This is a genomic window from Rhodococcus sp. G6(2025), from assembly GCF_058628105.1.
The window spans coordinates 3635880-3691850 of record NZ_CP179750.1 but is presented as its reverse complement, the minus strand read 5'-3'; the positions used below and the strand labels follow the sequence as shown (position 1 = coordinate 3691850).

The following is a 55971-nucleotide window of genomic DNA, read 5'->3' as shown; positions in this document are numbered from 1 at the left end:
CAGCATGACGTCGGGTGCCGAGGTTTCGGTGAGTTTCTCTGGAGGCTCTACGTGCTCGCCGGCGAGTGCGCGTTTGACGTCGGCGATGGTTGCCTTGGTGACGTCGGATGCTTGGCGCAATGCCTTCGTGGTCTCCTGCGACGGTTCGCTGTCTGGTTCGCCGCGGGCGGCGCTTACCCCTGCTCGGGCGAGTGCATGAGACGACCGATTGCTGGCCGTCATGATCCGCAACAACCGTTTTGCGCCCCGGCGGGTCCGCGTCGTCGGTCCCATTTCCAAGGGTTTGCCCGCCGTGACAAGGTCCTTCAGCGCGTTGTCCAGCTTCCGGATGTCGGCGACGAGGTCAGTCTCGTGGCCTGGTTGGACGACGGCTCCGATAGCGGTGTCGATGATGGCAGTCATCTGATCGAGGTAGTCGTCGATCTTCGAGGTCAGCGTCGATCTCGTTCCGGTGGAGAAGATGAAGTACGCCGCCGCGATTCCGACGATTCCGCCGGCCGCCGTTTCGTAGATGCGCAGTTCGAGTACCTCGATGCTGAATGTGCCGAGCAGTCCGTAGAGCATCGCAAGCATGACGGTGACGAAGAAGGAGAGCAATGCGTAGGCGACCGTCACGAGGTAGAACGCGAAGAATACGCAGACGACGAGCAGGAGCAGCTGCAATGGCTGGTTGTTTCCGACCAACGCGGACAGCAATACTCCTGCAAGAACTCCCGCGATGGTGCCGACGACGCGGTGGCCTGCGCGCGAGAGAATCTCACCGCGGGTAGATGCTCCGGTGAAAACGAGGAAGGCCGTCAGGACCGCCCAGTACCAGCGGTCGGGCGAGATGAGCTCACCGAGGATCGTTGCAGCGCTGGTCGCGACGGCTACCTGGATCGCGGCTTTGGTGCTCGGATTCCATCCGGTGTCCGTTTCTTCGTCCTCGTCCGGCTTCTTCCTCGGCTCGGATTCTGTTCGCAGGGCATTGTTGGTGATGTGATGGATCGCGATGTGTGCCTGCACTGCTCGCATCGCGACGGCGGTCGCGATACCCGCCGGAGTCGATGGATCGGACTTGTCTGCGGCCGTGGCGGCGAGGCGTCGGGCAGCGCGGAGTTGGTCGTCCGACGGATTGTTCTGCAGGCACGATCCCAGTGCCGTGGTCGCCTGCCCCAGCGAATTCGGCCACGACTTGTTCGGGTCGAGCGCCCACAGCGCGCTGACGAGTTGTTCGGTAGCGATTTGCGCATCGAAGATACGAACGGACAGATCATCATTCGTGACGCTCAGGATCTGAGCTGCATCGTTGCGGTCGAGCCAGTCGTCGATCATCAGCGCGGTGCTTCCGAGCCGATCGAGTTTCTTGCGGAGTAGATCGAGATTCCGATCACCCCTGTTCGACGCCACCTCCAGCACGTCGATCGACGCGGCCCGCAGCGCCCGAACCAAACGTTTGAGTTCGAGCCCCGGCCGATCCGGCAGGATCACTGTTCGGACGAGGAGCGAGATACCGACGCCGGCGACGATGGACACGGCGAGGATGGGAATCTGCCCAGGCTCGGCCCGAAGGAAGAGCGCGAAGAAGTAGCAGATGAACGCGACCATCCCGAGAGCCGTCCCTCGCGGGCCGTAGCGCCGCACCCAGACGGCCGCGAAGAGCACCGCGATGAAACCCACATCGGCGACCTTCCCGAAGTGTGACAGCGCCGCGGACATCGACACCGCTGCGATTGCCGGGAACACGAGCAGCAGTGTCGTGATCACCCTGCTGTGCTGATCCCTGTCCTTGACCGCCGCCGAGGACTGCATCGCGACAACCGTCCCGAGAAGCGCGACGGTGAGTGGCTGGCCGATCACGTCGGAACCCGGTAGTAGCACCACCATCGCGAGCACGACGGTGATCGTCGTGGCGGTTGCGGCACGGAGCCGCAGCCTGCCGGGATCGGAGACCGCGAGAAAACGGACTGTCTCCTGTACGAACCGAAAAGGCATTCACCGATTGTGCGCCCTGGGTTCATCCCCGATCGTGAGAGGCGTGCGAGTTCGTTGATGGCGGAGCCGAGACAGCACCTACACCACGCACCGGTCCCTGCCCGCCGACGTCCGGCCCGGCGCCCGTCTTGCGATTGCCTAGCTTGCCGATACGGCAAGAACTCTCGCCGAAACCGTCGGTGTTATTGCACTGTGTTGGTATGGAAGATGCGGGCGAGGTCACCGAGGTCAAGACGACATCACGTGAGGCGGACGAATGGGATGCGCGCTACAGCGAGCAGGATCGCGTGTGGAGCGGCGAACCCAACGGTGCACTTGTCGACGAGATGACCGGCGCACCGCCGGGACGCGCCCTGGACGTCGGTTGCGGTGAAGGCGCCGACGCGCTCTGGCTCGCCCGGCAGGGATGGGCCGTGACCGCGCTGGACGTTTCGCGCATCGCCCTCGACCGGGCCGGGGCACACGCCGACCGGGAAGACGTGGACATCACCTGGGTGCTGAGCGGACTGCTCGATGCCGACGTGCCCGCGGGTGGTTTCGACCTGGTCTCAGCCCAGTACCCCGCCTTGCGCAGTACCGCCCATCGTGCCGCCGAACGTGCGCTGGTCTCCGCGGTCGCACCGGGTGGCATCTTGCTGGTCGTCCACCACGACATCCGCGACGCGGAGGCGGCGCGGGAGCACGGCTTCGATCCCGGTGATTGGGTCACACCCGGTGACGTGGCGGCGCTACTCGACGACAGCTGGCACATCGACGTGAACGAGGTGCGGGAGCGTTCGATCAGTGGCGGCGCGGGTGCACACCACACCCACGACGTGGTTCTGCGCGCGCACAGGCTGCCCCACCGCAGCCCCTCCATCGGGCATCCGACTGCCGGTGGTTCTCCCGGCGCACACACAGGATCACACAGAAAAACCGCGACGGGCACAGCTGCGGCCGCTTCACCTCCGCCTGGTCACTCACACGATCGCACCCGCTACTGGGACCACCAACAGGGGCGGTGGGTCAAGCATCACGACAGCCGGCCCCGAGACTAGCGGCCATCATCACCGGACTGGACAAGACGCCAACCCCGGCCCCGCCCACCGGATCCCCATCCGTCTCGGCGACGACGACTACACCCGCGCCCACACTGTCGGCCAGAACCTCGAAATCTCCGGTCCACGACCGCATCACCGCTTCCCTCGACACCGAACAACCCGAATGGCTGCAGGTTCAGTCGGGGGGTGCGGCTCGATGGGCACGAGTACAGCCGTGGACACTCAGATCGATCTTGACCTAGAAATCCACGTCAGTACAGCTGTCCCTCGTGTCGTTCGCGGTCGAAGGTCGGGATGGGCCCACCGCGGCGCAGCGTGCGAGCCAGGGCCGGATCGGCCAGGTGCAGTCGCCCGATCGCGACCAGATCGAACTCGTTGCTTTTCAACCGCCGGAATACTCCATCGAGGTCGGCGGGTTCGGGCGTGCCCGTGTCGCGCAGTGGCTTGCTCAGGCCGACGCTGCCCACGGCCATGCTCACGGCTCCGGTCAGCTTCTTCGCCCACCCAGCCAGTGTGAGATCGCTCCCCTCGAACGCTGGGATGTCGAAACGGCGAATGCTGGCGTCCAGCACGTCCACTCCCGCGTCGATCAGCGCGTTCAGTACGACGGACAGCTCGGCGGGGGTGTTCGCGATCCGGGCGCCATAGTCCTGCTGCTTGTGCTGCGAGAACCGGAAGAAGATCGGCAGCTCCGGACCGATTTCCCGCCGGATCGCCCGAATCACCTCCACCGGGAACCGGGTGCGCCGCTGCAGGTCGCCGCCCCACTGATCGGTGCGTTGGTTCGTCGACTCCCACAGAAACGAATCCAACAGGTAGCCGTGTGCGGCGTGGATGGCGATCCCGTCGAATCCGACCTCGACCGCGTTGCGGGCCGAGCGCACGTACGCGGCGATGACATCCTCGAGGTCCTGCTCGGTCATCGCCGCGGTCGGAGCGCTCGCACGGGCGATGTAGTCGTCCGGGTAGACGGTGCGCCCCGCCCGGCCCCACACTCCGGACGGGCGCATCGACGTCAGGCTCGGATCCACGTCGCTCATCGCGCCCCAGAGTGGTCCGACGTGCCAGAGCTGCGGGATGATCCGGCCGCCCGCTTCGTGAACTTCGTCGACCACGCCGCGCCAGCCCACAAGTGCCGCTTCGCCGTGCAGGCGTGGCACTTTCGGACTGTCGACGGCGGTCGGGTGGTCGATCGCCACGCCTTCGGTGATCACCAGACCGCTGCCGCCCTCGGCGCGCCGCCGGTAGTAGGCGGCCACGTCCGCACCGGGGACCCCGCCGGGTGAGTGCTCCCTCGTCATGGGGGACATGACGATGCGGTTCGGCAGGGCAAGGGAGCGGACCTGCAGCGGCTCGAACAGCGCGTTCACTGCTCCTTCGGGATCGACTCGACGCGAATCGGTGAGGTCGGATGTCATGAGAACACGGTGCCAACGGGGTCGATACGCGAGCAAGCCGGCAGTCCGGTGAGCGGATCTCGGCCAGGTGGAGATCCCGAAAGCTGGGCGGGGTCGAATAGTCTTGGCCTTGCCCAGCGGGCACTGTCAGGCAGGTCTTCGGGTCACTGACGCGAAGTCGAGGTACTGTGCGATGGCTGCAGCCGCCATACGCACAGGTGCGGCATGCCGATGGTCGAACTTCACTTGGCTCGTCGGTCCGCTGACCGAGAGCCCTGCTTGCGCTCCGCCCAGGGAACCGATTCGCACTCCGATGCAACTGAATCCTGCCGCGCAGGTTCCGAACGCAATTCCCAGATGTCGGAGTCTGTCGGTCTCGGAGCGGAGGTCGGCGGAGGCATCATCGGACTGTGGGGCGGTTGCGAGCAAGATCTTGCCGATTGTCGACGACCGTGCGGGTATGCGGTCTCCGACCCGCGTCAGGAGGTTGGGGGCCGTCTGGCCGCCGACCTTCTCGAGATAGACCACGTCGGTGCCGTCGAGGATACCGAGATGAACGACGTGACCGGTAACAAGATGCAGCTCGCGGAGCACCGGGGCCACCACCCGGTCGAACTTGTTCTGGTGCAGCGACAGTGCTCCGAACTCGACGAGTGTGTCCCCGAGCTCGAACTCGCTGCCCCGGCGACGGAGCCAGCCCAGTCGCACCAACTGCTCGAGCATCCGACGAGTGCTCGTCCGTGGTATCCCCGTTCGGCGAGACAGGTCGGTGAGGCTCAGAGCCGGCGTGCTGCGAAAGCAGTCCAGCACCAGGGACAGCCGATCGAGGGTGGACGCGGGCGGGACGTTCTCCGTGCGTTCTCCGTGCAACATCGGCTTCTCCCTTCCCTGGCGGCAGTCGCGACCTGGAGCGCCGCCGGCCGTCCGAGACGGACAGGCACTCCCAGCACAGCTTCGGAACCGGCGCATCACCAGAGCCCCTTCCGGTGAGCGGGAACTGCCTCGTGTTCGCCCGCTGCAGGTCGAGGCCCCGTCGAACGCGAGTCGGTGCAGGCAACACGTGACGACACGCGAGGTCACCGCGATCGACCAGCGTGTCGTCCGCTGAGCGGATGCGGAAGTGGTGCACCGCCGTCTGGCGCTGACAGGGTGGCCAGGAACCCGTGGCCGAGGTCACAACGCGGACGCCTCATGGCGCCAAGTTCTGCGCATTCGGTCCGGACGCCAGGCGGGGCGCGGCCGCAAGTGGCTGCGCGCGACCTGAGCAAAGACCAGAAGGAAGGAAACCACCATGACTGCTCTGAATATCGATGAAACCGACGAGGTCCGCTACATCGACGAGGGCACACCGCCTGCTCGCTTCGCCCGGGGGTGGCACTGCCTCGGGCTGGTGGTGGACTTTCGGGACGGCGCGCCGCACTCCATCGAGGCGTTCGGCACCCGGCTCGTGGTGTTCGCCGACAGCAAGGGTGAGATCAAGATCCTCGACGCCTACTGCCGGCACATGGGCGGCGACCTGAGTCAGGGCACCGTCAAGGGCGATTCGATCGCGTGCCCGTTCCACGACTGGCGTTGGGGCGGCAACGGCAAGTGCACCGACATCCCCTACGCGCGACGGGTTCCGCCGCTGGCGCGCACTCGCGCCTGGACGACCATGGAACAGGATGAGCTGCTGTTCGTCTGGCACGACCCGGAGGGCAACCCGCCGCCGGCCGAGGTGACGATCCCGGTGATGAGGGCGCCAGGCACCGAGTGGACCGAGTGGGTGTGGAAGTCGATCGTCATCGACACCAACTGCCGCGAGATCATCGACAACGTCGTCGACATGGCGCACTTCTTCTACGTCCACTTCTCCTTCCCGACGTATTTCAAGAACATCTTCGAGGGGCACGTCGCGATCCAGGAGCAAAGCGGCGTCGGCCGTGAGGACATCACCGAATGGACGGACCCGGACGTCCCCCAACTGCTGGCACACCGGTCCCTCGCCGCCTACCACGGGCCCTCGTTCATGGTCGACGAACTGACCTACGAGTACGACAAGTTCGACGTCGAATCCATCCTCATCAATTGTCACTACCCGATCACCCCCGACAAATTCGTCCTGATGTACGGGATCACCGTCCAGAAGACCGAACATGCGCCCGCCGCGATCGCCGACCAACTGGTCGACGCGATGATCGGCTACATCGGCGTCGGTTTCGAGCAGGACATCGAGATCTGGAAGAACAAGACCCGGATCGACAACCCCCTGCTCACCAACGAGGACGGCCCCGTCTACCAGCTGCGCCGCTGGTACGAGCAGTTCTACGTGGACGTCGCGGACATCACGCCCGAGATGGTGGACCGCTTCGAGTACGAGCTCGACACCACCAAACCGGTCGAGACTTGGAAGCAGGAAGTCGCCGACAACCTCGCCCGCAGCACCGCCGCAGGCAAGCCCACCTGAGAGGAATTGTCATGCAACCGTTGGAATGCAGCACCTGCAGCACCCGGGTGATGGTGGAGAAGTTCAGCTGGCACCACACTTCCGTGCAGTGGCTGGCCGACTGCGAAACCTCCTGCGCACAGTTCCGCGTCGACGCCGTTCCGGGCCGCCAGGGGGTCCACATCAGGAACTGCTCGGCGCTGCGCGAGACGATCCGGCAGGCCGTCCTGGATGGCACGATCCCGATCCCCCCGGACTGACCACATCCCTTTACTCCCTCCGGCGATGGCCTGTCGGCCATCCGGAAAGGAATAACATGAGCGACATGACCGGGCCCGGAGGTCCGGACATCGAAGCCCGAATGCAGTTGTTGGAGAAACGAGTTCAGCTACTCGAGGACCACAACGAGATCATGCGGCTGATGCACTCCTACGGTCCGGCCGTCGACTGCGGACTTGCCGATCTCGTCGCCGGACTGTGGACCCACAACGGCGTCTATGACGTCGACACCGGCCGCATGGACGGACGCGGCCAGATCGAAGCGATGGTTCGAACAGACCCCCACCAGGGCTTCCTGCGTCAAGGCTGCGGACACGTCATGAGCCCTGCGCACATCACCGTGGACGGGGACGCCGCGGTAGCGCACTGCCACACGCAACTGATCCTGCGCCGATCCGACGGCGACGGATATCAGGTCAGCAGAGTCACGGCGAACCGGTGGGAGCTCACCCGCACCTGCGACGGCTGGAGGGTCACAACGAGGACCAGCCGCATCCTCGACGGTCAGGACGAAGCACGAAGGATATTCGCAGGAATCGCCGGTCCCCCAAGCTGATTGCGAACACCGATCACGCTCAGCGGAGAACGCCGAGGTGGCCGTGCCATGGACGCGCCCACTGACACGTTCGCCTCCCGACAGGCCTGACCCACAGATTAGGAAGGTTCTTCATGTCCAGACACCATTCCCGCATCTGCGGGATGCTTCTGCTCGCCGGCGGAGTACTGCTCGCGGAACTCGGCGGCGCCGGACTCGCCCAGGCCGAGCCCACCGCTCCTCCGGCGTCGGCCCCGCTGTTCCAGCCCGGCCCGGGCGGCAACGGCAAGACGACGCCGGGTGCGGACGCACCCCGACTGGCGAGCGTCGACAACTTCCGCGACGTGGCGGGTACCGGCGCCGGCTACCCGGCGGCACACGGCAAGACGGTCAACAGGGGGGTCTTCTACCGCTCCAACGCGATCGTGCCGAACGACGCGGACCTCGCCACCCTCGCCGGGCTCAGCCTGACCACCGCCTACGATCTGCGTGGACCCGACGAGATCACGCAGAAGCAGGACAAGCTGCCCGCCGGCGTGAACTACGTCAACATCCCGGTCATTGCGGGCAACATCGACGAATTCATCGCCAATATCCACACACCCGAGGACGCCCGCGCCGCGATGCAGGACGGGAACCGCAAGAACGTCACCGGAGCGACTGAGCGGGCCGGCTACGCCACGCTGCTCACCGGTCTCACGAACACCGGCGGGGCCCAGGTCTTCCATTGCTCCGCCGGCAAGGACCGCACCGGCTGGGTCACGTACCTGCTGCTGAGCATCGCCGGCGTGGCACCGACGACAATCATGGACGCCTACCTGCTCACCAACGAGTACACCAAGGACTCGATGATCAAGACCCTCGCCTACATCAAGCAGAGCCAGGGCGAGGCAGCCGCCGCGAAATGGGAGCCGCTGCTCGGCGTCGACAAGAGCTACCTGCAGGCCGGCATCGACCAGCTGGCCGCCGACTACGGCACCGTCGACAAGTACCTCGCAGACGGGCTCGGCCTGAGCCCGGACACCATCAACAAGCTGCGGGTCAAGCTGACCCACTGATCCGGCCACGACCGAACCCGCTTCGTCTGGGTGGCCGCCATGCCTCAACCGATACGGCTCGGGTGCAACTGATCGGCAAGCGATGGCCAGGGCACTGCTGCACGAACCGGACGTGGTCAACCGGATATCGCGCGACGCGCAGACACCATCACTGTGCATCCACTGCGACAAATGCATGCCCACGATCGTCACCGGCGCACGCTGCGTCCGCGTCGAGCGCCGCGAGCGGGAGACACACGCGACGACGGATGGGGGCCTCGCACGTGCGACCTTTCTGAAGGACGTGAGCCGCGCGATGAAACCCGGCGGATCAATCGCCAAGATTTCCTCCATGAACGGGATCGCCGGCGGCGCCGGAGTATCCACCCTACAGCGCCGGAAAATTCGCCATCCGCGGCATCACACGAAGCGCTGCAATGGAACTCGCCACGGCACAGATCGCGGGCAACTCCGTCCATCCCGGCGCCGTATCCACACCCAAGATCGGCAGCACCTCAACAGACGACCCCGCGGCGACAACAAGCTGGTCGCGACAATGCCCCTCCCCCGCTACGGCCAACCCGAGGAAGTCACCAACCTCATGCTCCTCCTCGCCAGCGACGAATCCAGCTAAGGCAGACCACAACACCCAGGCGTGCGGGTAGCATCCACCCACGCTATTGATCCGAACAGGGTAGGCCCGCCAGGGAAGTACACCTCATCGCGTGGAGACTGCCTCGGCTATGCCTTCAGCCTCAGCTATCGCCATGCACCGGCGCGACACCGACCGGGAGATCCACCATGCGGCTGTTCATCAACGCACACCATTCGGTCCCCACCGCGTGGATCGCCTGGACCGGCGATCCCGCCGGCCTCGAAGCCATCATCGATCGAGGGGCGAGTTGCCGAGTTCGTCGTGTGGGACGGCTCTCGACCTTGGCCCGGTGGCGACGTGGAGATCTGTGGGTTGACCTGCACCGTCTCGAGGCAGAGTTATCGACGACGCCGGATGCTCCGGACGACTGGGAAGCGAACTTCGTCGACATGATCGAACAGGCGGAATCAGACGGGCATCTCGACACCGAAAAGATGCTCCTGCGTATCCGGTACAAATTTCACGACGTTCCCGAAGCACGATAAACGACGACGTGCGCAAACACGGAAACCCTTTGCGCACCAATGCGATATCGAAAGTCGGTACATACGGCCATTATTTAAAACGGGTTGGTATCGGGGCAAAACCAGCACCCCGCGACGCCCGCCCCACCACCCACACCGGATAACAACCCGGGGACATGCCATCACACCAGGTCACAACACCATTACGCCCCCACACAGCACAACGGCCCGCAGGACACCGCGTCGACCTGTCGATCACACCGCCGCTCCGCCGAACGATTCCAAAACGGAAGAGGCCCACCATGACCGAGATGCAACTGCGGGGTACGGCTACTCACGAACCGCCGGAACTTCACAGCCTCCACTCACGATCTGGACCGCTTTGCGCACCCGCAGGATTCGCTACATGCTACGGACCACATCCTCGCTCCCCCCTAATACAAGGCTTTCGACACTGGTCTCCGGTCCGATCCGTAGTCACTCCTCTCGTGTCCTGGTGGACGCACCCCAAATCGGATACAACCGGGGACGTTTGCAGGCAATCGGATTCGTCGCCTGCACACCCGCCGACCACACGTTGCACTTCGTCCGCGCAACCCCGGCGACGCCCAGAGGGGCGGTCTCAGGTCCCGGCGGGCACCCAGGGGCGAGCCGGTCCGGTTCGTCGAAAACCAGGTCCCGATTTCGGCCCACCGTCGTCAGAAGGGCGTTCAGCGCCTCCACGTCGGGGCGCACCCTCTTCGAGCAACTCGCCGACACCCTGCCCCACATCCGACGACTGAGCTGAGCGGCTCTCACCTTCCCCGCGATGGATCGTGGCCCCGACAGAGAAGATGGTCAGGAAATGTCGCCGTAGGATGTCGAGAACCCGCGCGCGGCTGCGTCCCCGGAGTGAAACGGCCACAATGGGCCGCACCGCACCAAGGAGAACATGATGGCCAAGTACCTGCTGCTAAAGCACTACCGTGGCGCGCCGGCATCGGTCAACGACGTGCCCATGGACCAGTGGACACCGGAGGAAATCTCCGCCCACGTGCAGTACATGAACGACTTCGCCGCTCGGCTCGAAAGCACCGGCGAGTTCGTCGACAGTCAGGCACTCTCCCCGGAGGGCACGTTCGTCCGCTACGACGGCGAGGGGCGACCGCCGATCACCGACGGCCCGTTCGCGGAGACCAAGGACCTGATCGCCGGCTGGATGGTGATCGACGTCGAGACCCACGAGCGGGCACTCGAACTGGCCGGCGAACTGTCCGCAGCCCCAGGTGCGGACGGGAAACCGATCCACGAATGGCTCGAGATGCGTCCATTCCTGGCAGCCCCTCCGACCGTCACGGAGTGCGGTTTTCACCACGGGTGATGACATGATGTCCCCCGATCCGCTGATCGCAGTGCCGAGGGCAGCTCGAACAAGGCCGACTGTCTAGTTCGTGGGCAAGAGTGGGCCAGAGTCGGCGACACTGCGGATGCACAGGATGAGCCGGAGGGCGTTCACCCCTTCTCGGGGTTGGTGCCTCCCTCCGGCTTTCTCTTGCGAGGCGCTCGCCGGCCATCCGTTTCTTCAGCTCCCGGCGGGCGCGTTGTTTCGGCGTCTCCTCAGGGTTCGGGTTGCTCGTCGACGGGCGGGAAGTGCACGCGCCCCAGCTTGACGTCCGGGTGCACGACCAGCTCGGGCCGCCCGTTGTCGTCGGTGAACAGTCCGATCTTGAACCTCTTCAGCTTCGGTATGACCCGCAGCTGGACGATCCGCCGGCCGATGCTCCCGTCCGGGCGACGGTAACGCCCCTCACCGGCCGAGATCACCTCGAACCGCATCCCCCGCGGCAGCAGGTGTGCGGTGTCGGCGCAAGGGACGCGGTGCCAGCGATCGCCGAGATCAGTCGTTTGCGTGCAGAGCGGCGTTCAATTCCACGCCGGTGCCCTTCCACGGCACGACCTCGACGGCTCCCGACACGGAGTTGCGACGGAACAGCAGGTTGGACTGGCCGTTGAGTTCCTTGGCCTTCACGACGGTGCCGTCCGGCCCGGTGACCTTGGTGCCCGCGGTCACGTACAGGCCGGCCTCGAGGACGCAGTCGTCACCGAGCGAGATGCCCAGACCGGCGTTCGCGCCGAGCAGGCAGCGCTTGCCGACGGAGATGGTCTCCTTGCCGCCACCGGACAGGGTGCCCATGATCGAGGCGCCGCCGCCCACGTCGGATCCGTCATCGACGATCACGCCCGCGGAGATACGGCCTTCGACCATGGAGTTGCCGAGCGTGCCGGCGTTGAAGTTGACGAAGCCCTCGTGCATCACGGTGGTGCCGCTGGCCAGGTGCGCGCCGAGGCGCACGCGGTCGGCGTCGGCGATGCGGACGCCGGACGGGACGACGTAGTCGACCATGCGCGGGAACTTGTCGACACCGAACACGGTGACCACACCGCGGATGCGCAGACGCGACCGCACCTTCTCGAAGCCCTCGACCGCGCAGGGACCGAAGTTGGTCCACACCACGTTGGACAGCAAGCCGAACAGACCGTCGAGGTTGACGCCGTGCGGGGTCACGAGGCGATGCGAGAGGAGGTGAAGGCGCAGGTAGGCGTCGTGTGCGTCGGCCGGCGGCGCCGACAGGTCGGCGATGGTGGTGCGCACCACGACCTGGTCGACCTCACGCGCCTCGTCGGGTCCGGCGAGGAGTGCCAGATCGGAGGGGATGTCGCCACCCTCGATCCGCACGGTGCCCGCGCTGTCGAAGTTTCCCAGCTCGGGCGCCGGGAACCAGGTGTCGAGGACCGTGCCGCCGACGGTCACGTTGGCGATGCCTACTGCTGATGCTCCCTGTGTGCTCACGGAACAAGAAACTACGCGTGCCGGCGCCGCAACGCGTAGCAGTGCCGGTCCACGATCGACAGGCCAACTCGCCCGACCGCCTCGTGCAATTCGCCGACCACCCCCGGTCAGGGCCTCGCCCGGGTCGGCGGGTTTGCCAACCAGGTGGCAGAACTCGCCGCGCTGCGGTGCCCACTGCTCACCGGTGAGCAACGACGGACCCTCACTGCGACAGATGTCGGACACGGATCAAGATCAACGGCAATCAGACAACCTCGATACCGCAGCGGGCACTACCGCAGCTCCCACCATCGATCGTCAACAGCCCGTCATTCGACATGGGCGTGTCTCACAACGATGGCGGTGTAGGTTCCGCGGATCGGTGTCACTTCGCGGATCTCCGACCTGCACGTTCTCACCGTAGTGTCGGTGCGTGATTCTCACGAACTTGTCGAAATCCTCAGCCCGGTCGCTATCCCGTATGGCGATCGATGACAGGTCAGTGATGGCCCGTTTGCCCCTAATGGATCGATCGGCGGGGGTGCACCGACCGCACCAGATCCCGTGGGTTGTGGTCGTGTCGGCGGTGCATCCTCGGTCGCTGTTGGGGGTGATCGACTCGCACCCACTGACTGGGGTTTGGGGGCAGACCGAGCGGGTACGCGAAGGCGGTGAAGGCGAACGAGCATTTGCAGGAAGGGCGCTCCGGTGCCGCGGGTGAGCAGGCCTCGGTGCTGTTCATCGCGGATCCGGGCAAACCTGCGGCTGTTGCCGAACGCATTGCGGAGTACCTGCCGGAACGCCTGCGCAGCTCTGACCGGGTCGGGCGCCGGTGGACGACGTGCGTACGCCGCAAACCGTACCTGCCCGACGAGCAAGCAGACTTCGCTGATGTCATCGACACAGTCGATCCGTCCTCCGAAGCGGAGGACATCGTCGTGTACCTCACCGATCTGCCGCGACGCGAGGACACCCTGCCCGTGGTGGCCGAAGTCAGCGCCGACCACAAATTCGCGCTCATCTCCGTCGCCGGAGTGGGCGGCGTCAACATCGAGCGCCGCGTCCGCACCGTCACCGAACTCGCGATCGCCCGCATCCTCGGGGAACCGGAACTCAAGCCCCCCGGCGGGGCGCGACGGTTCCCGTCTGCGCAGATTGAGGACGGCATCCGGTACTTCGCGCCCGAGGGACTGCGGCGACTGCGACTGCTGTCGGGGATGGTGCGGGCCAACCGGCCGTGGCGACTGGTCACCGGACTGTCGAAGGTGCTCGTCGGCGCCTTCGCCACGGGTGCGATCGCGCTGGCCACCAACACGATCTGGTTGTTCGCCGACACGATGGGCCCATGGCGTATGAGTGCGGCGACGGTCCTGTCGATCGTGGCGATGATTCTGTGGCTGATCCTCGATCACGAACTGTGGGAGCGGCCGAAGTCGCCGACCGAGCGCGGTCGTTCGGCGCTGTACAACACCGCGACCGTGGCCACCCTGGTCATCGGCGTCGTCGTGCTGCACGTGGCCCTGTTCGGCCTGCTGCTGTTCACCGCGTGCCTCACTCTTCCCCCGGAACTGCTGTCCCGTGTTCTCGGGCACGCGGTGAACTTCTCCGATTACCTGACGCTCACCTGGTTGCTGGCGTCCATCGCGACCATCGGTGGGGCGCTCGGGTCGGGTCTCGAGGACGACGCCGCCGTCAAGGAGGCGGCGTACGGGGTCCGGCAGCGGCAACGTCTCGAGGAGACGCGACAACCGTCGAACGAGGCGGGATGATCGTGGTCGGCGAAGCGTGCGCGACGCAGCCCTGGTGATTCATCGGGGATGTCCCTAGATGCACGGGTGCCAGATTGCGTCCTCGACCGGTGGGCCGCCCGGTCCAGGTTTGTTTTTCTCCGGCGCCCCGCGGGACTGTCACTTACTCGGTCAATTCCTCAGCCCTGTTGCCGGGTTCGCTGGTGGGCGGTGAGCAGAAGGTGGTCGAACCGGGTCCGTAGGTCCGGAGCGGGTTCGCACTCGGCGAATCCGGCGACGAGTTGTTCGGCGATCGTGCGGAGTCGGGTGTTGGTCTGCTGGGAGCACCAGGTGAGAACGTCGAAGGCGCGGTCGGCGGGAATCCCGTAGACCAGCACCAGTGAGCCCTTGGCCTGTTCGGTTACCGCCGGTGCCTCGGCAAGTTCGGCGACCACCGCGTCGACTTCGGGTACACGACGTTCGTCCGCCGATCTGCCGCCTTCGCCTTGCCCGGTCTCGCCGAATGGCATTTCACCGGTGATGCAGCCCTTCAGCTGGTACACGATCCGTACGGTGCCGGCCGCTCGACGGTGGCCCTCGAGCATCGATCGCGTCCTTGCCGACGGAGTACACGTGGACCACAGTTGAGCGCCAAATGCGCTGCTGGAAAGCTATTGCGGAAGTGTCGATAACGGAGATTGTGTCAATTAAGGCGTTCTCTTGCTCCTCAGAGCGCGAGTAGTCGCTGGAAGAATTCGCGGTAGCGCTTGAGTGCGATACGAAGATCCTCCGTGGAGCCCTCTTCGCCTCGAGCCCACTGCTCCTCGAGCCGCGAACGCGCCTCCGAGAAGCCGGTCGTGAGCCGGTCGACGACGTCCGACACGAGACCATCCGCCTTTTGAACGCACTCTCTGGGATCATCGACGAATCCCGCCTGAACCTCGTCCCAACGCGAGCGGAGGACCGATAGCTCGTCCTCAGCGAAAAGCGATTGCCGGGACGATGATTCGGTTGCCGTGGTCGATGAGTGGGTCCCCTCAGCCGACGGGGCAGTCCCCGCAGTGGAGGAGCCGGTTGTCCCGGCCGAGGACACAGTCTCGCCCGAACCGGCGGTCTCGGTCGACGAGCCGGTTGTCCCGGTTGAGGTCACGGTCTCGCCCGAACCGGCGGTCTCGGTCGACGATTCGACCCCCCTGGTCGAGCCGATGCCCTCGGGTTGCTGATCCTGGGTGGTCATGCGCGCGCCTCCTTTGGCTTGTCTTTGTTCTCATCCGTCTCGAGCAATTTCTCGAAGAGTGCCCGGTAGTGCACAAAAGCCTCGCGCTGTTCCTCGGTGCCGACGCCGCCCTGCTCCTGCGCTAGATAGATGCCGTGCGCAGTTCGGTAGTTTTCGACGACCTTCGGATGGTCGACCGAAATGTCGGCCGCCCGCTGATCGAAGTCGTCGATCGGGTAGCCGCGCTCGCGCATGACCTGGATCACGAGCCGGTCCGCAGCGCCCACCGCGCTCGACGGATTGTCGACGAACTCGATCTGCACCGTCCGCCACGAGTCGGCGTACTTCGCTTGCGCCTCGGGCGTCAACGGCACGATATCGAGCTTCTCCCGCTTTCGTTCGCGCGCGGCGAGCTCGTCTTCCGCGGCGTCTAGGTTGCCGACCTCTCCCACAGTTCGCTCGTATTCGGGACCAAACCGTCCCCTCAGCCGGTCCGTCCGCTGACGACTGCTGACCGAGCGTGCGACGATGATCGCCAGTACGGCGATCACGACGATGGCCGCAATCAGGATCCATCCCCAAACAGGCATTTTCTTCAGACCTCCTCGTCCTTAAGACGGAATACCCGACCGGCTCGTTCGGAAACGGCGATTGCGCTGTGCACCCCGCCGGTCGGCGAGAATCGGTGCGGCGACCCCGGCAAGAGAACGCGACGGCTCCCGCTCCCGTCAAGGCGGGACGCACACCCGCCACAGCGCCGCGGGCGGTGATCGAGTCAGCTCGATAGCCGACCGCGACGTAGAGCTCGTCGCCTGCTTGGGGTCGCGGATAAGTCTGTGTTGCAACGTCGTTGACACATCACGCTGATTTCGTCCACAGTGGTCCCATGAGCGAAGTCACGGACACGGGTGTGGTCAGGACCGCAGTCCAGGTCGACGGTGAAGCGGCCAGCTACCTGACCGTCGAGCAAGACGGTCCGGTGGTGTTGCTGCTGCACGGAACGTACTGGAGTCGGGTCTGGTTTCCGGTGCTGGGCCGCCTCGCCAAGGCGGGGCTACGGCCCATTGCGGTCGATCTCCCCGGACTGGGGCATTCGGCAGGCGAGCTCACCCTGGAAACGGCCACGGTCCCGGCCCTCGCGGATTGGGTGGTGCGATTCGCCTCGGCGCTGAAAATTTCCGGGCCGACCGCCGTGGCAGGTCATGACATCGGCGGCGCCATCGCTCAGCATCTCCTTGTTCACGATCGTCTGAAGGTGTCCCGGCTGGCGTTGGTCAACTCAGTCACCTACGACTCCTGGCCAGCGCCCCATGTCGCCCGATTCCGGGGCCCAGGGGTGGCCGCGGGGACCACCGCTGACGACGTTCTCACCGCCCGCCGACAAGCGGTGACGGCGGCACTGGGCGGTGCCGCCACCGAGCGGCGAATCGCGGACTATCTGGATCCGTGGACGACTTCGCGGGTGCGCCGATCCTGGATCGCTCTCGCGGGTGCGGCCGACAGCCGCTTCACCCTCGATCTCCTTCCCGCGCTGCGACAATCCATGACACCGAAGCTGCTGATCTGGGGTGAGGACGACCCCTTCGAGACGGTGGAGTACGCCGAGCGGTTCGTCTCGGAGATCCCGCACACCGTGCTCATCCGCATCCCAGATGCGGGGCACATCCCCACGGAAAACGCACCCCACCAGATCGCCTGCGCGCTCATCGACTTCTTCACGGCCTAGCTGGCGAACTCCGTCAGCGGCATCAGGCCGCTAGCGGAGAAGCTCGACCGCCAGCACGCGACCTTGCAGAACGAGCCCGTCGCGGACACAGGCCCCGGAAATGCCGTGGTGACCTCCGTCGCATAGCGACTGCACGCGCGCGGACCCTTCGGCACGGGAGAATCACTGTCATGCACGCCCGCCGCCGTCGCCGTCTCGGTCACCTCGCCGCTGTCCTCGCAGTCCTGCTGCTCGCTCTCGTGGCCGCCGCCTGCGCACCCTCCACCAACCAACCCGCGGGACCGGCCACGCCGCCGCCGGGACCGGAGATCACCGTGTCCCCGGCCGACGGCGCCCCCGCGGTCAACCCCACGGACCCGGTAGCGGTGAGCACCACCGGTGGCACCCTCGAGACGGTCACCATGACCAACGACGAGGGCCGGCTGGTCGAGGGCATCTTCACCCCCGATCGCCTGTCCTGGAAACCGGGCGTGCCCCTCGGCTATGGCCGCACCTACACCCTCGCGGTCATCGCGGTCGGCGACCAGGGTGTCCGGAGCGAGAAGACCAGCACGTTCTCCACGGTCACCCCCGGGAACCAGACCAAACCCACCTTCGTCACCAGCGGCGGGAACCTGCTCGCCGACGGCGGCACCTTCGGTATCGGCATCGTCATCGTCACCCATTTCGACGAACCGATCACCGACCGCGTCGCCGCCGAGAAGGCCCTGCACGTGGAGACCACACCCCCGGTCACCGGCTCCTGGTACTGGGCCGACGACCAGAACGTGCACTGGCGACCGGAGAACTATTGGACACCCGGCACCCGGGTCACCGTCCGCGCCAACGTCTACGGCATCGCGCTCGGCGAAGGCCTCTTCGGCCAGGAGGACGCGACCACCTCGTTCACCATCGGTGACGCCCACATCTCCGTCGCCGACGACACCACCAAACAGGTCACCGTCACCGACAACGGGCAGGTAGTCCGGACGATGCCGACGTCGATGGGCCGGGGCGGCACCGAAGTCGTGGGCGGGCAGACCCTCTCGTTCTGGACTCAACCGGGCATCTACACCGTCATCGACAAGGCCAACCCGGTCATCATGGATTCGTCCACCTACGGGCTTCCGGTGAACTCCCGCCTCGGGTACAAGGAATCGATCAACTACGCCACCCGCATCAGTAACGACGGAATCTACCTCCACGAACTCGCCGATACCATCTGGGCGCAGGGCAACACCAACGTCTCGCACGGCTGCCTGAACCTGAGCCCCGACAACGCCCGCTGGCTTTACGACTTCTCCGTGCCCGGCGACATCGTCGAGGTCCGCAACACCGGTGGGGCCCCGCTCGAGCTGTGGCAGAACGGCGACTGGTCCGTGCCGTGGGAGCAATGGCAGGCCGGCAGCGCCCTGACCTGACACGGGAATCGGGACATCGTGTTCGCCGCGGAGGCGACCATTCACTCTGCAGACGCGGTGTGAATCGCGTTCGACGTACGCGCCGTCCGTGAGAATCGGATCGGCTGCTCCGCGGGATATAGCAGCGGATCTCTCGACAGATGCAGTCGCCCCCACCTGCGGTGAGACCTGGCCCCTGTTCACAGGAGCCATCGCTGTCCCGACACCCACCGAGCTACCGTTTTGCCGGACACCGGTCCGGGGTACGTGGTGACAGGGTCTTGCTCGAGGTGGTGATTACTGTGCCCGATTCCTACGCCGACGTCGTCGAACGGCTGTGCGGCGAATTCGACGGCCGGGTGCCACTGCAGAGGGTGACGCAGATCGTGCGCCAGTGCTGCCGCGAAACGAGAGGCTCGGACTCCCCGGCCGACCCGAATCCACCCGGACTCGAAGGCCTCGCCAGACAACGACTGCTCGCCGTTTCGACAGGCGAAAGGACCGACAGCGAAGGCGAAGTGTCCTGATGTCGGCCCGGGGTCGGCACACCGGGTGTCTTCACGCCTGTCAGCGCGGAGCTGCAGACGCACCGAAACCCCGCAGCCGTAACCCCCGCCCCGAATCACCCACCCCTGGACGACTCATCCTTGCAGGCTCGGCGCCCCCACACGGGATACTGGAAAGCAACGGCTCCACCCCCGCGCAGGGACTCGCCGAAGGAGAGATCAACGGTGTTCGAGAAATTCAGCGACCAAGCACGCCGCGCCGTGGTCCTCGCCTCCGACGCGGCCCGCACCCACCACCACAACCACGTCGGCACCGAACACCTCCTCACCGGTATCCTCGCCGCCGGCGACCCCACCGCTGCCACCCTCACCTCCTGGGGGATCACCAGCCCCCACATCGACAGCGCCCTCGACGAGATTCCCGCTTACCCGAACAGCGACAGCGAATGTGCCGGGCCTCCCCTCACTCCGACCCTGAGAAAGGCCCTCGAACACAGCCTGCGAGAAGCCTCGCTTCTCGGACACGACATCATCGGCACCGAACACCTCCTGCTCGCCCTCCTCGCCGACCCCACCTCCACCGGCACCCAAATCCTCACCCACCTCGCCGACATCAGCACGCACGAGATGCGCGACCGCCTCCGGCACCAACTCACCGAACACCCACAACCCCACGAATAGATCCGCACCCCAGCGAAGTCCCTCCGCCCCTCCCGACTCCACGGGCGACCCCACCTCGTCGGTGCGCCGGCGTACACCAGCGGTCCGGTCAGATCTTCGGTGGCAGCGGTTGCGGCATTGTCGTTGATCGCCGAAATGCCGTTCTGCGCCGCCGCCTTGGAGGTATAGCCCTGACCGGCCGCGATGACCTCGCCGTTCGCCGACTTCAAATGAAACCGGAACTGGCCGGCGGCGTCTTGAACAGCTCGAACTTCGCAGACATGGCGCCCCTCCTCCACGGACGTCCACTGCGATCGCGAAACCGCACAACACCGTAAACCGCCCGATCAGCCCTCGGCAGCCGACCACATCGATTTCCCGCTCGATCTCGCGGAGGCCGACGAGTAGACCTCCCGTCTCGCGGACGCCGTCAATCCGGCGAGGTTGGGACGCGGTCCGGAACCAGAGGCCACCGGTGGCACCCCGCTGAGGTCACCCGACGCTCACCCGAATGCGCAGCGGCAGCGCTCAATCATGCACCGGGCCCGGCGCGGGAAGTCGGTGTGCGTATCGCCGTCGAGCCACTCCCCGAGCACCTCGAGGGCGGTTAACCACCACCCCATCTCGTCGACACCGTCCTGCCGGCTGCCGCAGACCTGGGTGAAGACCAGCACCGACCCGGCGCGGCCATCGTCGGCGATCTCCCACCGCACCGCGGTGTCCGCGGTTCTGTACTCGAGTAACCTTGGCGGGTCGGCGCGCGGTGCCACCTGCGCCAGGCGAGGAGGACATCGCACACTCGTCAGCGCCCGCCACACCTCCGAGCGAGCGTGATCCAGATGGCGTTCCAGGCGCAGGCGGTAACGCCCGTCCTCATCGACCGTGACAACATCGGTCACGAGAGTATTCCTCCGGCGCCCCGACCTTCGGTTCGACACTTCCAGGTTCACGCGGCCACCGTTGGCGGCGGGCAGTCGGGACCACCGCGACGGGCAGTCGACCATCCACGCACATCCGGCACTCGCGTAGCAGTCCTGACATTCGGGTACCCCACCTCCCCCAGACACAACCGCGCAGGTACTGCCTACGCGGGGAAATGTCCGTGGCTCCCCGGACCCCGATAATCCGCTCGGAGCAATCCGGTGTGTCCTGCTCACCGCGGTCTACGCGGCCGTCGCCGCACTCACGCTGTCCACCGGATGCACAAGCGACAGCCCACACGCCCGATGAGCCGTCCACCTCCACGGCCGCACCAGCGACAACCACAGCTCTGACATCCTCGTACGACGAGCGGCAGTGCACATCCTCGACGCGATCGTGCGCGACGACTTCGCCGCGGCCACCACCGATTTCGACGAGCCGATGCGGCAGACATTAACCCCGAGCTGGGCCGGCTACCTGGAACAGTTCGGCACGTACCAACGACACGAGGTTCCGCAGCAGGCGAGCTCGGCGATCTCACCGTTGTCCGGGTGCCTCTCCAACTCGAGTACAGTCGCGGCTGGCGGCTTCCCCCTGCAACGTGAGCGCGGCATGTGTGGTCGTATCGAGTCGAAGCCGTCGGTGTGGGTGCTTTGTGAATCATCACCGCGGCGACCACCCGGGCCAGTTCCGGATCGGCCACCCCGCCGGTGCGGGCGATGAGTGTGGTGCGGGTGGTGGCCACCGGTCCTCGTGCTGGTCGGTGATCAGGTTCTTGGTGACGATGATGTCGGTGCCGCCCATCTGGCGGAACGACTCCAGGCAGACTTCGCAGTCCAACCGGTTCCCGACCTGCACCGGCCGATGCAGAATCAGCTGCTGATCGGTGTGCATCATCTGGCTCAGGTCGTAGCCGACCAGGACCCGCACGAACAACTCCTCGATCGCGAGCGATACGAGGATGCTGACGAACGTGACCGGCCCCAAATCATGTCGCCGGCTCGTTGAGCCGTGCCCAGCTGCCGTTCAGGGCGAACTGTGCTGTCCCGGTATTTACCCCTCCGGGAACTGGTCTACCCATATGCCTGGGTCAAGTGCCGGCTGGAGCCACCGAAATGCGCGCGAAAGAAGCTGACCTGCTTTGCGAAACGGGCGGTATCGATGTGGCGGTTACGGTTCCTCGTGAAGGGTATTCGGGTGAGCATGAGTAGCTCGCGCGGATTGAAGGTCGTCGTGATCGGTGCGACCGGCAATGTGGGAACCAGTGTCATCGATGCGCTCAGCCGCGAACCGGCGATTGCAGAGATCATCGGCGTCGCGCGACGCCCGAGCAGCTGGAACCCATCGCACACCACGTTCCTCACCGCGGACGCAGCGCACGACAACATGAACGAGGTGGTGCGCGGCGCGGATGTCACGGTCCATCTCGCGTGGTTGTTCCAGCCCACCCATCGGTCGCAGGACACATGGAACAACAATGTCCTCGGCGCGATCCGGGTCTTCGAAGCAGCGGCGGAGGAGTCGGTCCCGCCCGTCGTCTATGCGTCCTCGGTGGCCGCGTACTCCCCCGGACCCTCGGATGAGAAGGTCGACGAAAGGTGGCCGACCCATGGCTGGCCCGGAGCCGCCTACCCCAGGGAAAAGGCGTACCTCGAGCGGTGGCTCGATACGTACGAAACCCGGCATCCGAGCATCCGTGTAGTGCGGATACGCCCCGGATTCATCTTCAAACGAGAATCAGCGACGTCGCAACGCCGATTGTTCCTCGGCCCGCTGCTCCCCCGCCGACTCGTGCATCCGGACCGGATTCCACTGGTGCCTTTCGTGGACGACTTGCGGGTGCAGGTGCTCCACACCGAGGACGCAGCCTCCGCATACGCGGCAGCGGTGGTGAACCCGGTACACGGCGCGTTCAATCTGGCCGCCGAGCCACCCGTGGACGGTGCGTTCCTCGCAAAAGCCTTCGGTGCCCGCCGTGTGCGAGTCGCCCCCTTCATCGTCCGCTCCGCCGTGGCGGTGGGCTGGCACCTCCACGTCATCCCCGCCTCGCCGGGACTGTTCGAGACGGCCCTGCACATCCCGCTGATGGACTGCTCTCGAGCTCGTGACGAGTTGAACTGGACACCTCGACATTCACCCCATGAGACGCTCCGCGAGTTCCTGCTCGGAGTTCACGACGGAGCAGGACTACCCACACCGCCCCTGAATCCGGACACCACGGCGAACCGGGTACGGGAATTCGCGACAGGTGTAGGGCAGCGCGCCTGAAACCGCCCACATATCGGGCGGATCAGGTTGGCCCCAGGACTCTCCCATCCTCCCGCGCCAGAACTCGACCGCGGTCTCTTCAACATCATGATGACATCGGACGAACGGAAGTACCTCGACGGTACGGGGGTCGGTATAAGGCTGGCGAGCACCAGAAGTTGGCACCGAAGTCCGCACGAGGGGAAGCGCTGTCGCGGACGGTGAATCGAGTTGTGGGTGGGGCGACCGGTCATTCGCGTTGGCCGCCGAACGATGTGATCGTCGCGTTGTCAACAGCTCGCCCCGGACTTCCTCATCTCCGATGACATTGCGAAGCCTCACACGTTGTGGATGATGCACGCATCATCCGGCTGACAGAAGCTGAGTGTCAGAAGTGACCGAGATTGCCCTGACCAATGGGTAGTACAAATTGATCATCGCACTCACCTTCCGTGAAAGGGCCGACCAGGCGGGAGGCTGCTGATCCCCGTCGGATTTCGAGTACCGTCCCGCCGGGGAATACACGGGACCACCCGGGTCCCAATGAGGTTGGGCTGCAGTGCCGCCACACGTGGTCACGGTCGGGCGCTCTCGGTGCTCGTGACCACATCCACACGGCTCTGGAGGGGCGGGCGCGGACCTAATCTTGGTTCAAGGTGGCCGTCTGGCTGACGGCGCAGACCAGACGACGTTCGGCACCGTGAACCCGCGATCGATCACAGCGGAGCTGACCGGTGTCAACGGACACGAGGAAGCCCGGGCCGACAGACATGAGATCTCCGGATCTGTGGACATCAAAATTCCGGATGTGTGGTCGTTGAAGACCGGTGGCGGGTGTCCCGACCTTTCGTCTACAGCGCCTAGAACCCGTCCACCTGACCTGATCGTTCAGGGTGTCTGCACGCGCGGCACGCGCGCGTCGACGGGCATGCGCCTGTCGCGCCAGTAGACTCAGTCACCGGTTTGGCCGTCTCACGGACTACCGGATCGAATCGTCAACTCCCCCGGAAACCTATTCGCCCCACGTGTCGCTGTGAACCTGGTCGGGGATACTGCCGGAGCCTGCCGTCAGCCCGCCCCAGGGCGGTCGCCGGGATGGCGAAGGCGGGGTCGAAGAACAGGAAGCTGAGCAGGATCGCGGGGCGGGTCGCCTCACCCACCGAAGCACCGGGCCAGCAGGGTCAGTTGTGGGTTCCGCAAGCGCCGCAGTCCACGGAACGACCGGCGGAGGATCTCTTTCGGCGAGGACGGCGAGCGAGTTCGCTCGGTCCAGAGCCGGACCAGCGAATTCGACGTCGATGCGCCGGTGGGGCCCGGCCCGGGTATGCGCCTCGGCGTTGCGGGCCTCGACACGGTGCAGATCCTCGACCACCCGATCGGCGAGCATGGCCCGCAGGATCACCGCGGCGGCGTTGAACAGGTCCGGCTCACCGGTGCGGCCAACTGCTGCGAGGGCAACCCGACCGGCCACCGCCGCACCGGTGGAGAGGTGCAAGGGGGAAGCACCCAAATACAGGTCAGATCAGGTCTCGAATCCTGCGGAAGTCCCGTATCCGTATTCGGCATGTCGGCGTCGAAGGCGAAGTCGTGCCAGCGGAGCGCGTCGAGGAGGGCCCGCTCGCCGAAGCGATCGGGCTGACGCTCGGTGGCCTCACTCCATCCGGAGATTTTCTGCGAGAAGTTGCGTACCATGGGCGTCCACGCCCCGCCCGGGGCAGTGCCTCCTCCTTCTCCCCCTGTTTTCGCCTGAGCGGCGCGCATAATGGCGCCCGGTTCGGGGTATCTCACCCGCACGCTGCCCGCGGCTCGACGGCCGACCGCGAGCGGCCAGACCCTCGAGCGGTTCCCCCCTTCCGCTCTGGGGCCGCCACCGCCGCGCGCGGGCCGAGGGCGAGGCCCCGCACCTGTCGCCGGAACGCGCGCGGCCCCGGCAGGAGAATGAAACTACTTGCGGCCCCAGGTCCTCTCCTGGACCGCGTTGTCGACGCTTGCAGCAACGGTTTGCCTTCGTCGTCCTCGCCCGGAGCTACGGGACATCACGGCGCGGGGGGACAGTACGCTGGCTACCGCTTGGACGGAAGACCCGTCCCAGCCCCCGTGGGTATCGACCCGCGCGCGGTGGTCGGGCCCGGTCCCGGCCGGACCGCCCGTGCAACTCCCCCGCTACCGATGCGCTACGAGTGGGCGTGGATTCAGAACAGGTGTTGGGCGGTGAGCCGCAACTGGTGGGCAGCTTCCGGTCCTCCTGGACGGGCAGCGGTGGGAATGGTCCACTGCCGTCGCCCAGATGCACGGCTACTAACCCGGCGAGGTGGCGCCGACCACCGAACTGCTGCTCTCCCACAAGCATCCCGATCACCCGCGCGTCGCCCTGGTCCTGGACCTGGACCTGGACCTGATGATCAACGACGCCGAACCGTTCAACAGCAAACACCGGATCATCGACACGACCGGCACGATTCACCAGGTCGTGTCGCCGGCGACCGCCTGCACGACGACACCGGTCAAGTGATCGGCGCGACGGGTTCTACATCGATATCACCGACTCCTCCCGCAGCGACGTCAAAGACTCGGTCGACGAAGCAGTCGCCGAAATCGCCCAATCACGGTCGGTGATCGAGCAAGCCAATGGTGCGCTGATGCGGATCTACGGCATCCCCGTAGACCGGGCGTACAAAGTGCTGACCTGGTGATCCCAGGAAACCAACACCCGACTCCGCACCATCGCCGAACAACTCGTCGCCGGGTTCAGCAAGTGCGACCCCGACACCGAGCTACGTGCCCGATTCGAACACCTGCTGCTCACCGCCCACCAGCGCGCCCTGCTACCGGAATAGATGACCGTCCTGCGGGGCTGGGTAGTCAACGCGCAGTACCTGAACCGAGTCACGACCGGTCAAGCACCGATCCTGTCAACCGCTTTCCCGGATCCAGCATCGAACTCACCTGGATTCGATTGTGACGCGTTCCCCAATAATAGACACCGAAAAGGCCGGTCCGACGGTCTCGCTGGAACGATGGTCACTATTCGGGAGGAACCCCAGCTGCCTCGCCGCCCCTCTTGGCAGCCGCAGTCTTCCTTGCGGGAGTCTTGGCGGCCGGCGTCTCGGACCGGGCCGGTTTGGCGACAGCAGCCTTCCGCACAGGAACCTTGGCCGCAGCCTTCTTCGCGGGCGCCGTCTCGGACCGGGCCGGTTTGGCGACAGCAGCCTTCTTCGCGGGTACCTTGGCCGCAGCCTTCTTCACGGGCGCCCTGGCCGCAGCCTTCTTCGCAGGCGCCCTGGCCGCAGCCTTCTTCGCGGGCGCCGTCTCGGACCGGGCCGGTTTGGCGGCACCAGCCTTCTTCGCAGGTACCTTGGCCGCAGCCTTCTTCGCGGGCACCACCTCAGACGGCGCCGATTCGGCAATTGCCTTGGAGCCTCCCTTGGCGGGCGCCGTCTCAGACCGGCTCGGTTTGGCGGCACCAGCCTTCTTCGCAGGTACCTTGGCCGCAGCCTTCTTCGCGGTCGGCGCCTCGGATGTGATCGGCTCCGACTCGGGTTCGGTAGTGAGCTGGGGTTCCACCTCGAGTCCGGCTCTGGCTTCCTCAGATGTTTGCGTCCGTCGCCGCAGCTTGCTGCTCGTAAAGGACCAGGCGCCCTCACCCGCGTCCCGAAGAACCCCGACTGCATTTCTGGCGGCGCGCGCGGCACCGCTGATAACGTTCATTGCCAACTCCGCTTGCCTTCCGCAGTCACGGCCGCCGACGCACGGGCGGCCTTCTCGGACGTATCCATCACCGCACAGACTAATCGTGAATGTGAGTCAATGAGCGACCGGCAGAGTGTGCGGTGCATGTCGGCAAATAGTGCGACTGACACAGATCGCCATTTTGGCACCAAACTGCATGCACCCGTTGATGCTTCGTTCTCACCCACCATCTCCCCTTCACGCCTGTCGCCCCCGAGCCCGGCTCGGCCGAGGGCCTGTCTGAACAATGCCGGAATGTCGTTGCACAACACGACTTCCCGCACCGACCTGACGCCACCGAAGCGAGTAGTACAGCGGACGGTGTTCGAAGCCGACGACCCGTCGTACGCGGCACCATGACGATAACCTGGCACCTCATTGCCGCCGGTGACGGGACCGAGGTGACCGTCACCGCCGCTGACGTGCCACCCGGCATCGGCCAAGGGGCACGAGGCCGGGATCGCCTCCTCCCTAGCGAACCTGGCGTCGTACCTCGACGGTGCCCGCTGACCAGGTCGGCTGTGACCCGAGCCCGAGCACTCCGTCCAGCTTCTGCCTCACCTTGGCCTTGGCCTTGGCCATTGATGCCGTCCAGGGCGGGACCGCCCTGTCGGGACGGCGCAGCTCCGTTTGTTCCGGTCATGGGTCCGTGCTAGCGATGACGGGTGTGGGTGTTCGACCGCTTCCCCCGCATTCTCATTGTGGCACCCGCCGGGTGGGTTCGCCGTTCAGTGTCTGCGCTTCCCGCGCCAGCGAGACAGCCACTCTAAGGCGAGTTCCACTCACCCATCCCCACGGCCGTGGTGCCGGACACATTCCTGGTCTCACACTCATGCTGCGACGTCAATTGGTCACCCCGGGCATGTCCTGGTAGGGCCCGTACGCCGCGCATCCGTCCCCATCCAAGCGTTCACACCGCGATCCTCGAGCAGCCACCAGCGTGTCGGCGGCAGTGACTCACCCAGTGGCCAGGCTAGATATTGCGGCAGCCAGCGAGCCCGCCCAGAATCAGAGGACGAGGAATTCGCTTCAGCGCGCGGTTCCGATCTAGCGGTCGAAGGTCCGCCGCCTCGGTCGGTACCGCCACAACGACGTGGGAGGACAACAATGTCCGGTCTCATCCGCAAGAGTCTCAATTCACCCGAGGAAACCCGCCCCTTCGAGGACGACATGGGCAAGCTCGAACTCGTCAACGTCCCGTCCGGCGCTGTGGGGAGGGCAACCTTCCAGCCCGGCTGGAAGTGGTCCAAACACGTCAAACCCATAGCCAAGACCGACAGCTGCCAAGCCGCTCACATGGGTTACGTCATCTCGGGTCGCATGAAGATCGTTATGGACGACGGAGAGGACATGGAGTTCGGGCCGGGTGATCTCATGGTCTGCCCGCCCGGACATGACGCCTGGATCCTCGGTGATGAGCCCTGCGTGGTCATCGACTGGACCGGCGTCGCCGACTACGCCAAACGGTAGACGACTGCACCGTGTCCCGCCCACTCATCGCACGCGCGCGAGGAGGCGTGGCACGCGTCGGCGGGCGCGGTGCGCTCCATGACCGCGGCGATGGCGTCAACACATTGCGGTCTTCGCAGCCGGTCATGGGAGGCTCGTCCGGCTCGAGACGCCGGTGGCAATGTGGCGGGACAGGATGGCGTCGGAGACTCCGCTCGCCTTCTCGAGCCACCATCCCGACGTCAGCATAAAATCGACTCAGCGGCAAGGCGATTCAGCTCATGGAGCCACGGCGAACCCACTCCCGGTGGCCTTGGCCTGATACATCGCCGCGTCCGCGCGCCGGATCAGCGACTCACGGGTCCCGTCCGGACCGGCGAGTGCGATGCCGACGCTGGCGGTGAACCGAAGACCACGCCCGCCCGAACCGGGGCCGACCTGCAATTCGGTGACCCGGGTCGCGACTGCAATGGCATCCTCGACCGAACCGATCTCCGGGCACACGATGAGAAATTCGTCGCCCCCGATCCGCGCCACGGTGTCAGCGGGACGCACCACCGATTGCAGCCGTTCGGCCCACCGGATCAGGGCGTCATCGCCCACCGCGTGGCCGAGCCGGTCGTTGAGAATCTTGAACCCGTCTAGGTCGACCAGCAACACCGCAACCCCGAACTCGCTGCGGCGCGCCGCCTCCAAGGCCACATCGATCCGCCGATGCGCCAGGGCCCGGTTCGGTAGTCCGGTCAACACATCGTGCACGCTCTGATACCGCAGCCCCTCCTCCGCCTCGATACGCCGGACCGCCGCCGCCAGCACCGCGGCCACCGAGAGCAGGAACGTCACCTCGCGGTCGGAATACTCCCGGGGGCGCACACTGTGCGCGGTCAACACACCCCACACCGACCCGGCGCTTCCGATAGGGACGCACACCCCGGACCGCAGTCCCCGGGTCTTCATGGTGTCGGTGGAAAATCGGTGCTCCCCATAGCGGTCGGGGCAGATGATGGTCTCGTTGACCGCCGCCGCATATCCCGGTTGGGAAGCGGCACCAGCGGCGAAGGCCTGCAGTGCGGGTGGTTGCCCCCGGTAGGCGAGCACCCGCAACACCCCGCCCGACTCACCGGCCCGGGCGACCGCGGCGCAGTTGACCCCCATCAACGCGGCGGCCGCGTCCGCGGCGCCCGCGAGTACGTCGTGGAGGTCGCCGTCCACGGCGAGCCGACTCAGCTCGGCGAGGGCTTGTTGTTCGCGGGCCCGGTACGCCGCCGCCTCCATCGCCGTGTGCAAGCGTTGTTCGTGCTCCTGCGCCGTCCGCAGGTCCTGGGCGATGCAGGCGATCACCGCCGGACGGTGGTCCTCGGTGTGCTGGACCACGAAGATCGACACGGTCACCGGGATCGGTTCCCCGGTCACGAAATGCCGGAACTCCGACCTGCCCTCCCACTGGCCCTGCTCGAGCAGGGCCGATTCCATTTCGGGCGCCTGCACCACCCCGACGTCGGTGAAGAACTCCGGCGCCCTGCGTGCCCCGACCGCGGCCTCGTCGGCCAACCCCATCAGGTGCATGCCAGCGGGGTTGAGATAGCGCAGGCGACCGCTGTCGTAGTCCGAGATGGCGACCAGATCCGGAGCGCGTTCGATCACCGTGAGCAATAGACGAGGGTCCGCCGCTGCCGGTTCCATCCTGGCTGTCCTGTCGAGGTGTCGAGGTGTCGAGGCGATGTGTCGATGAGCAAAGCAGGTTCGAGCGTAAGCAGGAGGACCGAAGCGCGACGTTTGGTCGTTACTCAAATCTCCGGCCCGTGCTCCACCGGCACCGTGTCAGCGAGCAGTGCGGGTGACGGGTCGGCGATCGTCGGCATAGATGGCTTCGATTCTCGCCTTGATTTCGGCGGTGCCCATCACGCCGGGTCGCCGCAGCGTGCGAGGTGTGGACACGGAGAACGTCGGGTTCGTGGGTGTCGCCATGAGAAGTCTGCCTTCGTCGCTTTTTTGGGGTGCGCCGCCGCGAGCGGCCGCGTCGATGTATTCAGCAACCACGCATTTATGTGATCTGATTCACACGCAGTAGCGTTACGTCCCCACTACCCGCGTACGCCGGACCTGCGTGGCAACGATGCACCGGCTACCGGACAACGAGCGGCGCCGTACCCACGTGAGACCCGCCTTGGCGACGGCGCCGCCACTCTTCAGGAACCCCGCAGGTGGGAGGCATCGGCGCTCACCTCCATCGCCCGGGTCGTTAACGGGTCGGTGGTTCCATCAAGGAGGCGGATACCACGTGCGTTGGGATTCGGGCATCGGAGGCCGCGCATGCTCGGAGGCCCGCCTGCCACCGTGAGCGAGCTAGGCGAGCGGCTGAACTGTCAACCGGTGAGTGCCAGACAGGCAGCCGACATTGCCGAGCAGCGAGGCATCCGACTCCCGCACGTCACGTTCCCCGGCTATTGGCGGCACACACGGCCGACCGCAACGGCAGACGCTCGAGCGCTTCGCCGCGGTTCTGCCGATCCCCCTCGGCCAATTACAGCGGGCGGCGTGGAACGCAACCGCACGGCTCGGTCTCTACACACCCCTCCGAGGCATACCTTCTCGGCGATCGACAGCGCCGCGTCCTAGATGAACTGATCAAAGGCGATGGCCGAAGAAGTGAGTCGACTGGAGTACCAGCGAATACGAAACAGAACCACGGACGCGCGAGGGCGGGCCCACCACAGCGAACTGATCGAGCCGCACCGCCTCGGTGAAACGACGGTCAGCTACTCCCACCCCCTGTTCCACCGCTGCGGTTGATGTGACAGATCTCTGCGCCCCACGGGGCGATCACCATCCACCATGGCCGGCCCTGTCGACTGCACCTGGAACTAATGATGCTCCCGCTGCTCGTCGAAATTATCCAGCACGGTCAGGGCGGCCCACAGACCATCCGCCGCCAAGGCGATCGCCTGCAACGCACCGGATGAGGGTTGGCGCCGTTGGACTGTCTCCCTGAAGGACTCGAGGCGCGAGCGCGCATCGGGCAGAGCTGTATGCACAACGTGAAGATAGGGCTCTCGATGGTGGGCAGGATCCCACGTGAGTTTGTCGAATGCAGCCGAGAACCCCTCGATCAGCCCTGCTGCTTCGCACCGAAGCTGATCCGGAATGGGCGCCGTGGAACCTTCCAACCGATCCTCGGAGGCGGTGAGTGCCTCGACTGCGACCTCCAGCACTGACACCTGCAGCAACGTGTCGTCGAGAATCGTAGCTATCGGCTGGTACACCCGAGATCCCCCGACTCTGGCCCAGCCGACGCTGCGCATGTTGCCTCGCAGGCTTTCCCGACCCTCACTCAGTGCAGCGCCGGCGCCGGTCGACTTGTGCAGATCCCACACCCGTTGCCGCCCTCGATCACTATCGTGGCGCCCGGACCGTAGCCCGTGGGCAAGATCGGCGAGCAGGGCGGAGAGTTCCTCGGCACGTTGCAGAATCAGATCACGCGCCGTGGAGAGCCTGTCAGGAGGCAGGACGAGAGCGTTGACCGCGACACCGACGAGCACACCCACTGTGACGTCGAGGACACGATGAAACACCAGGGTGGCATCTGTTGCCGTGCCGTACAGCAACACCAACAGCGCGGTGATCGCCACCCACATCCCGTCCGGCGCCAGCCACCGGCTGCGGCCGAGGATCGTACCGACTGCGACCGCACCTGCGATGGCGGCGAGTTCGGGCAAGGTCTGTGTCGCCAGCGCGGCCACAAGCACACCGAGCACTACGACGGTGACCTGACGTGCGGCAGCGGCGACCGAACTGCGGACCGTGGTGCCGATGATGAACAGGGCGGCGTAGGGCGCGAGGAAGGCCTCGGGACTCTGCAGCACTCGATCGGCCAGCCACCACGCGATAAGCACCGCCACAGTGCATTTGACGGCCGACACCAACCCCGGCTGCTGGAGGGCACTGCGCAGCCAGGTACCCCATGCACCCGAACTCGGTCGCTGCGTCTGAATATCGGTCCGCGCGGGAAGAAACCATCTCATGTCAAACTCTCAGCAGGTACAGAAGTCATCAGCTCGGTGTCAACTCATTTCAGTTCGGTTCTGCACGGCAGACGTGCCACTCGTGTTCTCGGCCGGGCAGACTCGTTTGGGGTGCGCTTCGCGCCGCGCCCGGTCCCGGCCACGCTCCCCCTCCGGCGAGGAAAACAACGACGACTCGACCTCCCGGGAGGACTCCAAGATGCGCCACATCTCCGCGATGACAGTCGGTGGGCAGTCTGGTCCGCGGCGAGTCCTTGCGCCGGAGACCGGCCACGATGCTCGGCGCACGAGACAACAAACTTAAAATACCAATCGGTCTATTTTTCCGTGGTCAGATGCCCCCTGCTGAAGCCGGCGACAAGCGAGCGATCTCGAGGGACGCCGGCACGGTGACGGCGTCCACGTTCCCGGATCACGACCGGGCCGCCCGGGGGGCTCGTCGATGTCGATGCGGGATTCGGTGGCCCCGGCAGCGGTGGTGTTCCACCGCCAGGTGTCCGCAAACCAGGACTGCACCTGTTCCGGAGAGTCGACGACGGAATGGAAATAGGTCATGAGGTTCCTCCAGGGTGGGACCGACCCGAGAAACCCAAAAAGAAAGGCCGAGAATCGTAGCCGGTGACGGACACTGTCTGCCGGGCTGTGAACTCAACCTCTGCTCTACACGGTAACGCGCTTTTCCCAGTAAGCAAACCCACCGCCACGCCCACCGTCTGCTTCACGGCAAGATCGATGATCCCACCCTTCGAAGCCGAACAGGCCTATTTCCCATTCCTCCAACCCGCCGACAGAGCCGATCGGGTCACCGAGAGTCTCCAGTGGACCCGGGAGGCGACACCCCGAGCCGATCTGCCCGGCATCGACCCCGGCTCGATCGACATCGATGTCGACGCCGGGGTATTGACCCTGACCGCCCATCGAAGCCAGGCAGACGACGGTGTGCAGTGGTTGACATCGGAACGTTTCAGCGGCCGCTACCGGCGCCAGGTGTCGCTCGGAGAGAACATCGACGTCGCCCGCATTTCGGCGAGCTACGACAACGGTGTTCTCAGCGTAATCCTGCCGGTCACCGAACGAGCGAAACCGCGGCGCATCGAGATCACCCGCAGCGGCTCACCCGTCGCATGCGGTGACCGCACCCCCATCGAAGGCTGATACCACGCACCCGGGTTCGGTCCAGCGACACACCGCTGGACCGAACCCGATGCCGGACAAACGCATCCGACCCACTGCCCGTACTCTGAGGACCTGAAAGATGACTGCCACCACGACCGAGTTCCGACACGATCGCCACAATTCCGAGCCACACTCATCCTGGCCCACCAGGCCGCGTCGTCCTCTCGGCGAATACTGCAGTGACCTCTCGATCATGCTGGGCTCGCTGTCGAACGTGATGTTCTGGATGCTCGGATTCGGCATCCTGCTCGGTGCCGGCGCCATCGCTGCCGGAATCGCCGCCAACCGACACCCCGGGGTCGAAGGGAACGAGTCCAAGGGATTGGTAGCGCTCCTCGGCATGCTCACCGGGACTTTCGGAATCGCCGCCGGCGTCGTCTTCCTCGCCGCAGCGCTTCCCAACCTCTGACGTATACGCACGCCCCGAAGGTTGAGAACCAAGGAGGCCGTGCGCTCCTAGGGTGGTGGGTAATTATATGCATGCGCAGTGTGTCGACCTGATTGATAGCACCCTTCGGTGGCTGTTGCGGCTTTCAGGTGCGCTCCCTCGGGTCCAGTCCGTGAACTCGCGGACTGGCCCTAATTCTTCCTGCACTTCGGGCCGAACCGGGACTCCGCGAGTCGTCGATACGAGCTTGTGGGGGCCCGGTCCGCACCCCCTCGCTCATCGTCAGATGGCGCGCAGTGGTTCTGCCGACTGGCACTCCCGTGTATGGCGATTGCGATTCTGGGATTGCGCCTACTCGTCGCGGGGTATTTCGGTACTCACGTCGTCGTCGTGTCCGGACGCGATGACGGCCAGGCTCCCCGGTTCAGCCTGTAGCCGGCGGGGCCGCCGAAAAGTATCGGCGCCGGCGACTGAATGTCGAAGGCGAGCGGTGCACTACTCGCAGGAATTGCAGTCCGGGAGAGTCAGCAACGAGTCCTGCTCGAAGCACGAGGTGGAGGTCCGATGATCAATGTGATGTTGTTGGTGATTGTGCTCGCGGCCGGAATGGCCAGTGTATCTGGACTTCACCGCATCCGCCGGGGCGCGGCGAGTGAGTAGTTGCGACGAGCGTGCGGAACGGATCTCTGTCGTGGCGCGCGACCGGCAACTCACCATTGCGACCGCGGAATCATTGACTGGCGGGAGAATCTCCTCCGTTCTCGGTGCCGCGCCGTCGTCGTCCGAGTGGTATCGAGGCAGCATCGTGGCCTATGCCAGCTCGGTGAAACATGGATTACTGCAGGTTCCAGACGGCCCGGTTGTCAGCGAACCCAGTGCCCGCGCGATGGCGACATCAGTAGCGGAGTTGCTCGGCGCGGATCTTGCGGTGGCGGTCACCGGTGCCGGCGGACCCCAACCTCAGGACGGACAACCACCGGGGACCGTGTGGTTCGGGGTCTTTGTCGACGGTTCCGCTCGCACCGAGCTGCGGCACTTCGATGGAGATCCCGGCGACGTGGTGGAAGCGACTACCGCTCATGCCCTGTTCTTGCTCGAAGACGCACTGCGCTGATAAGTGCGGCGTTTCGGTCCCGAAGGCATGAGGAGTTGTCTTGATCCTACGAACCCGGGGCTATCCACCACAGGACGATACTTGGCTGTTCGCTGACACCCTGGCGGACCACCAGACGCGCAAACGCGTGTCCTCGACATCTGCACCGGTACCGGAGCGCTCACCGTTCGGGCAGCCGAGTTGGGGGGCCGGCAGCGTCACCGCGATCGACATCTCGCGCCGCGCGGTACTTACGTATCAACGCTCGCGTGCACGGGCACACGATCCGGTGTTACAGGGCAGCGTCACCGTGCCCGTCCGGGGCGAATGCTTCGACCTGGGGATCTCTCCCCCACCGTACGTGCCCTCTGAGGAAGACCGAATCCCCGGCTCCGGCATGGCGCGCGCCTGGGATGCCGGCACCCACAGGTTGCTCCTCGACCGAATTTGCACCCAGGCACCCGACGTCCCAGGTCATGCTCGAAGAGCAGGGTTTGAGGGTCGACGTCATCGCTCGGCGGGAGATTCCCTTCGGTCCCGTCCTGACCGCGCGTCGCCGCATGCTCGCGTCCCGCGGCATCATCACCGCGGATCAGCGCATCGAAGAGATCGTGGTGATCCGCGGCCGTCAGCATGCATAGACGCCGTCGTCGGAGCGTTACTCGGCGAGATCTACGAGGACGGGTCGCCGCGGCCGTGGCGACTACCCCGATACGCGCCGACCCGCACCCCGGCGAGCCATGCGGGGCGCAGCGCCAACCCCGGTGGACAGTGGAGTACCGGGTCGAAGGTGGGTTGCTCGTCGTCCGTCAGCTCCTGCACCCGTGTCAGCGTCACCTGCCCAGCCGGAACGGGCGACCCGGTCGCCGAGACCAGGTCCAAGCGGAACCGCAGCGGCGCGTCGGTGAGGGACTGCCTCAGCGAATCCAGTGAGGTCGTCGCTGGATGGGGTCCCACCGGGACGGCCAGCACCCATTGGGTGTCCGTTCCGTTCGACGAATAGGGCATCAGGCTGCTGTACCGGGCGCTGCTCCACCCCCGTGCGGGGAGCGGGAGAATCCGAGTCACCGCCGAGGTGCCTGAGCTGGCCAGCAGAAGATCCCATTCGGTGTCGGGCGGATCGAGCGGGATCTTCAACGCCAGCCCGAGCACGTCCGGTACTCCCGACGGAGTTCCCACTCCCCCGGACAGTCTCGCCACCACGTCGATCGGTGTTCCGGTCTTCAGCGTCCACCAGGGGGAGCCGAGTTCGATATGCCCCGTTGCGACCAGGCCACGCGGATGGAAAACCCGGACGCCGCCCCGCATCGCGGCGGCCACCCGGAACGGCATCCCCACAAACAGCGTCCGTGCGGTATCGAGGGTCCGCTCCGCCAGATGCATGGTTCGCTGCCGTCCGTCCGCGCTCACACCCCCTACTTCAGGACGGCGTCGACAGTCTTCTTCAATGCCGACGGTTGGGATGGAGACCTCGGCGCCTTCTCCTTCAATTCCAGCAACCTCGCGCCGATTTCCTGGAGTTGTTTACGTCCCAGCTGTTCTCGCACCTTCGGGAACCACTCCTGCTCTTCTTCTTCGATGTGGTGCTCGACGCTCTCGATCAGCACGGTGGTCTTCGCGTCAAACCGCTCGTCGTCGGGTTTCATCGCTGCCAGCTCGACGACCAGCACGTCCGCGACGTGGTGCTCTTCGTAGGATTCGAGGATGTCGTCCTCGAGATCCGGGACGAGTTCACGCACCTTCGGATACATCCCCTCGTTTTCGATATAGGTATGCACCGTCAGCGCTTCGATGATCTTGTTCACGATGCGACCCTTCTCCACCTCGGCGTTCGGTCCCGCACCGCGGAAATCCCGGAACAATTTCCGGATCTCCTTGTGGTCGTTCTTCAGAAGCACGATCGCATCAGTCGACATGGGTACCTCACACATGGGAATCGGATGGAAAAGGACGGGCGGTGACGTCCTCTACGCATTACCCACCAACACCACGCGCTAACACGGGCCTGAGATCCGCATCCCGCTGCGCCGCGACCTGACCACCTCCGCCGGGACGCCGACGGACAGAACTCATGCGCACCCCTGCCTGCAACGACCGGTGCCGCAGCGGGTCCACACGGTGACTGGCACCCAGTGCCGTGGCTGTTTCACGGTGGGATGCAGTGGTACCACTCGGCAACAGACATTCGAGTTCCTACCCTCCGAGAAAGGCACTCCCATGACTCGACCGGCTACGTCACCAACGACGCGCTCACCACTCCAACTCGCCTCCCAGGGCGATGGTCAGTTGGTCAACGTCGAGCTGGCAGGACGCGACCTTCAGCGACCCACGCCGGTGCCGTCTCATCCCAGGGCGGGGCCGATCCGACCGGATGAGGGCCCGTGGGCCTGCTGGACCTGCTGGAGTTCGGCGTTGATGCGTCGGGCCTCGGCGAGTTGGTCTTCGAGGATGATGATGCGGCACGCGGAATCGAGTGCGGTGCCCTGGTCGATCAGTTCGCGGGCTCGCGCGGCGAGACGCAGCTGGTATCGGGAGTAGCGGCGATGGCCGCCCTCCGAGCGTCCGGGGGTGAGCAGCTTCGCGGCGTCGAGGCTGCGCAGGAATGCCTGCGTCACGCCGAGGATCTCGGCGGCATGACCCATGCTGTAGGCCGGGTAGTCCTCGTCGTCGAACTTCCCGGCAGGGTCACGGTCGGGCGAATCTTCCTGAATGGGGGTGACACCTTTCAACGGACAGGGCCCCCGGCGCCGTGAGGCACCGGGGGCCGGAGCGGGATTCACTTCCTTATTTACTGCACTTCTTCCGGCCGTCGGGCTCTTCGTGCCGCCCGGCAGCCGCCGGATGTGCCGGGGCCTTACACACTCACATCAACCCTCACCCAGCACATCCTGGTCTAGCGGTACTTCTCGGCGGGCAGTTCATCCTCTCCCGCACCTCGTGAACTCTTTCCTTGCGACAAGAGGAACTCTACAACGGCGACATCGCAATGTCTACAGTCTTCACTACAGATATTTCGGAGATGCAAGGTTTCATGTCGACGGGCCACCTCTCCACCCGCGGGGGCGGAGCGGCGACCGCGCACATTCACTCGCGAACGTACCGGGAGTGAGAAAATCTGGGTTCTGGTTGATCTCCGCGCACCGGCCGCCGTGGACTGGCCGCCCTCTCGTACCGGCCGAGGATTCGCTCGACGGCGATGTCGCCGGCACAATTCTCTTCGCCTTCCGCTCGAGACGGTCGAACGGTCGCCCGTCGCGAAGGCACCACCGGGGTGGCCGGCGCGGTTGTCCCGCCGCGCCGCCACCGAGTCCAAACCACCGCCCTCCGCATCCCGCGGGACTCGGTCGAGCCACCAAACATGCTGCGAGAATCGCTGATTCATACCGGCCGCTCGGGCGGTTCGGGCTGCAATTCGGGAGAAAATGTGCCCAACCGGGAAAGGTATATCCAGTCTGGCGTTCGACCGGGCCTCAGCCGGATAAGTGCACCTGTCAGTGGTGCCATCGCACCGGACTCACCCACAACCCGGCCGCGGGTGGGCGCCGCGGCGGGGTACCGCGCACGACGACCTGGATGTGGACCGGGGTGGCAGGCTGGGTCGGAGCCCGCGGCGATCGGGGAGGCCGGACACCGGGTTCGGCCGCTGCGCGGTCGGTGACTGCCCGGTCGTGGGCGGCGCGGTGTGCGGGGTCGCGCAGCAGAGTGTAGGCGGAAAGGATGCGCTGGAGGCGTTCGTCCGCCGCCGGGTCGGGGGTTTGGTGGTGGGTGCGGGTGTCGGGGTGGTGTTCACGCAGCAACCGCCGGAAGGCACTGGCAATGTCAGCCTGGGACGCCGACGAGGAAAGGCCCAGCACCCGATATGGATCCCGCCCGGTGGCCATCACCTCACCCCTTTCGTGTGATGCGCAGGAGAAAGGTGGTTCCGGGCGTTCGGGGTGCCGGAACCACCAGGACGGGGCGGGCCCGAACCACAGGAAGGTCCGCCCGCGCTTTTCCTGATTCTCCAGATGTCTGGGTTGGGCACTCCCCGCCCGGAACGGCCGACGAAGACCCCGTCCGCCACTGATGGCCGTGCGCCCCGGTCCATCCGACACAACCACCACGGATTGTTGTCGGGTGCGCGGTCGGCGCCGTCGTATGGTCTTTTCGTTGATCGGCGGCATCGGGCGGCGTGCCCGGGGTTCGGCGCGCCGCGCGCGAAGGATTGACAGGTGAAGGAGGCGGCAGCGGTCGAACCCCGTGAGCTGGGTGCACTCGTCTGATTCATCACCCCTTTTCCGAATTGCATCACATACGAAACATACTCTTGCGGAGGGACTTTCCGGATGTCGGTGGCGAACGCTGTGTGGCCCGGATCTCCGGGACCGGAGGAGCCGACACCGTCCACCCCATCGAAGCGGGAGGGGATGGCCGCGGCGGACCGGCCGGCGCATTCGCCAACCGAGCGAGCAGGACCACGGCCTGCGGCGTCAGCGCGTCGGCGAGGATGTGATCCGAATCGGCCTCGAGCACTGCGTAGTCGCGCTCGTGCCACGGCCACACCACTTGGCGTTCGCTGCGCTCCGGAATTACGGTGGCGTTCAACTCGGTGACCATGTTCGCCAATGTCATCGACAGTTCACCCCCTCCCGAGCCTTGTCACCTCGGTCGAGCGTTGACGGTCTCCCTGTCGACCGTGCCTCAGGCGTTGACCGCATTCTTCTCCGAATGCCCACTACTGATTTCGATCTTGCGGGGCTTGGCCTTCTCGGCGACCGGAATCGTCAACCGCAGCACCCCGGCGTCGTAATTCGCCTCGATCTTGTCCGCATCGAGGTTCTCCCCCAGGAACAACTGCCGGCTGAACACCCCGCGCGGACGCTCGGCTGCAACCATCTCTCGGTTCTCGTCGAGCGCGGACCGTTCGGCGCGCACCGTCAGAGTATTCTTGTCGACGTCCAGATCCAGCGAGTCGGCATTGACACCGGGTAGATCGAACTCCACCACGAACCGGTCCTGTTCGCGCCAGGCGTCCATCGGCATCACCGCCGGACGGGCCGCGGTGCCGAGGAACTGCTGCGTCAGACGGTCGAGGTCGCGGAACGGATCCGTACGCATCAACATCGTGTCCACCTCCTGAAACCCTCTTCATTCCACCAGGTAAACTCCAGCAGATGCTGTAGGTTTGGTATAGCATCTGTCGTAGACCATGACAAGAGGTTGTGCGAGAAAATTCCCGATCGGAGCAAAAGTGCCCGAAAAATCCGAGCGGTACGACTCCGAATCACCGTCGCTGCGCGGTGTTTACGGCATTTCGGTAGCCGCAGAGCTGTCCGGGTTCGGGGTCGCGGCGCTGCGCCTGTACGAGGACTACGGGCTGATCACCCCGGGCCGCACCGACGGCGGCACCCGCCGCTACAGCGACTACGACCTGGCCCGGCTTCGGCGCATCGCCGAACTCATCGAGGCCGGCGTCAACCTCGTCGGTATCGGCCGGGTTCTCGACCTCGAGCACCGCACGGACGAACTCGAACGCCACAACCGCCGCCTGCAAGCCGACAACGCGCAACTGCGCGCCGAGCAGGATCCCGTGACCAGTACAGACCACACTGGTGCCTCCCGTGCCCCCGAGGTCGACGCTGACGAGGACCGGTCCGCGAGTGATGCGGCGCAGCCCGGAAGGCCCCGACGGCGGTCAGCCTCCGGGCAGAATCCCCGCCTGCGGGCCGGCCCCACCCGCACCCACAGCGCCGGCGAACGCGAACACCACTAACGCACCCGGCACACCGTTTCGGCACCGGCGTGCCGGGACACTCGTCAACGCGGGCATGACCGGTTACGGGCGGCGAGTCTGCTCGCTCACCGTATGTGTGCCGCAGCAGGCGATGTGCGCCGGAGATTGCTGTGACAGCTGTCGCGCCACCACCTCAGCTCCGTTCGGTCCCGGGCCGAGATAGTGACTGTGCCAGGTGCTCATCTCGCCGAACCGGCACCGGTCCGTGCGCGGGGCACCAGATCGCACCAGGCGCTGGTTCCGCCGCGAATATGGGGGTGCGGATAGCACAGGGCCAGGCCCTGCTCGTCGAAGGCGGTGAACCACTCGTTCCAGGACAGGTGCTCGAGTCCGGATGTGACACCGAGGAAGTCGATCCGCAGAGCACCCGTCGCATCGCGTGCCGGTGCGCCGCGATGGGCCTGAATCCACCGGCGGATCTCGTCGTGTGCGGTGGTGATGCGGGGTGAAGTTGTCATCGTCATCGACCTCCTCGCTGCTGGGGATCGCATCCGATCGCGGGGATGGCGGGTGCCGGTCCGCCCCGCGGTTCCGCTCCGCGGCCGTCTCAGGTGTCCTCGCGGCGGGCGAAGCACTCGGTGGCCGGGGTGAAACCGGGTTGGGCGAGCATGTCGATGTCGGCGCAGCCGGCCTCGCCGAACACCAGCGAGTCGGTATGCCAGACCAGGCTGACGTTCTCGCAGCCGTGCTCGAGGATCAGGTATTCGTAGTTCTTCAGCGCCACCAGTATTTCATCTGTCATCGTCACCGCCCCCGACCATATGTGCGGGCGTCCACCGCCCGCGCCTGTCCGAGCGGTTACATTCTGCCACAAACCTCGTGCATCTGGGGGAGAAAATCTCGCCCTCGGCGGTGCGAGGCGGCGAGTGGCTGCCTGGGCGGCTACCGCACCGCCGGCCTTGGGTTGACCCCACCCACGCGTTGCACGGGGCGGTAGCCAGCACCGTCGTAGGTCCTCCCGCGGCAGGAGAAAACATCCTGCAATTGCGGCATATTTTCTTGACGCTGGTTGTTGTACGGAGCGAAAATTGAACTGTCAACGGGAGGGTTTCGGCGGTGCGCCGAGGGTGCGCCCGGGGTGTAAGGAGGGAGTTGTGGCACGGGCGGTCGGGATCGATCTCGGCACCACGAACTCGGTGGTGTGCGTGCTGGAGGGGCGGCGACCCGGTGGTGGTCGCGTCCTGACTGTGACCATCCCAAGCGTGACAGCGCAAAGCCGCGGTTGCGGATTTTGCCGGTCGCACCGGCAGATCGAATCCCCAATATTTGACCGGTCCGACACTCCCATCCGCACCGGCGGGATCGCCCCGCTCTTTACGCGCTGACCAGGCCCAATGGAGCATCATAGACGTCACCACGGTGGTCGGGTGTTCCGCGAAAGAGAAAGAGTTCTTCGATGAAGCATCGCGCCGGCGCCGCCGACCCCTCGGACATCAGTGCGTACGTGGTCGCGGTCGCGGTCGCACTGAACACCGAAACGATGCGCCGATGGGACACGGTCACGTTCGACGCACTGGTGGTGCTACCGAAGCAGTTCCGGTACTACAGCGGACGCCGCATCCTGGTCGCTTGGAATCACCATTTCGGTTGGTCATTGGGCATCGAGGGCCAGCGCATCGACCGCATCCTGATCATCACCGGACTCGGAGTCGGGTCACACCCTCAGCCCGAGCGTATCGGCGACCGAACGGACGAACTCATCGCCGACCTGCTGCACCTTGAATGCCGAACCCCGGAGGCCTTTCCGGTCCCCACGCTCGTCCACTGGATCGGTGAGGATGCCGCCGCTCCCGAACCGCGGGAGCGGTAACGATCGAACCGGCGAGGCCGGAACAGGCCTGCCTGGCTGATCTCCCACCCGGGATCTACACGGAATCCCCCGCTGCTTCACCGCCCGGTTCGCGCTTCGACAGGCGATCAGTGGTGCAGTCCTGCATGAACTTGCGGGCAACTTGGTTGAGTTTGGTGTTCGTGCGCTGGGAAATCTGCTTGAGATGCCGAAACGCCTGATCGCTGGTGAACCCGTGAACGGCCATCAGCACACCCTTGGCTTGATCGATCTCCGCCCGCGAGACCAACGCAGTCGCGAGTTGTTCGGCGTGCGTGCTGGCATGCTGCCAACCCCGCGCATTGCCGATCGCGGCCGACGCTGCGGTAGTCAACAACCGCAGCAATCGCTCGTCGAACGGGTCGAATGCCTCGACACGGTAGCTGTAGACGTTGAACGCTCCCACTACATCGCCGGGATCTCGATCATCGAGCAGAACCGGTACCGACAGACACGCCCGAATTCCGGCGTTCTCTGCGGCGATGGTGAATTCGGGAAACCGGTCGCGATCTGCGCCCGCCACTCGGACCGGACGCAATGACGTCGCGGCCTGCAGGCCCGGGCCCCGCCCAGCGGCGTACTGGCATTCGTCGAGGGCGATTACTGCGTCGTCGGTCGAGGCAACGGTGCGCGGAACCCCGTCTTCGAGTTGCGTGACGCTGACCGCATCCGCATCGGCAACCGCCACAAGGGCGGTTTTCGCGAGCCGACCCAGCACCGTCTCGAGATTCTGCGTCGCCGCCTCACCCCGCAGTGCTGCCACCCCCTCGATGACGACGTCCAATGCATTGGTCGCCGACATGTCACCAACTAGCTCGGCGGCCATCTCACATACCTCTTTCAGACGCCATCTCACATACCTCTTTCAGGGATTGTGCTCATGACTAACCAATTGAAAGCGCGGTAACGGCGCCCGCCGGTTGGCTGTACTCGAAATCCCTGATCCTGCATCGCCGTCAGGAACGGTCGTCGGCGGTCCGATCCCGCAGATCGCGCCGCGCGTCGGCGAGTTGTTCTTCGAGCGAGACGATGCGGCACGCGGCTTCCACGGCGGTGCCGTTACTGACCAGCTCGCGTACGCGGGAGACGAGGCGGAGTTGGTTCCGCGAATACCGGCGATGCCCACCCGGAGAACGTTGCGCCACCACCAAACCCATGTCGTCGAGACTGCGGAGAAAGGCGGCGGTGACACCGAGGGTGTCGACGGCGCGGCCCATGCTGAACGCCGGATAGTCGTCATTGTCGAGTTCGTTCCTCGATGTTTCACGGTCAGGGTTCTCGTCCACGAATACCTCGGTGCTTCTTCATGGTCGGGGCGGGACTGCGCGCCTGCGGTACCGGGGTCCCGCCCGCGTTCACCACGGTGTCAGCGGCCGCCGGTACCCCGACATTCGATGCACAGCTTTCAGATCTCGTGAGTTACGCAACACCTGCCTCTCGACTCGAGACCCCGCGCCTACGGGTGAACAGTCTCATTCGTCAGATGCGGGTTCCGGGTACGGAACCCGCATCTGGAAGAGTTCCGCTCCCGTCGGTGTCTTGTCGGGGCGGCCCCCGGAGGGGTCGTCTCCGCCGATCTGCGGTCAATATTATGCCGATGACTGGAGGAAGTCTACAGTCAGCACTACAGAAATTTCGTGCCACTGCCATCGAAGCCCGAATCGCCGACGTGCCCGCGACCGACGACGACGCCGCGGTAGTGGCGACCCTGATCCAGGGTCTGTCGTCACCGCCCACCGCGCTCCTCCGGGGCTACACCCCCAGCCCGGTGGATACGCACGCGGCGTACTGGCGCGCCGCCCGCGACGGAATCGACGGGCACGGCATCGACCCGGTCTCCGGGCATCTGGTCCCAGCCACCGACCCGATCCTGCGCCTGCTCGACCATCTTCGCCCCGCCCTGGGTCGCACCAGCGACTACCACCGGGCGCACCAGGCCCACCAGCGGTCCTCGCCCGCGGCACCGGCGCCATCCAGCAACGCCGCACCTTCGGAACAGGCACACCGCCGGACCCGCTCGACATAACGGACCACCCTCGCCCACCAATCTGCACATCAGAGTTGGGTTATTTTTATTGCCCCGGAGCATATTCGACTGTCGGCGCTCCCCGTGGCGGTGGTGCGGCCGAGCTACCGTCCCGATCCCGGTTTGGCGAGGACCTTGTGTGCGGCCGCCTCGACCGCGTCCGGCGTGGCGGCGCCGAGCGTAGCCATCACCTTCGACAGCACGGAACTGGCGACCACCTTCCGCTCGCCCCGCCACATCGCGTCGTACCCCTGCTTCGCGACCGCGGCGGGATCATCCTTCGGGCCCTGCCCCAGCGCCGTGTCGCCCAATCTCGCCCGCGCGAAGAAGTGGGTGTCCGTCGGCCCGGGCATCAGCGCGGTGATGGTGACGCACCGGTGCCCGTCAGTTCGCTGTGCAACGCCTCGCTGAACGACTCCACGAAGGACTTCGAGGCGTTGTACACCGCCTGGTAGGGGCCGGGCATCGTCGACGCCACCGACGAGGTGACGAGCACCTTGCCCACGCCCCGTCGCGTCATGTCGTCGAAAACCAATTTGGCCAGGTGCACGGTGGAGCGGACGTCGAGGTGGACGACGGCGAGCGTGTCGGCGAGCGGGTATCGACGAATGAACCACCGCGTCCCACACCGGCATTGAGAACCGCCGCGGCCAGAGGCCTGCCGTCCTCCCCGACGGCCGCGTACACCGTGGTCACGCACTCCTCGGTCTTCAGGTCGGCGCGCACGGGAATGATCGTCGCTCCCGTGCAGGCGAGGTCAGCGACCGCGGAGTCGAGTGCGTCGGAGTCCGCCACCACGACGAGGTCGTACCCGTCCTGCACGAACAGCTTCGCCGGTTCCAGACCGATGCCGTGCGAAGCGCCGGTGACGAGGGCCAGTGGTCGCGGTGCCTGCGTGGTGTCCGGTTTTTCGGTCACGTCCCCTGCCTTTCGTCGGATTCCGGTCGCGGACTCGAGTACCCCGACGGCCCACCCGTACACCCCGCCACCCTCTCGAGGAGTGTGCGGCTGCCGTAGCCCCCACGCCGTCGCTCGTCGCCCAAGAATTGGCGATGACCTTGCGCATCCAACTCGGTGGTCCCTGGGCCGTCGTGGCCGTGCGCACCACGGACCACGAACGCACATTTCCGGCCTTCGCGATCGGCCTGCGGCCGCAGGGCTGGGAGAGGCAGGATGGGAACGGATACGTGCCGCAACGTTGGGGAGGACACCAGGATGAGCAGGGCCTACGGCTACACCTCCTACGGCGGTCCCGAGACCGAGACCTGGTTCGACCGGCCGGAGCCGGCCCCGGGTCCCAGCGAGCTGGTGATCCGGGTCAAGGCCATCGGGGTCAATCCGATCGACTACAAGATCCGCAGCGGAGCGATGGCCGACCCGCAAGCCACCCCGGCCTTCCCCCTGGTTCTCGGTGTCGAAGCGTCGGGTGTCGTGGTGGCGGTCGGATCCGACGTCACCGGGTTCTCCGAGGGCGACGCGGTGATGGGCAGGTCCGCACCGGAGCACGGTAGCTACGCCGAGCACGCGGTGCTGCTCGCCGAGGCGACCGCGCACAAGCCCCCGCAGCTGAGTTTCTTGCAGGCGGCGGCGCTTCCGGTGGCTGGCGGGACCGCCTGGGAGGTGCTGGAGCGACTCGACATCGTCGAGGGCCAGACGCTGCTGATCAACGGCATCGGTGGCGGGGTCGGCGTGATGGGGGCACAGCTGGCGCGGGACCGTGGTGCCGCGGTCTTCGGTGTCGGGAGCGCGGCCAAGCGGCCGCTGGTGGAGAGTCTCGGAGCGACGCTGGTGCCGTACGACAGTGGCGACGTCGTCGAGCAGATGCGGGAACTGCTCCCCGGTGGTGTCGATGCCATCCTGGACCTTGTCGGCGGCGGACCCCTGCGGCAGGTCGCCATTTTGATCACCAACCCTGCCCGCATCGTCTCCATCGTCGATCCCGGTGTCGACGAAATCGGTGGCACGTTCCTGGTATCGGGCACCGCAGGGGTTCCCAGCGTCGCCCGCCTGGTCGCCGAGGGCAAGGTCGACCCCAAGATCTTGCAGACCTACCCCTTCGATGAAGCGCCGCAAGCCCTGCGCGCGATGGAGTCCGGGCACGTGCTCGGTAAGATCGTGATCGACCTGGAACAGACCACGCGGGCGTGACCCGGCGAGGGACACGGCCCGATTTCGCGGTGAAAGATTCTGATTGACAACAGCGTTGAGGTGGGCAGGTTCTGGTCGGACGTTCATGATGCCGATGACAAGTCGAGCAGCGGCATCCGACGCCAGGCTGCTGATCAGAGCCGGGACGCGGTCGATTGTGCTCCGTCGATGGGCCGGGCAGGCACTCCATGAGCGTGCATGTCGCGAGCGCGTTTCATGGCCGAGAATGCGCCGGATCCTGCTGTCGTGTGGAGGGTCACGAAGGGAACCCAGGAATTCGGATAACACACCGTTGGCCATCCGGGATCAGGTGGACGCGGACCAGGCCGATTACCGTTCCGGAGCATCATATTCAGAGTTTGCTGCCTTCTGAGATGACATGCCGCATTGCTCACACGAGGTCACGGGGTACCGTGCGGTCCCATTCGTGGGTGGCGACGCACTGGCCGCCCTCATACGCGCGTAGCTCGGCTTGGATGCGGAAGTTTTCCGCGGTGGACGTCAATACGGTGCGGGTGGTCGTCGACGCTTTCCAGTCTTCCCGCTCGAAGGTGACCGTCCACTCCGTTTCACCGCGAACCGACCCGAAGTCGTCACCAACCCAGCTGTAGCGCTCGTACGCCCGTCGCGCGACCTCGAGTCCGCTGTTGTCGAAACGGATGACGCCGAGGTCCTTGACGACCTCGAGAGCGGAGATATAGCGCACCAGGTCCCGTGAGACGGTCCAGTGCTCTTCACCGGGCACGAGTTGCGTCATCGGGATCGGTTGAGCCCCTTCCGGATCGTCGAACGGACGCAACGGCAATTCATCGCGATTGATGGTCGGGCGGAGGGGCAGGACGAGTCTGCTCGAGCCGGTGAATACCGACAGCCGCACCGGCTCCGGCGGCGGCCATACCAGTGGCCAGTAGGAAGTCGAGAGGGCAACCCGGAGGCGATGCCCTGCTGGCAGGGCCTGTGCCATGGCGTTGAGTTGCACACTGACCGTGTAATGGTCTCCAGGAACTAGCGGTTCGGGGTCCTCGTGGCTCTTTCGGTGGGTCAGGTTCAGTAGGCCGTAGCTGATGCGGGTTGCTCGGCCGTCGGGTGCGACGTCCGAGAGGCGCGCTGCAACCATCGCGACCTGCTTGCTCGCGGCGAGCTCGAGCTCGACTGTGGGAGAGCCGAGAATTTCGTAGCGGTCGGTGAACTCGTCGGTGTCGAAAACCAGTGAGCCACCGTCCTCCTCGCGCTGATCGTAGGGCAGGTCTGGAGGGGCGTTGTATGAGCACCATTTTCCGGCGAACTGGCCGACCGACAGTGGTGATTCGATCGCGAGTTCCTCGACCCCTACCTTCTCCCCTGGATTGCCCACACGGTTGCGTTCGAGGGGATGTTCGCTGCAGTGGATGTCGGGTGAGGGCCAGCTCGGCTCGCCCACCCAACGGCCGGGTCGATCCTCGTATGCGGTGAGTGGCGGAACGGTCTCCTGCATCCAGATCCGCAGCATCGGCTCGTCCATGACGTCGTTGGGGACATCCTTGAGCCAGTGATCCCACCAGCGAACCACTTCTTGGAGGAAACCGATCGCGGGACCCGGCTCTCCCAGATGCGGATACTTGTGCGACCAGGGTCCGATCAGCCCCTTGCGCGGTCCGTCGAGGTGGGCGAGCAGCCGGAACACGGAGTTGGTGTAGCCGTCGGCCCACCCACTGACCGCGAGGACCGGACAGGTCACCGCAGAATAGTCTTCACAAATCGAACCGTGCCGCCAGAAGTCGTCGCGCCGCTGGTGACGCAGCCAGTCCTCGATCCACAGCCCACTCCCGGTCAGCCGCTGGTGCCACATCTGCCGCCACCGGTCCCCCACCACGGCCGGGTCCGGTGGACACGAGTTGTACGCGAACATCGTCGACGCCCACGACAGGTTGTCCGAAAGGAGGCATCCGCCCATGTAGTGCACATCATCGGTGTAGCGGTCATCGGTGGAACTCACTGTCACGATCGCGTCGAGTTCGGGTGGGCGGCGGGCCGCCACCTGCAGCGCATTGAACCCACCCCAGGAGATGCCCATCATCCCGCACCGACCCGTGCACCACGGTTGCTCGGCAAGCCACGCCAGCACATCCTCGGCGTCGGTCAGTTCCTGTTCCAGATATTCACCGGTGAGAATCCCTTCCGAGTTCCCGCTGCCCCGCAAGTCCACCCGCACCCCGGCATAGCCGTGCCCGGCGAGGTAGGGATGGTGGATCGAGTCCCGCCGAGCCGTGAGGTCACCCTGTCGGTACGGAATCATCTCCAGGATCGCCGGAACCGGCGCCGTGTCGGACCGCTCGGGACGCCAGATGCGCGCGGCCAGCCGGACTCCGTCGCGCATCGGGATCCAGACGTGCCGGTCCTCACGGACGATGGACGGAAACACGGTCACCGTGCGCATCAGCCGACCGCCTCGAACTCGAAGGGCAACGCCGCTTCCACACGTGCGAATTTGCGGGTCAACGCCACCTCGTTGGACGCCCCGATGTAGACGCGGCCTAATTCGAAGCTGTAACTGTCCTGCCCGCGCAGGTCCGACAGCCGGTCCCCCGCATGGACGGCAATATCGATCAAGGTCCCGGGCACCACTGCCTCGATCGCGTCGATTTCGTCCCGGCGTGGACTTCGACGGACGATGCCGTCGGTGTAGCGACGAAGAAAGAACTTGCCCGCTACTGCGAAAGAACCTTTGCCACTCGGGTGTTCGGGGTCTCTGTCGAGCGCCAGCCGCAACGCCACTTGATGGTTGGCGGCCCCGTCCACGTCCTCGAACAGCGTCGCATGCGACTGTGAGTGCCGCGGATTGATCTCCAGCAACATGACCGTGTCTGTGACTGTGTCCCAGAAGAACTCGACGTTGAACGTCATCCGCTCGAGTCCGATAGCCTCGACGACACGGCGCGTGATATGCGCCAGACGGATGCAGACGGAATCGGGTAGCGACGAAGGGTACTGATAGCGAAGGAAACTCGGGCAGGTGGCTGCCCGCACCGAGTCGACCACCCCGTAGACGACGACTTCGCCACGGTAGCGGAACCCCTCCACCGTCACCTGCCGCCCCGCCGCAGCCTCTTCTGCCACGCAGAAGCTGCCACCGACACCGGCGATCTCGGGTGGGAGCTCGACCCGGGCAAGGAGCGCATCGAACGGGTCACCGACCCAGCCGATCCCTTCGCGGATCTTGCCCAACGCCTGACGGAACTCGTCGACGTTGGTGACCCTAAAGGCCAGTAGGGAGGAAAAGGACTTCACCGGCTTGATCCACATCGGAAAATGCACGTTCGCTGGTGGTTCGCGGTCGTTGGACGGGTCGACGAGCCCGAACCGCGGGTACTCCTCGATCACACGTTGTTGGATGATCCGGCTCCAGTACTTGTGCTCACACATCACCACTTCCTCGACGGAGGCTGTGGCGAGCCCACACCAATTGCGCAAGAGTGGCAGCATCGCACTGACCGGGAAATCCCAGAATCCGATGATCGCATCAACCGATCCGGAGAAGGAATCGAGTTGGCACTGCGCTGAGCTCAGCAGGTCATCGAATGCGATGCGTTCGCCGAACATCTCCTCCCACGACAGCAAGGAATGAAACCGGCACCCTCGCGCGTCCGGCATCCGCTCCAGGATCCGCTTGTTGTGCTGATCCAGTCCCAGGACAAACACGTTCTCGGGCATACCTCACCCTCCCTGCCGGCGCCCTCGATAACGCCAGACCCGCAATCAGTCCAGCCGCTGGGAACGCGGCACAGACACATATCGGGCGCCTGGTGGGGTGCCGGGCAGGCAACGAGCGCCCCCCCTTCTGAGACATCCCCAGCGGCGCTGCCGGGGTCTGTCATTTCTTGTCTTCGCCCTTGCCGACGCCTCCCTGATGCGCGGGTCCCACTCCGGAGTCGCTGCCCTCGGTCTCGGCCGCGTGTACAGCGGGCTTCTCCTCGGCCGGAGAGGCCACCGCGCCGCGTGGGGTCTCCCCGGGTGTCGGCGACTGCATTCCGGTGGCGTCCACATGGTCGTCGTGCTCCGGGCGCCCTTCCTTCGTGCTGGTCGTCCGGCCGTCGTAAGGCGGTGTCGCCGGCTCCGCGCCGCCGGGAGGCAGCGAGCCGCCAGCGGGCGCCGGGTTCGTGCCCTGCTCCGCGGAGGAGGTGACCTCCTCCTGATTCAGGGACCCCGGCTTGCGGTCCGTCTGGCCTGCTCCAGCCTGGTCCGGGCCCGCGTCGCGTGAGCCTTCGGGGCCGCGCTCGGACTGTGGTTCTTCGTGTAGCTGTTTGCCTGGTTCGGTACCCATGATCACTCCTCGTTGATGAACCAGAACGCCGGATTCTCGGCTTCGTTCGTGGTTGCCATCTGCTGTAGCTATGCCCTGAAACACGGACACGAAACCGCATCTCTCGGGTGGGCAAGGTTTGGCACTGCGCCCATCCTGGCGCGACGCAAACCTCACCAGGGCGCATCTACCCTGACCTGCTCGTCTCGGCGAGGTCTGGTGTCCCGAAGTCGTCGATCACCGGGTCTTCCGGGATGATGCCGTGGTCGTCGAGCGGCCGCATCGAGCACGTGCCTCGGCAGGGCGACTGATTTGTTTTGGGAACGACTGGGCATACAGAGAAGAGCGAATCCGTACAGCAGCGATGCGGCTCCATCCCACTGAATTGCCAGCGAGGAGCTACGCCGTGCCCGACAGAGTCCGCCGATTCCCTCGATCCCGATCAGGTCCCCAGCTATCGCCGAGTCCCGGATCCCCCCGAGCATTGCCCCCGGCTCGGTCAGCGGGCTGCCGCGCTGCGCACTGTAACCGTGCCACTTGTCGAAGGTGCGGACAGAACCTGTTGCCAGCGGGGTGAGCGCCTCGCTGCAACATGCGCGGCGGAGAGCTTTCCGTGGTGGAACGAAGGTTCGTCGATCCCCGTTGTGGCATAGGTCGATCCCGTTGTGGCATAGATCGACTTCGCCAGTGTCCCCCGGACGCCCTCGACAGCATTGGATTCCAAGCAAGGAAAGTTCGTCAACCAACACTCATGGAGAGGAAGCGCAGATGATCCGGGTCGCCTCGGTGCCGGCGTCGCACGTCTATGTTCGACATCTCACCGATCCGAGAAGCAATGATCACGTCGTCCGGCTCCCGGACCCGATCCCCGCAGATGGACGCACGGTACCGGGAGGATGGTGGCCGCCGTTGATGCTCGACCCGATGTGGATCAGCCGGCACTACAGGGAATTCGACGTGTTTCATATCCACTTCGGCTTCGACGCCATCGACCCTGCCCTGATGGAGGCGATTCTCCACGAATTGTCCGTTCGTCATATCCCCCTGGTGTACACCGTCCACGATCTGCGCAACCCGCACCAACCCGATCCCGAACCGCACCTCGATCTGCTCGATGCGCTGGTGCCGGCAGCCGCACAGGTCGTCACCCTCACCCCGGGAGCCGCGGCGGTGATCGATCGACAGTGGTCTCGTGCGGCCACGGTGCTCGGACACCCGCACGTAGTGGAGCGCCTGCTGATCGACCGCCCACGGCCCGGCAACGACGAGTTCGTCATCGGGGTGCACGTGAAAAGTCTTCGCGCGAACATGGATCCGTTCCCTGTCCTCGATGCACTGTCCGAGACCGTACAAGGGCTTGAGGGTGCTCGGTTGCAGGTCGACGTCCACGACGAGATCTTCGATCCCGAGAATCACTGGTATGCCCCCGACGCCGGTGCGCGTCTTCTGCGCTACGGGAACCGGAACCGCGTCGAAGTCCGAGTCCACCCGTATTTCTCGGACGAGGAACTGTGGGATTATCTGTCGTCGCTGTCGGTGTCGGTACTTCCGTACCGCTTCGGTACCCACTCGGGTTGGCTCGAGGCCTGCTACGACCTCGGCACCGCGGTCGCGGCCCCGAACTGCGGTTTCTACGGCGAGCAGCAGGACTGCGCGGTGTTCGGGTTCGACGAAACCCATTTCGACGGGCCGTCACTGGACCGGTGCATCCGCGCACTCCATGGCGGCCACCCGGTGCGGGCGACGTGGGACGAACGTGCGTCGCAGCGGCAAGCGCTGGCCCGCGAACACCACAACCTCTACGAGAAGGCACTGTCGTGACCGGGGCACCGCTACGGATTGCACTTCTGGCGTCCTGCCGATTCCCGATCCGGCAACCGTTCGCCGGGGGTCTCGAATCGCATGTGTGGTACTTGGCCCGCGCCTTGTCTGCGGACGGTCACCGGGTGACGTTGTTCGCCGGTCCGGACTCCGATCCGGCACTGGGCTGCACGCACCTCGAAGTCCGGACTCTCGAGATGAGCGCGGCGGCCCGAACCGATGCATCGATGCCGTCGATCGAGTTCATGGCCGAACATCACGCCTATCTGCAGCTGATGCTCGATCTCGGCGGCCCTCTGGCGGGAGCGTTCGACGTGATACACAACCACAGCCTGCATTATTTGCCGGTGGCCATGGCTGCCACTGTCCCCACCCCGATTCTGTGCACGCTGCACACCCCGCCCACACCGTGGCTCGAGTCGGCCATCACGGTCGGCACAGGGCAGGGCGCCCAGTTCGCGGCGGTGAGCGCACACACCGCCGCCTCGTGGCGGCACGCAGTCGGTGACATCGATGTCATCCCCAATGGGGTCGATCTCGCCGATTGGCCGGTCGGCAGCGGGGGCAGGCGCCTGATCTGGTTCGGCCGTCTGGTGCCCGAGAAGGGGGCTCACCTCGCGATCATCGCCGCCCGACGTGCCGGATTTCCTCTCGTACTCGCCGGCCCGATCAGCGACAAGGAGTACTTCGAGCGTTCCATCAAACCTCTCCTGAACCGGGACGTCGTCTACCTCGGTCACCTGGGCCAGTCCGCGTTGGCCACCGCGATCGGCAGGTCGGCTGCGGCGCTGGTGACACCGGTATGGGACGAGCCCTACGGTCTGGTGGTCGCCGAAGCACTCGCCTGCGGCACGCCCGTGGTCGCGTTCGCCCGGGGTGGGATCCCGGAAGTGCTCACCCCCGACTGCGGCCGACTGGTACCCCCGGACAACCTCGATGCCCTGGTGCGGGCGATCCCGGAAACCGTGAGACTCTCCCGTCCGGCGGCCCGTATCCGCGCCGCTGAACACTGTTCCGAACGCACCATGGTCGACGCGTACGTGGCTACCTATCGGCGGCTGACGCGGGCGCACCACAGCGGAAAGTCGTTCCGACACACCAGGGCGTCGCTGTGATCGGCTACTACATTCATCACCACGGGCAGGGACACCGGGTGCGGGCGACGAGTATCTGCTCCGCCCTCGCCACGGCAGTCACCGCGCTGTCGTCTGCGCCGCCGACCGGTGCGGAGTGCTTCGCCGAGGTAATCTGCCTCGCCCGGGACGACCACGGTGGTCCGCCCCTGGATCCGACGGCCAACGGGACACTGCACTGGGCGCCCTTGCTCGATCGGGGTCTGGGTTCGCGGATGAGCCGAGTGGCCAACTGGGTCGAATCCGCCAGGCCGAGTCTCATGGTGGTGGATGTCTCGGTGGAAGTAGCGGCCTTCGTCCGGCTTCTGGGGGTGCCGGTCGTGGTCATGGCCATGCCGGGAGTTCGTACCGATTCGGCACATCGTGTGGGATATCAGCTTGCCGAGCACATCATCGCGGCGTGGCCGCAAGAGATGTACGACCCGGTCTGGCTCCAAGAATTTGCGCACAAGACCACCTTTGTGGGCGGAATCAGCCGGTTCGATGGCCGCGAGTGTGACGACACCCCGCCATCCGGGCGTCCCCAGGTGTTGGTGCTCAGCGGCACCGGCGGATCGGATCTGTCGATGGACGACATTCGGTTGTGCGCCCATCGGCACCCCGGATACCGGTGGCAGGCGCTCGGCGTCCCGGGCGGTCCCTGGGTGGATGACCCGTGGCCACAGTTGAGCGGCGCCGACGTCGTGGTCTCCCACGCCGGTCAGAACGCCGTGGCCGACATCGCCGCCGCCCGCCGTCCGGCGATCATCATCGCCCAATCACGCCCGTTCGACGAACAACAGGCCACCGCGGCGGCACTCTCAGACAAGGGGCTAGCAGTGTCGGTGCCGCAGTGGCCATCGGTGACCGCGTGGCCACACCTGATCGAGGCGGCACTGAAGCGCGGTGGTCAGCGGTGGCCTCGTTGGCAAACCGCGGGGGCGGCCGCACGCGCCGCGGCGGTCATCGACACGCTCGCAAAGCAATCCGAGGCTTCGCGGTGAGGATCGCGGTCATTACGATCGCCGCGAACCGAGACACCCATTTGCGGTTTCACCTGCGGTCTCTGGAACGCAGCACAGTGGCCGCAGACGAACACGTGGTTGTCGCGATCGGAGACCCCGCGGTGGCAGACGTCGTGGCCTCCGAGGGCAGCACCACCCGGCCGTTGTGGATCGAGCACGATCGGGGCCCACTCCCGCTGGCCTACGCCCGCAACGCCGGTGCTGCGGCCGCTCTGGCTGCGGGGGCGGAACTGCTGGTCTTCCTGGACGTGGACTGCATCGCCGGTACCGAAATGCTCCAGCGGTACGTCGACGCGGCTCGGCAGCGGTGCCATCGCCATGCTCTGTTGTGCGGCCCGGTCACCTATCTGCCGCCACCCGGACCGCTGGGCTACGACCTCGACCATGTCCACGAACGACGCCGCCCACATCCGGCGCGTCCGGCACCGCCGGCAGGGACTGTGCTGACCGGGACCGATTACGACCTGTTCTGGTCACTGTCCTTCGCCGTCACCGCCGCCACCTGGAATCGGATCGGTGGATTCTGCACCGAATACACCGGTTACGGCGGGGAGGACACCGATCTCGCGCAGACCGCCGCCGCCGCGGGCGTGGGTTTGCGGTGGGTGGGCGGCGCCGACGCGTTCCACCAGTACCATCCCGTGTCCGATCCCCCCGTCGAGCACCTCGCTGACATCCTCGCCAACGCTGAACTGTTTCATCGACGCTGGCACCGATGGCCCATGGAAGGATGGTTGCATTCGTTCGAAGAACTGGGGCTGATCACTTACGATCCCATCCACCGGCGGTGGGTCGAAGCGGTGTGAGTCTGGGATTTCCTTGGTGTGCAATCGTCCCCCACGGACGGCGAGGCTTGCCGTTGCCAATTCGGGTGTCGCGAATCCGGGTACCCGCATCCCACAGTCGCTGGGGGGCCGGCAGCACTCAGGGCAGGCCGGTCACGTTGTCATGTATCGATCCGGATCTCGGTCGCGAGGCAACGGATGCTGTCAGAAGTCTTCATCGATGCAGGCCAGTCGATCACCCGCCATTCCGGCCTGTCCGGCACCGGTCATGGTCTGCTGTGCGTGCAGTACCACCGAGTTGGCCTCGCCGTCACGGAACT

The 55971-nt window shown here is 65.6% G+C and carries 54 protein-coding genes and 6 pseudogenes (2 of these 60 running past the window's edge); 30 read left to right on the top strand and 30 right to left on the bottom strand.

Going from position 1 to position 55971, the window contains the following annotated elements; genetic code table 11:
• Positions 1-1974, bottom strand: the 5' portion of a protein-coding gene (locus ACLIVD_RS17045; protein WP_283331725.1) for an FUSC family protein. Its footprint begins 93 nt before the window's first position; only the first 1974 of its 2067 coding nucleotides appear in the window; its start codon is at positions 1972-1974; its stop codon lies off the left edge, out of view.
• A 200-nt stretch (positions 1975-2174) separates the two neighbouring features.
• Here ACLIVD_RS17045 and ACLIVD_RS17040 point away from each other — a divergent pair, with 200 nt between their 5' ends.
• Positions 2175-3011 carry a class I SAM-dependent methyltransferase gene (locus ACLIVD_RS17040; RefSeq protein WP_283331726.1) on the top strand — a complete coding sequence of 279 codons (837 nt, stop codon included), beginning with the start codon at positions 2175-2177 and terminating at the stop codon, positions 3009-3011.
• A gap of 254 nt (positions 3012-3265) precedes the next feature.
• Here the strand turns inward: ACLIVD_RS17040 and ACLIVD_RS17035 are convergent, their stop codons facing one another.
• Positions 3266-4432, bottom strand: a complete 1167-nt coding sequence (locus tag ACLIVD_RS17035; protein ID WP_283331728.1) for an NADH:flavin oxidoreductase — start codon at positions 4430-4432, stop codon at positions 3266-3268.
• A 126-nt stretch (positions 4433-4558) separates the two neighbouring features.
• On the bottom strand, positions 4559-5284 hold the full coding sequence (locus tag ACLIVD_RS17030) for an IclR family transcriptional regulator (protein WP_283331729.1): 726 nt from the start codon (positions 5282-5284) through the stop codon (positions 4559-4561).
• A 418-nt stretch (positions 5285-5702) separates the two neighbouring features.
• Between ACLIVD_RS17030 and ACLIVD_RS17025 the strand changes: the two genes are divergently transcribed.
• The 8 genes and pseudogenes from ACLIVD_RS17025 (at position 5703) to ACLIVD_RS16990 (ending at position 11166) form a co-directional block, all read left to right on the top strand.
• A complete protein-coding gene (locus ACLIVD_RS17025; protein WP_283331731.1) occupies positions 5703-6857 on the top strand; it encodes a 3-ketosteroid-9-alpha-monooxygenase, oxygenase component in 1155 nt (384 codons plus the stop codon).
• A gap of 11 nt (positions 6858-6868) precedes the next feature.
• Entirely contained in the window at positions 6869-7096 is a 228-nt protein-coding gene (locus tag ACLIVD_RS17020) for a hypothetical protein (protein ID WP_283331732.1), read from the top strand.
• Positions 7097-7152: 56 nt separating this feature from the next.
• On the top strand, positions 7153-7671 hold the full coding sequence (locus ACLIVD_RS17015) for a nuclear transport factor 2 family protein (protein WP_283331733.1): 519 nt from the start codon (positions 7153-7155) through the stop codon (positions 7669-7671).
• Between the two features lie 113 nt (positions 7672-7784).
• The gene (locus tag ACLIVD_RS17010) at positions 7785-8708 is read left to right on the top strand and encodes a tyrosine-protein phosphatase (protein ID WP_491932743.1); all 924 of its coding nucleotides are present in this window, start codon (positions 7785-7787) and stop codon (positions 8706-8708) included.
• Positions 8709-8787: 79 nt separating this feature from the next.
• Positions 8788-8925, top strand: a pseudogene (locus ACLIVD_RS17005) (NADH:flavin oxidoreductase); the annotation flags it as partial.
• Positions 8926-9097: 172 nt separating this feature from the next.
• Positions 9098-9352, top strand: coding sequence for a hypothetical protein (locus ACLIVD_RS17000; RefSeq protein ID WP_491932891.1), 255 nt, complete (start codon positions 9098-9100; stop codon positions 9350-9352).
• Positions 9353-9488: 136 nt separating this feature from the next.
• On the top strand, positions 9489-9827 hold the full coding sequence (locus ACLIVD_RS16995; protein WP_317567397.1) for a hypothetical protein: 339 nt from the start codon (positions 9489-9491) through the stop codon (positions 9825-9827).
• Between the two features lie 913 nt (positions 9828-10740).
• Positions 10741-11166: a YciI family protein gene (locus ACLIVD_RS16990; RefSeq protein WP_491932741.1), complete on the top strand. Its 426-nt coding sequence runs from the start codon at positions 10741-10743 to the stop codon at positions 11164-11166.
• A gap of 236 nt (positions 11167-11402) precedes the next feature.
• On the opposite strand, the gene ACLIVD_RS16985 is transcribed toward ACLIVD_RS16990, so the two are convergent.
• Complete coding sequence (locus ACLIVD_RS16985) at positions 11403-11609, bottom strand: hypothetical protein (RefSeq protein ID WP_491932740.1); 207 nt, start codon at positions 11607-11609, stop codon at positions 11403-11405.
• A 73-nt stretch (positions 11610-11682) separates the two neighbouring features.
• Positions 11683-12636 carry a 2,3,4,5-tetrahydropyridine-2,6-dicarboxylate N-succinyltransferase gene (gene dapD, locus ACLIVD_RS16980; protein WP_283331737.1) on the bottom strand — a complete coding sequence of 318 codons (954 nt, stop codon included), beginning with the start codon at positions 12634-12636 and terminating at the stop codon, positions 11683-11685.
• 650 nt (positions 12637-13286) lie between these two features.
• Here dapD and ACLIVD_RS16975 point away from each other — a divergent pair.
• The gene (locus tag ACLIVD_RS16975) at positions 13287-14384 is read left to right on the top strand and encodes a hypothetical protein (protein ID WP_491932739.1); all 1098 of its coding nucleotides are present in this window, start codon (positions 13287-13289) and stop codon (positions 14382-14384) included.
• A gap of 158 nt (positions 14385-14542) precedes the next feature.
• Here ACLIVD_RS16975 and ACLIVD_RS16970 read toward each other — a convergent pair.
• The 3 genes and pseudogenes from ACLIVD_RS16970 to ACLIVD_RS16960 form a co-directional block, all read right to left on the bottom strand.
• Positions 14543-14806, bottom strand: a pseudogene (locus tag ACLIVD_RS16970) (ANTAR domain-containing protein); the annotation flags it as partial.
• A 263-nt stretch (positions 14807-15069) separates the two neighbouring features.
• Positions 15070-15579 (bottom strand): hypothetical protein, encoded by a 510-nt coding sequence (locus ACLIVD_RS16965; protein ID WP_491932738.1) that lies wholly within the window; start codon positions 15577-15579, stop codon positions 15070-15072.
• Entirely contained in the window at positions 15576-16148 is a 573-nt protein-coding gene (locus tag ACLIVD_RS16960) for a hypothetical protein (protein ID WP_280783714.1), read from the bottom strand. The genes ACLIVD_RS16965 and ACLIVD_RS16960 overlap by 4 nt, the downstream gene beginning before the upstream one ends.
• A 296-nt stretch (positions 16149-16444) precedes the next feature.
• Between ACLIVD_RS16960 and ACLIVD_RS16955 the strand changes: the two genes are divergently transcribed.
• The 4 genes from ACLIVD_RS16955 to ACLIVD_RS16940 all read left to right on the top strand — a co-directional run bounded on the left by ACLIVD_RS16955 (position 16445) and on the right by ACLIVD_RS16940 (position 19850).
• Entirely contained in the window at positions 16445-17284 is an 840-nt protein-coding gene (locus ACLIVD_RS16955) for an alpha/beta fold hydrolase (protein WP_491932737.1), read from the top strand.
• A gap of 170 nt (positions 17285-17454) precedes the next feature.
• The gene (locus ACLIVD_RS16950; RefSeq protein ID WP_283331744.1) at positions 17455-18684 is read left to right on the top strand and encodes a L,D-transpeptidase; all 1230 of its coding nucleotides are present in this window, start codon (positions 17455-17457) and stop codon (positions 18682-18684) included.
• 269 nt (positions 18685-18953) lie between these two features.
• Positions 18954-19190 carry a hypothetical protein gene (locus tag ACLIVD_RS16945; protein WP_283354623.1) on the top strand — a complete coding sequence of 79 codons (237 nt, stop codon included), beginning with the start codon at positions 18954-18956 and terminating at the stop codon, positions 19188-19190.
• 204 nt (positions 19191-19394) lie between these two features.
• On the top strand, positions 19395-19850 hold the full coding sequence (locus ACLIVD_RS16940) for a Clp protease N-terminal domain-containing protein (RefSeq protein WP_280783717.1): 456 nt from the start codon (positions 19395-19397) through the stop codon (positions 19848-19850).
• Positions 19851-19936: 86 nt separating this feature from the next.
• Here the strand turns inward: ACLIVD_RS16940 and ACLIVD_RS16935 are convergent.
• From ACLIVD_RS16935 to ACLIVD_RS16925, 3 genes and pseudogenes are all read right to left on the bottom strand, one after another.
• Positions 19937-20112 (bottom strand): annotated as a pseudogene (locus ACLIVD_RS16935) (YegP family protein); the annotation flags it as partial.
• Between the two features lie 220 nt (positions 20113-20332).
• Positions 20333-20728: an SRPBCC family protein gene (locus ACLIVD_RS16930; RefSeq protein ID WP_491932736.1), complete on the bottom strand. Its 396-nt coding sequence runs from the start codon at positions 20726-20728 to the stop codon at positions 20333-20335.
• A gap of 685 nt (positions 20729-21413) precedes the next feature.
• Complete coding sequence (locus ACLIVD_RS16925) at positions 21414-21737, bottom strand: FAS1-like dehydratase domain-containing protein (RefSeq protein WP_491932735.1); 324 nt, start codon at positions 21735-21737, stop codon at positions 21414-21416.
• 216 nt (positions 21738-21953) lie between these two features.
• Here ACLIVD_RS16925 and ACLIVD_RS16920 point away from each other — a divergent pair, with 216 nt between their 5' ends.
• Positions 21954-23018 carry an NAD-dependent epimerase/dehydratase family protein gene (locus tag ACLIVD_RS16920; protein WP_491932890.1) on the top strand — a complete coding sequence of 355 codons (1065 nt, stop codon included), beginning with the start codon at positions 21954-21956 and terminating at the stop codon, positions 23016-23018.
• A 2165-nt stretch (positions 23019-25183) separates the two neighbouring features.
• Positions 25184-25834, top strand: a pseudogene (locus tag ACLIVD_RS16915) (ANTAR domain-containing protein).
• 187 nt (positions 25835-26021) lie between these two features.
• On the opposite strand, the gene ACLIVD_RS16910 reads toward ACLIVD_RS16915, so the two are convergent.
• Positions 26022-26705, bottom strand: coding sequence for a nucleoid-structuring protein H-NS (locus ACLIVD_RS16910; RefSeq protein WP_491932734.1), 684 nt, complete (start codon positions 26703-26705; stop codon positions 26022-26024).
• A 1128-nt stretch (positions 26706-27833) separates the two neighbouring features.
• On the opposite strand from ACLIVD_RS16910, the gene ACLIVD_RS16905 reads away from it, so the two are divergent.
• Complete coding sequence (locus ACLIVD_RS16905; RefSeq protein WP_283331753.1) at positions 27834-28196, top strand: cupin domain-containing protein; 363 nt, start codon at positions 27834-27836, stop codon at positions 28194-28196.
• Between the two features lie 258 nt (positions 28197-28454).
• Here ACLIVD_RS16905 and ACLIVD_RS16900 read toward each other — a convergent pair whose 3' ends face one another.
• From ACLIVD_RS16900 to ACLIVD_RS16890, 3 genes are all read right to left on the bottom strand, one after another.
• A complete protein-coding gene (locus ACLIVD_RS16900; protein ID WP_491932733.1) occupies positions 28455-29858 on the bottom strand; it encodes a diguanylate cyclase domain-containing protein in 1404 nt (467 codons plus the stop codon).
• A gap of 138 nt (positions 29859-29996) precedes the next feature.
• A complete protein-coding gene (locus ACLIVD_RS16895; protein ID WP_283331757.1) occupies positions 29997-30143 on the bottom strand; it encodes a hypothetical protein in 147 nt (48 codons plus the stop codon).
• An 896-nt stretch (positions 30144-31039) separates the two neighbouring features.
• On the bottom strand, positions 31040-32197 hold the full coding sequence (locus tag ACLIVD_RS16890; RefSeq protein ID WP_491932732.1) for an FUSC family protein: 1158 nt from the start codon (positions 32195-32197) through the stop codon (positions 31040-31042).
• Positions 32198-32929: 732 nt separating this feature from the next.
• Between ACLIVD_RS16890 and ACLIVD_RS16885 the strand changes: the two genes are divergently transcribed.
• From ACLIVD_RS16885 to ACLIVD_RS16870, 4 genes are all read left to right on the top strand, one after another.
• Entirely contained in the window at positions 32930-33352 is a 423-nt protein-coding gene (locus ACLIVD_RS16885) for an Hsp20/alpha crystallin family protein (protein WP_283331758.1), read from the top strand.
• A gap of 100 nt (positions 33353-33452) precedes the next feature.
• A complete protein-coding gene (locus tag ACLIVD_RS16880; RefSeq protein WP_283331759.1) occupies positions 33453-33782 on the top strand; it encodes a hypothetical protein in 330 nt (109 codons plus the stop codon).
• 631 nt (positions 33783-34413) lie between these two features.
• Positions 34414-34875 carry a CinA family protein gene (locus ACLIVD_RS16875; RefSeq protein ID WP_280783834.1) on the top strand — a complete coding sequence of 154 codons (462 nt, stop codon included), beginning with the start codon at positions 34414-34416 and terminating at the stop codon, positions 34873-34875.
• 455 nt (positions 34876-35330) lie between these two features.
• The gene (locus tag ACLIVD_RS16870) at positions 35331-35495 is read left to right on the top strand and encodes a hypothetical protein (RefSeq protein ID WP_491932731.1); all 165 of its coding nucleotides are present in this window, start codon (positions 35331-35333) and stop codon (positions 35493-35495) included.
• A 31-nt stretch (positions 35496-35526) separates the two neighbouring features.
• Here ACLIVD_RS16870 and ACLIVD_RS16865 read toward each other — a convergent pair whose 3' ends face one another.
• The 6 genes from ACLIVD_RS16865 to ACLIVD_RS16840 form a co-directional block, all read right to left on the bottom strand.
• Positions 35527-36237, bottom strand: coding sequence for a hypothetical protein (locus ACLIVD_RS16865; protein WP_280783835.1), 711 nt, complete (start codon positions 36235-36237; stop codon positions 35527-35529).
• A gap of 32 nt (positions 36238-36269) precedes the next feature.
• A complete protein-coding gene (locus ACLIVD_RS16860) occupies positions 36270-36770 on the bottom strand; it encodes a hemerythrin domain-containing protein (RefSeq protein ID WP_283331761.1) in 501 nt (166 codons plus the stop codon).
• Between the two features lie 426 nt (positions 36771-37196).
• On the bottom strand, positions 37197-37583 hold the full coding sequence (locus ACLIVD_RS16855) for a MerR family transcriptional regulator (protein WP_283331762.1): 387 nt from the start codon (positions 37581-37583) through the stop codon (positions 37197-37199).
• A 762-nt stretch (positions 37584-38345) separates the two neighbouring features.
• Complete coding sequence (locus ACLIVD_RS16850) at positions 38346-38735, bottom strand: J domain-containing protein (RefSeq protein ID WP_283331763.1); 390 nt, start codon at positions 38733-38735, stop codon at positions 38346-38348.
• Between the two features lie 406 nt (positions 38736-39141).
• On the bottom strand, positions 39142-39465 hold the full coding sequence (locus ACLIVD_RS16845; RefSeq protein ID WP_491932730.1) for a hypothetical protein: 324 nt from the start codon (positions 39463-39465) through the stop codon (positions 39142-39144).
• A 69-nt stretch (positions 39466-39534) separates the two neighbouring features.
• Positions 39535-39957 (bottom strand): Hsp20/alpha crystallin family protein, encoded by a 423-nt coding sequence (locus ACLIVD_RS16840; RefSeq protein WP_491932729.1) that lies wholly within the window; start codon positions 39955-39957, stop codon positions 39535-39537.
• A gap of 127 nt (positions 39958-40084) precedes the next feature.
• Between ACLIVD_RS16840 and ACLIVD_RS16835 the strand changes: the two genes are divergently transcribed.
• Positions 40085-40606, top strand: coding sequence for a MerR family transcriptional regulator (locus ACLIVD_RS16835; RefSeq protein WP_280783732.1), 522 nt, complete (start codon positions 40085-40087; stop codon positions 40604-40606).
• A 200-nt stretch (positions 40607-40806) separates the two neighbouring features.
• Here ACLIVD_RS16835 and ACLIVD_RS16830 read toward each other — a convergent pair whose 3' ends face one another.
• Positions 40807-41085, bottom strand: coding sequence for a hypothetical protein (locus ACLIVD_RS16830; RefSeq protein ID WP_491932727.1), 279 nt, complete (start codon positions 41083-41085; stop codon positions 40807-40809).
• A gap of 89 nt (positions 41086-41174) precedes the next feature.
• Positions 41175-41369 carry a hypothetical protein gene (locus ACLIVD_RS16825; RefSeq protein WP_491932726.1) on the bottom strand — a complete coding sequence of 65 codons (195 nt, stop codon included), beginning with the start codon at positions 41367-41369 and terminating at the stop codon, positions 41175-41177.
• Positions 41370-41721: 352 nt separating this feature from the next.
• Here ACLIVD_RS16825 and ACLIVD_RS16820 point away from each other — a divergent pair.
• Positions 41722-41809, top strand: a pseudogene (locus tag ACLIVD_RS16820) (Hsp70 family protein); the annotation flags it as partial.
• Between the two features lie 214 nt (positions 41810-42023).
• Entirely contained in the window at positions 42024-42437 is a 414-nt protein-coding gene (locus ACLIVD_RS16815) for a DUF6292 family protein (protein WP_477955036.1), read from the top strand.
• 55 nt (positions 42438-42492) lie between these two features.
• On the opposite strand, the gene ACLIVD_RS16810 is transcribed toward ACLIVD_RS16815, so the two are convergent.
• Both ACLIVD_RS16810 and ACLIVD_RS16805 read right to left on the bottom strand, forming a co-directional pair.
• Positions 42493-43257 (bottom strand): ANTAR domain-containing protein, encoded by a 765-nt coding sequence (locus ACLIVD_RS16810; RefSeq protein WP_491932725.1) that lies wholly within the window; start codon positions 43255-43257, stop codon positions 42493-42495.
• A 154-nt stretch (positions 43258-43411) separates the two neighbouring features.
• A complete protein-coding gene (locus ACLIVD_RS16805; protein WP_283331770.1) occupies positions 43412-43741 on the bottom strand; it encodes a helix-turn-helix domain-containing protein in 330 nt (109 codons plus the stop codon).
• A 383-nt stretch (positions 43742-44124) separates the two neighbouring features.
• On the opposite strand from ACLIVD_RS16805, the gene ACLIVD_RS16800 reads away from it, so the two are divergent.
• Positions 44125-44481: a glutamate--cysteine ligase family protein gene (locus tag ACLIVD_RS16800; protein WP_280783738.1), complete on the top strand. Its 357-nt coding sequence runs from the start codon at positions 44125-44127 to the stop codon at positions 44479-44481.
• A 104-nt stretch (positions 44482-44585) separates the two neighbouring features.
• Here ACLIVD_RS16800 and ACLIVD_RS16795 read toward each other — a convergent pair.
• Positions 44586-45399: pseudogene (locus tag ACLIVD_RS16795) on the bottom strand (SDR family NAD(P)-dependent oxidoreductase).
• Between the two features lie 297 nt (positions 45400-45696).
• Here ACLIVD_RS16795 and ACLIVD_RS16790 point away from each other — a divergent pair.
• Positions 45697-46629, top strand: a complete 933-nt coding sequence (locus ACLIVD_RS16790) for an NADP-dependent oxidoreductase (RefSeq protein ID WP_283354487.1) — start codon at positions 45697-45699, stop codon at positions 46627-46629.
• Positions 46630-47020: 391 nt separating this feature from the next.
• On the opposite strand, the gene ACLIVD_RS16785 is transcribed toward ACLIVD_RS16790, so the two are convergent.
• The 3 genes from ACLIVD_RS16785 to ACLIVD_RS16775 all read right to left on the bottom strand — a co-directional run bounded on the left by ACLIVD_RS16785 (position 47021) and on the right by ACLIVD_RS16775 (position 50929).
• Positions 47021-49045, bottom strand: coding sequence for a CocE/NonD family hydrolase (locus tag ACLIVD_RS16785; RefSeq protein WP_491932724.1), 2025 nt, complete (start codon positions 49043-49045; stop codon positions 47021-47023).
• Positions 49045-50319 carry an ATP-grasp domain-containing protein gene (locus ACLIVD_RS16780; RefSeq protein WP_491932723.1) on the bottom strand — a complete coding sequence of 425 codons (1275 nt, stop codon included), beginning with the start codon at positions 50317-50319 and terminating at the stop codon, positions 49045-49047. The genes ACLIVD_RS16785 and ACLIVD_RS16780 overlap by 1 nt, the downstream gene beginning before the upstream one ends.
• Positions 50320-50479: 160 nt before the next feature.
• Positions 50480-50929, bottom strand: coding sequence for a hypothetical protein (locus ACLIVD_RS16775; RefSeq protein ID WP_491932722.1), 450 nt, complete (start codon positions 50927-50929; stop codon positions 50480-50482).
• A 747-nt stretch (positions 50930-51676) separates the two neighbouring features.
• Here ACLIVD_RS16775 and ACLIVD_RS16770 point away from each other — a divergent pair.
• Genes ACLIVD_RS16770 through ACLIVD_RS16755 form a run of 4 tightly spaced genes read left to right on the top strand, consistent with a single transcriptional unit; the run spans position 51677 to position 55672 of the window.
• Positions 51677-52729 carry a glycosyltransferase family protein gene (locus ACLIVD_RS16770; RefSeq protein ID WP_491932721.1) on the top strand — a complete coding sequence of 351 codons (1053 nt, stop codon included), beginning with the start codon at positions 51677-51679 and terminating at the stop codon, positions 52727-52729.
• Positions 52726-53844: a glycosyltransferase family 4 protein gene (locus tag ACLIVD_RS16765; protein ID WP_491932720.1), complete on the top strand. Its 1119-nt coding sequence runs from the start codon at positions 52726-52728 to the stop codon at positions 53842-53844. The genes ACLIVD_RS16770 and ACLIVD_RS16765 overlap by 4 nt, the downstream gene beginning before the upstream one ends.
• Complete coding sequence (locus tag ACLIVD_RS16760; RefSeq protein ID WP_491932719.1) at positions 53841-54845, top strand: glycosyltransferase; 1005 nt, start codon at positions 53841-53843, stop codon at positions 54843-54845. Before ACLIVD_RS16765 ends, ACLIVD_RS16760 begins: the two co-directional genes overlap by 4 nt.
• Positions 54842-55672 (top strand): glycosyltransferase family 2 protein, encoded by an 831-nt coding sequence (locus ACLIVD_RS16755; RefSeq protein WP_491932718.1) that lies wholly within the window; start codon positions 54842-54844, stop codon positions 55670-55672. The genes ACLIVD_RS16760 and ACLIVD_RS16755 overlap by 4 nt, the downstream gene beginning before the upstream one ends.
• 183 nt (positions 55673-55855) lie before the next feature.
• Here the strand turns inward: ACLIVD_RS16755 and ACLIVD_RS16750 are convergent, their stop codons facing one another.
• Positions 55856-55971: the final stretch of a superoxide dismutase family protein gene (locus tag ACLIVD_RS16750; protein ID WP_491932717.1), read on the bottom strand. Its footprint extends 532 nt past the window's final position; 116 of the gene's 648 nt are visible here — the last part of the coding sequence; its start codon lies beyond the right edge, outside the window — the gene reads right to left on this strand; it ends in the stop codon at positions 55856-55858.

Excerpts from the sequence above, each read along its gene's own strand:
- ACLIVD_RS17040 (WP_283331726.1), top strand. The coding sequence starts at position 2,175 with ATGGAAGATGCGGGCGAGGTCACCGAGGTCAAGACGACATCACGTGAG.
- ACLIVD_RS17035 (WP_283331728.1), bottom strand. The coding sequence starts at position 4,432 with ATGACATCCGACCTCACCGATTCGCGTCGAGTCGATCCCGAAGGAGCA.
- ACLIVD_RS17030 (WP_283331729.1), bottom strand. The coding sequence starts at position 5,284 with ATGTTGCACGGAGAACGCACGGAGAACGTCCCGCCCGCGTCCACCCTC.
- ACLIVD_RS17025 (WP_283331731.1), top strand. The coding sequence starts at position 5,703 with ATGACTGCTCTGAATATCGATGAAACCGACGAGGTCCGCTACATCGAC.
- ACLIVD_RS17020 (WP_283331732.1), top strand. The coding sequence starts at position 6,869 with ATGCAACCGTTGGAATGCAGCACCTGCAGCACCCGGGTGATGGTGGAG.
- ACLIVD_RS17015 (WP_283331733.1), top strand. The coding sequence starts at position 7,153 with ATGAGCGACATGACCGGGCCCGGAGGTCCGGACATCGAAGCCCGAATG.
- ACLIVD_RS17010 (WP_491932743.1), top strand. The coding sequence starts at position 7,785 with ATGTCCAGACACCATTCCCGCATCTGCGGGATGCTTCTGCTCGCCGGC.
- ACLIVD_RS16995 (WP_317567397.1), top strand. The coding sequence starts at position 9,489 with ATGCGGCTGTTCATCAACGCACACCATTCGGTCCCCACCGCGTGGATC.
- ACLIVD_RS16990 (WP_491932741.1), top strand. The coding sequence starts at position 10,741 with ATGGCCAAGTACCTGCTGCTAAAGCACTACCGTGGCGCGCCGGCATCG.
- ACLIVD_RS16965 (WP_491932738.1), bottom strand. The coding sequence starts at position 15,579 with ATGACCACCCAGGATCAGCAACCCGAGGGCATCGGCTCGACCAGGGGG.
- ACLIVD_RS16960 (WP_280783714.1), bottom strand. The coding sequence starts at position 16,148 with ATGCCTGTTTGGGGATGGATCCTGATTGCGGCCATCGTCGTGATCGCC.
- ACLIVD_RS16955 (WP_491932737.1), top strand. The coding sequence starts at position 16,445 with ATGAGCGAAGTCACGGACACGGGTGTGGTCAGGACCGCAGTCCAGGTC.
- ACLIVD_RS16950 (WP_283331744.1), top strand. The coding sequence starts at position 17,455 with ATGCACGCCCGCCGCCGTCGCCGTCTCGGTCACCTCGCCGCTGTCCTC.
- ACLIVD_RS16920 (WP_491932890.1), top strand. The coding sequence starts at position 21,954 with ATGAGTAGCTCGCGCGGATTGAAGGTCGTCGTGATCGGTGCGACCGGC.
- ACLIVD_RS16910 (WP_491932734.1), bottom strand. The coding sequence starts at position 26,705 with ATGAACGTTATCAGCGGTGCCGCGCGCGCCGCCAGAAATGCAGTCGGG.
- ACLIVD_RS16905 (WP_283331753.1), top strand. The coding sequence starts at position 27,834 with ATGTCCGGTCTCATCCGCAAGAGTCTCAATTCACCCGAGGAAACCCGC.
- ACLIVD_RS16900 (WP_491932733.1), bottom strand. The coding sequence starts at position 29,858 with ATGGAACCGGCAGCGGCGGACCCTCGTCTATTGCTCACGGTGATCGAA.
- ACLIVD_RS16895 (WP_283331757.1), bottom strand. The coding sequence starts at position 30,143 with ATGGCGACACCCACGAACCCGACGTTCTCCGTGTCCACACCTCGCACG.
- ACLIVD_RS16890 (WP_491932732.1), bottom strand. The coding sequence starts at position 32,197 with ATGAGATGGTTTCTTCCCGCGCGGACCGATATTCAGACGCAGCGACCG.
- ACLIVD_RS16885 (WP_283331758.1), top strand. The coding sequence starts at position 32,930 with ATGATCCCACCCTTCGAAGCCGAACAGGCCTATTTCCCATTCCTCCAA.
- ACLIVD_RS16880 (WP_283331759.1), top strand. The coding sequence starts at position 33,453 with ATGACTGCCACCACGACCGAGTTCCGACACGATCGCCACAATTCCGAG.
- ACLIVD_RS16870 (WP_491932731.1), top strand. The coding sequence starts at position 35,331 with ATGCTCGAAGAGCAGGGTTTGAGGGTCGACGTCATCGCTCGGCGGGAG.
- ACLIVD_RS16865 (WP_280783835.1), bottom strand. The coding sequence starts at position 36,237 with ATGCATCTGGCGGAGCGGACCCTCGATACCGCACGGACGCTGTTTGTG.
- ACLIVD_RS16860 (WP_283331761.1), bottom strand. The coding sequence starts at position 36,770 with ATGTCGACTGATGCGATCGTGCTTCTGAAGAACGACCACAAGGAGATC.
- ACLIVD_RS16850 (WP_283331763.1), bottom strand. The coding sequence starts at position 38,735 with ATGGCCACCGGGCGGGATCCATATCGGGTGCTGGGCCTTTCCTCGTCG.
- ACLIVD_RS16845 (WP_491932730.1), bottom strand. The coding sequence starts at position 39,465 with ATGACATTGGCGAACATGGTCACCGAGTTGAACGCCACCGTAATTCCG.
- ACLIVD_RS16840 (WP_491932729.1), bottom strand. The coding sequence starts at position 39,957 with ATGTTGATGCGTACGGATCCGTTCCGCGACCTCGACCGTCTGACGCAG.
- ACLIVD_RS16830 (WP_491932727.1), bottom strand. The coding sequence starts at position 41,085 with ATGACAACTTCACCCCGCATCACCACCGCACACGACGAGATCCGCCGG.
- ACLIVD_RS16825 (WP_491932726.1), bottom strand. The coding sequence starts at position 41,369 with ATGACAGATGAAATACTGGTGGCGCTGAAGAACTACGAATACCTGATC.
- ACLIVD_RS16815 (WP_477955036.1), top strand. The coding sequence starts at position 42,024 with ATGAAGCATCGCGCCGGCGCCGCCGACCCCTCGGACATCAGTGCGTAC.
- ACLIVD_RS16810 (WP_491932725.1), bottom strand. The coding sequence starts at position 43,257 with ATGTCGGCGACCAATGCATTGGACGTCGTCATCGAGGGGGTGGCAGCA.
- ACLIVD_RS16790 (WP_283354487.1), top strand. The coding sequence starts at position 45,697 with ATGAGCAGGGCCTACGGCTACACCTCCTACGGCGGTCCCGAGACCGAG.
- ACLIVD_RS16785 (WP_491932724.1), bottom strand. The coding sequence starts at position 49,045 with ATGCGCACGGTGACCGTGTTTCCGTCCATCGTCCGTGAGGACCGGCAC.
- ACLIVD_RS16780 (WP_491932723.1), bottom strand. The coding sequence starts at position 50,319 with ATGCCCGAGAACGTGTTTGTCCTGGGACTGGATCAGCACAACAAGCGG.
- ACLIVD_RS16775 (WP_491932722.1), bottom strand. The coding sequence starts at position 50,929 with ATGGGTACCGAACCAGGCAAACAGCTACACGAAGAACCACAGTCCGAG.
- ACLIVD_RS16770 (WP_491932721.1), top strand. The coding sequence starts at position 51,677 with ATGATCCGGGTCGCCTCGGTGCCGGCGTCGCACGTCTATGTTCGACAT.